Genomic DNA, 46,305 nt, shown 5'->3' with positions numbered 1-46,305 from the left:
TGTGTTCTAATAACGCAAAAAAATGTTAGACCAAACTTGTAAATGGTCTAACATTTTTTCTTTTGTCCCAGCCTCGTTTAAAATAGAATGATAATGTTAGCTCCATCTTTTAAAGAAATCGAAAAATGAATTTCTCCCCTTCTTATGTTCTTCCTCAATCGGCTTGTTTACTGGTTCAAGTTGTATAATCTCTTCTTCAATGGATGGATAGACCTCATAGGCTGCTCCACCATTATACACTTCAACATATTCTTCTGTTTCTAATGAAGGGGAATGAAATGTGTCAGCATGCTCTTCTACAGCTTCTAAAATGTTTTGATTGAGCGGCTCACTAGCTATTGCTGCAATGTCTTGATTAACAGACTTGCTAGGTAGCTCCGATATAACTTGTTCAAACGATTCTTTAGGTACGTTGGAAATCTCAAGATTGTTATGTCCATTTTCAGTATGCATAACCTCAATAGGATCGTCTGATTTTTCGGTTTCCATGTTATCCGTTTCAACAATAGAAGATGGTAAGGTATCAATCTCGATGTTTTCATCACTTGAAGTAGGCTGTACAGCAGATGGGTCATAAACACTTACTGGAACTTCCTTCGCATCCGTGGCATTTTTAAAATGGAAGGTAGATTCAACTGTCGTGTTTCTGTATAAACCATTGTATATTTGGCTCGGGTGTGTGTTAATGGATTGAAAATATTGCTGATTAAAATGTCGCTCTTCAGGTTTAGCTGCCTGTAGATCATTGTAAGGAGTTGGAGTACCATTATTTACATTTAGTTGGTGGTTTGTGGCTTTACCTGCCAAACTTTGCAGTAGTCTATAAGATGGTTGTGCTGAAGTAATCATAGTTTGATCTGAAGTCTGTGCCATTCTAGGTTGTCTAGGTAAATGGGTAGCTGAAGTTGGAGCAGGCATTTCAATTGAGGGAGGAACAGTTGTTGTCTCGTTTTCTTCAATAGTTACTAATTTGTTTAAAACCGCTAAAATCTCTTGGTTCGTTCCTTCAATAGTTTGATTTAGAGACGCCAGCTGTAGTGAAAGAAGCTTTATTTGCTCATCATAGCCTTTTATATAAGAATTTTGTTTATTATCTAATGTCTCTGTGATCGAATCTAAATGGGCCATCTGTGTTTTCAGTCCATCAAACTCCTGCTTCATATAAAGGAAATCTTCAATTGACGTCCCCATTTTTAATGAAGTTAACGATTCTCTATAACTCTCGATTTTTTGTTTTAACTTTTCAATTTCTTGAGTGGTGTACAATTTTGACTCTTCCATTGTAGTTCACCCCTTTCAGTCCATTATTAGTTTATTAAAAATATTGACTTTCTGTTACAAATATACCGGTCCTTTCAACATTTTAGTCATCCTTTAGAGAAGAAAGCATATGTAAAATTGATCCTTTGCTGATTTTAACAAATATCATGTGGAACTATTTGTTAGCCCATGCACTTAATGCTGAAAAACATATGCTACAAACGAAAGATAAAAAATTTATGGAGGTGTCAAAAGGATGCAAGAACATATGCCATCCCAGGCGCAGGAACTAATTTGTATAAATGTCGATAAGGTATATGACTGGATTGTAAAGGAAATGTCATTTGATATTTCTCCTACGGGAGCAATTACATTCCCAGGGGTAACGGCAGGGACAGATTTAACAGGTGCTATTGTTACATGTAGAGTAATTCCAGCAGCTACAAATCCAATTGTGATTCTGAACCGTGAGAATCGCCAATTCTCCATCGATGGATCAACTGTTTGTCTGCAACATTTAAATATTCAAAAGAACTTTATTCTGACGATTGTTGTTACTTTACCTACTGGTACTGTTTTCACAAGCGCTGAAATTCCAGTTTCTCGCTGTGAGCAAGTGACATTATGTGCTCCTAAAGGTACAGATGTTGAAATCTTATACACAGATTTAGATTGCTTCGTATGTACAACAGGAACACTTGCAGCTGGAACAGGTACAATTACGTTTTCTGCGTTAACAATTACTGTTGCTGTTTGTCAAAGTATTCAATCTACATTCCCAGTTACAGTTGAATTTTTAGCAACTTTCTGCGAGCCAAGAGCAGATTTACCATTCTCATGCCCAACTGCGGTTCGTCCACAGCAATGCCCTGTTATTTTCCCTACTTTAGGTTAATGGTGCTAATAAATAGAGGAAAGTCATATCATGAAGAGAGGGTAATCCTCTCTTTTTTTGATGGAAAATAACAAGGAGGTATGAAGTGACAGATCGCATTGAAGACAAGATACAGGCACTAAAGGAACAAACAAATGCCTATGTTCATGAAATTAAAAGACTGGTTAAGGAGTTGCCGATTCCGAATAGGGTCAATCTCATTAGTTATTTTACAACCTCGTTTAATATTTCCTATGATCCGGAGCAAGAGAGTTTATGTTTAGGCTCCTATCATATTCATAACATTGGTAGTACAGCCGTCACGAACCCATCTCTGTGTATAACAATACCTAAGGATTCACCGTTTTACTTCTCTGGGAGATATGTTCATGAAAATTTTACCCCCAACTTTAAGACACAGGGGCAGAGTCAGTGGGAGCGTTTTAATGACAAATCAAGCAAAGAGGAGTATTGGCTGAGACCAGTTGGTAAGTCAACAATCGAACCGAACGAAACCATTTCATTTACCAATTTTCAAATAAAATGGTCCTATAATTTATCATATTCAGGCACGATTATGGGTTTTACATATTGCGATCAGCTCACAGATGGTGTTGTAGTTTTAAATCCTATTAATCTAAATGGAATGGGCCAAACACAGGAGGAAGACAATGGGTGACAACGAAAAACAAGAGTTTGGTAGTGTAATTCAGCAATTAGTGAAGGAACAGCTAAGTCGTCGTAATGAACAAGATAATAGCTTTGCCTTTCTTGAAAAAAGTACATTACAGCTTTTAATTGCCTCCCTTGTTTCAGGTGAAAAGAGCCAAGTTGAACAAATAAAAAATCCACAATTAGAAGGAAAGTGGATGAAGCAGCTAGATGAATTACTAGAGGAAAGCAAAGAGCAGTTTGAAGAGGTGGTCGATTTACTAAAAAGATATTCAGGTTAGGGGGTGTGATGATGGACAATGATATTGTGAAAAACAATGATCCAATACAGCTCCAACAAATGATTATTTTTTTACGGGCTGAATTAGCTAAGTATAAAAACGAAGTAAAAAAACTGAGAGATAGTGATTATTACGCTTTAGTACTCCGACTGGAACGAGAGAATGTACAATTAACAAGGCTTAGAAAAGATCTTTCTATGGAGCTATTAAAGTTGAAGAGAGACTTTGACAAGGACTTGCAAGCTTACGATGAAGAAATTCAGAGGAGAGAAGCGCAAAGAAAAAAACAAATTGCATCCATTGAGGCATTATTAAAGGAATTGGCAGAATTGCGAGCTGAAAATAAGTCATTGAAGGACAAAATTCAAGCGTCGAATGATGCTTCAATCGATACAAATCATAGGTCGATTATTGAAGGCATAGATAAAAAGTTAAGTGACTATACAGCTACAGCAGATAAACATATGGAGAATATTATCGAAACACTAGAAAAATATCATCGTGAGAAAGTAGAATCGGACAGCCTTCACCAACATTTATTAAGTGAGTTAGAGATGAAAAATTTGGAAATAGAGAGATTGTCAAATGAATTAGATGTATTGAAAAATCAATCTGATGGTAGCGGCACATCAATGAAACAAGGAGTTCATATTGATGAGCAAATAGATTTTAGATTACGCATGCTCGATGAATTAGATCAGAAATTGAATGAACTAGCGTTAGAAATCAATAGAAAGCAGGTTTAGCTGTGAAAATTTGATAATGACTGTTTCAAAAGTATGCCTTTGAAACAGTCATTTTTTCGTTGATTCGAATGGGAAGCTTCTAAGAAGGGTCCAACCGCTCGTAAAAGGGCCACAACCGCTCAAGAAATAGAGGAAGGTGCTCTAAGGCAGACCGAACCCGCTCCAAAAGAAGATGAAGGCGCTCCAAAGCAGGTCGAACCCGCTCCAAAAGAAGGGGGGACCGCTCCAAAGCAGACCGAACTCGCTCCAAAGCAGGTCGAACCCGCTCCAAAAGAAGAGGAGGGCGCTTCAAAGCAGGCGAGATCCGCTCCAAAAGAAGAGGAACCGGTTCCAAAGCAGGCGAGACCCGCTCCAAAAGAAGAGGAACCCGCTCTAAAACAGGTCAGACCCGCTCCAGAAGATCTTATCTTGACCTCTATTCCAGCATTACTTTGTCTCTCTATGCAGGGTTACACGTTTCAGGCGAGGGGAGTATTTTTTTAGCTCTAATCTTTCAGGATTATTGCGTTTATTTTTAGTCGTAATATAGTTTTTATCACCTGTTTCAGTGCAGGCTAGTGTTACTTGTACACGCATAAAAGGACCTCCTTTTAAATAGTAATTATTACTATTTAAACATTATATTTCTCACAGGATATTGTCAAGTTTATTTTTACAAGTAATAAAAAGCTTTGCATTTTCAAAAGTTATATGATTTAATTACAAATTGTAAATAGTAATGATTACGATTTAAGGAGTTGTAGTAATGACAAAGAGAATTCCAGTTACGGTATTGAGTGGATATTTAGGTTCTGGTAAGACAACAATGATGAATCATGTATTGCAAAACAAAAAGGATTTACGTGTTGCTGTTATTGTGAATGATATGAGTGAAATTAATATTGATGCTGAGCTTATCGCAAATGGTAGTGGTATATCGCGTACAGAAGAGAAATTTGTGGAGCTTTCCAATGGTTGTATTTGCTGTACATTACGAGAGGATTTATTGCAGGAGGTGGAACGCCTTGCGAAGCTAGGTAATATTGATTACATTTTGATTGAATCGACGGGGATTAGCGAGCCGATTCCAGTTGCACAAACATTTAGTTATTTAGATGAGGAGCTCGGCATTGATTTAACAAAGTTTTGTCAATTAGATACGATGGTCACTGTCGTAGATGCACACCGCTTTTGGCATGATTTTCAGTCAGGAGAAAGCTTATTGGAACGGAAGGAAGCGGTTGGTGAATTAGATGAGCGCGATGTTGCGGACCTGCTCATTGATCAAATAGAATTTTGTGATGTCCTTATTTTAAATAAGTGCGATTTAGTATCAGCAGAGGAACTTGAGCGATTAGAGCGTATTTTACGTGCATTACAGCCTGAGGCGAAGCTAATACGTACAACAAATGGTGTTATCGACCCACTTGAAATTTTAAATACAGGACGCTTTGACTTTGAACGTGTCTCCGAATCAGCAGGTTGGTTAAAGGAGTTGGAGCTTGGTCATGAAAATCATACCCCAGAGACAGAGGAGTACGGGATCTCTTCCTTTACCTATAAACGTAAAAGACCGTTCCATCCGATGCGCTTTGTTGAGTGGTGTGATCACATGCCAGATTCAATAGTGCGAGCGAAGGGGATTGTTTGGAGTGCAAGACATCAGGATGTTGCGCTATTATTATCACAAGCGGGGGCATCTGCAAAAATTGAACCCGTGTCTTATTGGGTAGCAGCTCTACCACAAGCACAGCAGCAGGATGTATTCCAGCAAAGCTCTGAAGTATTGGAAGATTGGGATGAAGAGTACGGAGATCGAATGACACAACTTGTTATTATTGGCATTGATCTAGATCGAGAAAGCATCACCAAACAGTTGGACAGCTGTTTGTTAACAGAGGAAGAGTTTCATGCCCCTTGGGAGCGACTACAAGACCCATTTAACTGGGAATGGCATTAAAGAAGAAAAGAAGATTTCGGTTAAGACTCCGAAATCTTCTTTTGAAATACACGATTATAATTAGTAGCATCTCGTAATGCTTTTTCTTCTATAGGTATTCGTACAGAAAGCATTGTAATATTTAATAATGTAAAACAAAATGCCGTAAAGTAAGCCTGAAACATGAGAGGTAGTAAAAGGATTTCCAAACAAACTACCGCATAATTAGGGTGGCGCATATATTCATATGGCCCTTTACGAACAACTTGTGCATCAGGTAAAATGAGAATTTTTGTATTCCAAAAAGCTCCTAAAGAACGAATACACCAGATCCGTAATGCCTGCACAGCTATAAATAATATAAAAAATAATGGAAATAAGGGCGAGATTCCGTTGTTATTTGTAGTGATTTCCACCATTAAAAACAGAAAAAAGCTAATATGCATGGCAACCATATAAGGATAGTGTGAAGCACCTACTTCATAGGCACCTTGTGAAAGCATCCATTTTTCATTGCGCTTAGCAATGACAACCTCTGTCAATCTTTGTAGAACGACAAGGGTGAAAATAAGATAGAAGATCATGTTACTCCCTCCAGTTTAATAATACAGCTTCTGCACAAAAACCAGGGCCAAGAGCTACGAGCAAGCCTGTATCCTCCACTTGTCCTTCATGTAACATAAATTGCTCTAATACATATAACACTGTTGGTGATGACATATTGCCATGTTGCCGCAATATTTCCCGAGAAATGTCGGTTTTTTGGGGAGATAAATAAAGTGTATCTTCATAAGCCTTTAATACCTTTTTTCCTCCAGGATGCGCAATGAAATGAGTAAGTTGTTCGCTATACAGTTCTTGATCCATTAAAAATTGTTCAATGAAAGGTCCGAGCCAATTGGTAATAATAGAAGGAATACTTTTTTGGAAAATAACATGAAGCCCGTTATTTTTTACATCCCAACCCATTACATTTTCTGAATCTGGCATCCATTTAGAACCTGTAGCTAGAATATCAGGGGTTGGTCTTTTTGTTTCGATAGCGACTTCATCTCCACAAACAAGTATACATGCCGCACCATCTGCAAAAAGGGAAGCACCGATTAAATTGCTTTTAGAAAAATCATTTGGCTGAAAAGTGAGGCTACATAACTCGACACAAACGATAAGTACCTTTGCTTGTGGATGGGCTTTACAAAAATCATAGGCTCTACTTACACCAGCAGCTCCTCCTGCACAACCAAGTCCCCATAAAGGAATACGTTTAAGTCGATCTGAAAAGGAAAGCTTGTTCATAACACGTGCATCAATGCTAGGTGTTGAAATTCCTGTACTACTAACAAAAATGATGGCATCAATTTCTTCAGAAGAAATAGGTGTGAATAAAAAGGAGTTATTTTCCAAGCATGATTGAATGACACTTACACTATATTGTGTAGCTAACTCAATATATAAATTATTACGTTCTTCAAAGGAGTGATTCGTACGATGCCATTCAGCTGGTACACAAAAATGGCGTGTGTCGATGCCACCATTTTCAAAAACCTTTAAGTAGCGCTCTAGTTTTGGAATTTTTGCATAGAAAAGCTCTTTCGTTAGTTCCTCTGCATTTTCTTGCTGTAATGTGTAAGGTGGTTGATATGTGCTAATTGAAATGATTTTAGGCAACTCAACATCTCCTCGCATTTAGTGGTTTTTTCATTGTATGCGTGGATGATTGGAATAAATGCTTATAATATTATAATTGACAATTTCTGAAAATTTAGCTATATTGATAACAACTAAATGGAAAGTAGGTGATGTGACATGATGAATAGATCTGTAATTAGCGAACTGCAATTCGGTTTGTTCAATTTCACACGCCTAGAATATACAAAGTGACGCCGTGCTATAACTCGGGGTATTTGTGTATCTTTTAAACGTGCCTGTGAAACCTTGTAACTGCCGAATTGCAGCTACAAGGTTTTTTTATCGTAGTTTAAAAAATGCTAAATTGCGATATGGCCTCTTGCGGATGACATAGAATTTTTCGCTGAGGCATCATTGATATGCACGTTTAGGAGGAAAATAAATTGAAATTAACAACATTAGGTTTTACAACATATTTTGAAGAGCAAATGATAGAAATGAAAGAACAGGCTAAATTAAAAAATTGTGTGCCTGCAAGGGTTACTTTAGAGCATAAGCATTCTTATCGCGTGTTAGCTGAAGAGGGAGAATGGCTGGCGACAATTGCTGGTCATTATGCGTATACGTCTTTAGCTCGAGAGGACTATCCAGCAGTTGGTGATTGGGTGCTAGTAGAGAAAATGCCCGGTGAGGAACGAGCAATTATTCATCAGCTATTGCAACGAAAATCGGTATTTTCACGTAAAGTTGCAGGAACGGAAATTCAAGAACAGATTGTCGCATCAAATGTCGATATCGTGTTACTTGTTATGAGCTTGAACGCTGATTTTAATATTCGACGTTTGGAGAGATATTTAGTGGCCGCTTGGGATTCAGGTGCAAAGCCTATTATTGTCCTGACAAAAGCAGATTTGTGCGAGGATGTTTCGAGCTTAGTGCAAGAAGTGGAGTCTGTAGCCTTTGGTGTAGATATTTTTGTAACGAGTGCTCTATCCGGCGAAGGTCTAAAGGAAATTCAGTCGTTATTCACAGAGGGAGTCACTGGAGCATTATTGGGGTCTTCAGGAGCAGGAAAATCCACATTAACAAATGCCTTATGTGGTGAGGTACTGATGAAAGTAGCAGGTATTCGTGAGGATGATGCTAAGGGACGTCATACAACAACCCATCGAGAGCTAGTAGTATTGCCTGCTGGTGGCTGTTTAATCGATACGCCAGGAATGCGTGAGTTTCAATTGTGGGATCAAGGTGACAGCTTAGCTTCAAGCTTTCAAGATATTGAGGAACTAGCAAAAGCTTGTCGTTATCGTGATTGTACGCATCAAAAAGAGCCTTATTGTGCTGTCCAGCAAGCTATTGTAGATGGGGACTTAGATCAATATCGTCTACAAAGTTATTTTAAGCTGCAAAGAGAATTGGCTTACATGGAGCGCAAAGCAAATACCCAGGCAAAACTTGAGGAACAACGCAAGTGGAAGCAAATAGCTAAGGGAATGAAAAAGGGAAAAAAATAAACATTGGGAGCACAGCTATGACAATTCAAAACATCAATCATTTACTGTTTTCAGTATCTAATCTAGAGGAATCCATCACATTTTATGAAAAAGTATTCGATGCCAAGTTGCTAGTAAAGGGGAACAGCACAGCCTATTTTGATGTAAATGGGCTGTGGCTCGCTCTTAATGTTGAGAAGGATATACCGCGCAATGACATCCATCAGTCCTATACGCATATTGCCTTCACAATCGCGGAAGATGACTTTGATAAGATGTATGACAAATTGGTGCAACTAAAGGTCAATATTTCAGCCGGTCGACAAAGAGATGAGAAGGACAAAAAATCGATTTACTTTACGGACCCAGATGGTCATAAATTTGAGTTTCATACAGGAACTTTGCAAGATCGTTTGGATTATTATAAGCAAGAAAAGCCGCATATGGCGTTTTTTGATAATTAATCAAGGAGTGATTCTATGAATAAAGCGTTTATTTTTGATATGGATGGCACATTATTTCAAACCAATCTTATTTTAGAGCCTGCGCTCGATGCAACATTTGATGTGCTGCGGACAAATGGCTTATGGCAGGGAGAAACGCCGATAGAAAAATATCGAGAAATAATGGGGGTTCCTTTACCTGTTGTGTGGGAAACATTATGCCCTATGCATACGCTAGAGATACAAGAAGAGAGCAATGTATTATTCCATGTAAAGCTGATTGAGCAAATACGTGGACATAAGGGTGCATTGTATCCACATGCTGAGCAAACCCTTGCAACATTGTCAGAGAATTATCCGTTATACATAGCGAGTAATGGACAGGTTGACTATTTACAAGCAATCGTTGAAACCTATCAGTTGGAGCGTTTCATAAAGGGTATCTACAGCATTCAAGCTATTGCAAGTGGGCATAAATCAGACTTGGTCAAAAGAGTTGTAGATGAAAATAAAATTGAGTACGGAGCAGTGGTAGGAGATCGTTCTTCGGATATCCAAGCTGCACAGGATAATCAATTACTATCGATAGGTGTACGCTTTGACTTTGCACAGGACAAGGAATTAGAAAAAGCAGATATAGTAATCGATGATTTAACTGCATTGGTAAATGTTACATTAGATTAACGCACGAAAGTGTATCAAAAAAGGGACGATTTAACGACAATCATTGCATTTCCTCACAAGAAGGCGTAAAATAGTGCCAATCCTATAGACAAAGCATTGAAAAGGAAAAGTAAATTGGATTAACATTTTGTAGAGAGCCTCTGTTGGTGGAAATGAGGTAAATGAACCCTTTTGAAAATGACCTTTGAGCTTCGTACCGAAAGCTTTTTAGCCAGTAGATTACGACGAGATGGGCACTCGTTACAACAGCGGCAGTATCTCTCTTTTTGAATGGAGACGTACTGATAGAGGCAAATAGTGTGAGCTATTTGTAAATATAGGTGGTAACACGGGTATACTCGTCCTAATCAGATTTGATTAGGGCGATTTTTTTTTTACCATTTTTTCTGTGAGGGGAGCAATTTAGAATGACGATTGTTATTGGAGGCGCTTGGCCGTATGCAAATGGCTCTTTGCATTTAGGGCATGTTGCCGCATTATTACCAGGTGATATTTTGGCTAGATATTACCGACAAAAGGGTGAGCAGGTTTTATATGTATCAGGCAGTGATTGTAATGGTACACCTATTTCTATTCGTGCCGCGCAAGAGAATACAACGACAGAGGCTATTGCCAATCACTATCATGATGAATTTACTAGATGCTTTCATGATTTAGGATTTACCTATGATTTGTACACAAGAACGGATGCGGAGCACCACCATGAATCCGTTAAGGCCCTTTTTTTACAGCTACTGGCTAATAATTTTTTATACAAAAAGAAAATTGAACAGGCTTACTGTGAGACGGATAAGCAATTCCTACCAGATCGATTTGTCGAGGGGCTCTGTCCAAATTGTGGAGCGAAAGCAAGGGGAGATCAATGTGATAACTGCTCAGAAATTTTAGACCCATTGGATTTAATTGATAAGCGCTGCAAAATTTGTGGGAATGAACCTGTTATTCGGGAAACGGAGCACTTTTATTTTACCTTTAGTCAATTTCAAGGAAGATTGGAGTCTTATTTAGCTCAAGCGAAAGCCGAGAAACGCTGGCGAGACAATGCTTTAGGGTTAACGGAGCGATACTTGGCAGAAGGAGTTCCTGACCGAGCAGTAACAAGAGATTTACCGAATGGCATAGATGTTCCAGTGCCAGGTTTTGAAGGGAAAAAAATATATGTATGGATTGAAGCTGTAGCAGGGTACTTAACAGCAAGTTTAGAATGGGCAAAAGAGCATCAATTAGCCATTGAAGATTTATGGAATGAAGAGACCATTTCATACTATGTACATGGAAAGGATAATATTCCATTCCATACAGTTATTTGGCCAGCCATTTTAATGGGAATTGGATCTAAGGCATTACCTACCCATATTGTATCAAATGAGTATTTAACATTAGAAAAACGCAAATTATCTACTAGTCAGAATTGGGCTGTATGGGTTCCTTATATTTTAAGTCGTTATGATGCGGACTCTATCCGTTACTTCTTAACGATGAATGCGCCGGAAAATCGTGATACTGATTTTTCATGGCGGGAATTTATTTATAGCCATAATGGTGAACTACTCGGAGCCTATGGTAATTTTGTGAACCGTACATTGAAGTTTATTGAAAAATCATTTGCTTGTCGGGTTCCACAAGCTGAGGTGGATAGCAACATTCGAAAACAAACCGTACAATTGTTTAATGAAGCGGGTATTCTTATCGAAGGTGGCCATTTCAAACAGGCGTTAGAGTCCATTTTTGAGTATATTCGTGGAGCTAATCGTTATTTTGATGAACAACAGCCATGGCTACAGGTAAAAGAAAACGTAGAGGCATGTAATCGTGCATTAGCAACTTGCGTCTATATCATTGCGAATTTAGGACAGCTGCTGCATCCCTTCTTACCGTTTTCAGCAAAGAAAATAAGAAACATGGTAGGTATAAATGAAATGATGTGGCATGAGCAAGTAGAGCTGCCTCAATTAATTCAAGAGGTGACGCCATTGTTTGAACGTCTTGATATTGAACGAATTGATGAGGAATATCAAAAATTAGTTAGGGATAGTCACTAGGATTGAAAAAGCAGTATGACTCATGGGCCATACTGCTTTGCTATTTTCATTTAATTCATAACAGGTGTTAATTTTGTCACTACAATGCTATTGATCGCATTAATATAGGCTAGAGCACTTGCCTTAAGAATATCTGTATCCGCTGCTTTTGCAATATACTTTTCGCCTTCGTGTTCAATCGTAATTTTTACTTTACCTAAAGCCTCTTTGCCTCGTGAAACACTATTGATATTATATTCCACTAGTTTTACATCCATATTTGTAATTTCTGCAATGGCTGAATACAGGGCATCGATTGGGCCAGAGCCTACTGCACTAGCTTTAAATATTTCGCCGCCTTTACGAACCTTAACACTTGCAGAAGGGAAGCTTGTATTGCTGACGACTTGTAGATCATCGAAATCAAAGAATTGTTCACTATAATGTGTAGCATTTTTATTATTGGCATCATGTTTTTCATAATAGCTTTCAACAATAACGTATAAGTCGTGATCATATACTTCTTTCTTCGCATCGGCTAGCTTTAAGAATCCTTCAAAAATACCCTCAAATTCCTCTGTAGAAAGATTAGTAAACCCTAATTTTTCAAGAGCATTTTTCACTGCATGGCGACCAGAGCGGGCTGTTAGTACTAGCTCCATATCATCAAGACCAACATCCTCAGGATGAACAATTTCATAAGCATCACGTGATTTTAACAAACCATCCTGATGAATACCAGAAGAATGGGCAAATGCATTATCTCCTGTAATGGCTTTATTGACCTGTACATCTAAGCCCATAAAGCTAGAAACAAGACGTGAAGTATTTATAATTTCTTTTGTATTAATACGCGTTTCGGCATTGTAGACGGAGCTGCGAGTTTTAAGTGCCATGACAACTTCTTCTAATGCAGCATTACCTGCGCGTTCACCGATACCATTGATTGTACATTCTACCTTATCTGCACCATTTTTAATAGCAGCTAGCGTATTAGCGGTTGCCATTCCAAGATCATTGTGACAATGAACACTTAAAAGAACGCTATCGTCTAAATTTTTCATACGGTCATTTAATTTAAAAATCATCTCTCCAAATTCCTCTGGCTCTGCAAAGCCTACCGTATCAGGAACGTTAATCATCGTTGCGCCAGCTCTCATAACAGCTTCAATCGTTTTCCAAAGATATTCAAAGTCAGAACGAGAGGCATCCTCTGTGGAATATTGAACTTGTGGTAATAATGTTTTAGCGTATTTCACAGCATCCACGCCAATTTGTAAAATTTGGTCTTTTGACTTGCTGAATTTTTTCTCCACATGAATATCAGATGTTCCTAGTACCATGTGAATCATCGGGTTTTGAGCGTATTTCACAGCATTATAGACAGCATCGATATCAGCTTTTACAGCACGTGCTAATGCCGTAATCATAATGTCGTTTGTGTTGCCAACCTTTTCAGCTACAGCTTTGACGGCATCAAAATCACCTTGTGAAGAAGCAGGGAATCCAGCTTCGATAATATCAACACCCAATTTTTTCAGCTGCTGTGCAATTTCTACTTTTTCATAAAGATTTAGCTTTGCTCCAGGCACCTGTTCGCCATCACGTAAAGTTGTATCAAACACCCAAATTTTTCTTCCCATTTTCAAACACTCCTTTTTAGTGATTAGTATCTAAAATTTACACGTAGGCCAATAAGTCATTAAAAAATAAAAAAACCCGTCTCTATGTAAAAATAGAGACGAGTTTATGCTCGCGGTACCACTCTAATTGACCTTCTCTTTATAGAAAAAGTCCCCTTATCGACAGCTATCACTGTCTATCCTGTTAACGGGGGAAACCGACATCCCTTACTAAAAAGTTCAGAGAGTAGCTCATGGACGAGTTCAAAATGTGTGCCTACCGATTTACACCAACCATCGGCTCTCTACAAGTACACAACCACTTTTACTATTTCCAATCTTGGCCTGCAATGTGTTGTTGAAAGCAATATTACTTGGATATTAACTTCCTGTCAATAATATTCTAAAAATTTATTTAATTCTGTCTTAAGTAATATCTATCTTATTAAATATTTGATATTTAGTGAAGTGTAGAAGGAAGCACTAAAAAATGTATTTTCTGTGAGATAATAATGAAGTGAGTTAGCATATGAAAGGTAGGAAAATCATGAAATTTGTCTTTGATTTAGATGGTACTATTTGTTTTAAAGGTAAGCCATTAAGTGAAGAGATCACTAATGCATTGGAGGCATGTAGATGGCTTGGACATGAAGTCATTTTTGCCTCAGCCAGACCGATACGTGATCTACTACCTGTATTACCGGAATCGATGCGAAAATATCCAATGGTAGGTGGGAATGGCGCATTTATTGCTCGTGATGGTGAAACAATTGAGGTAACAGCATTTACTACAGAAGTAGCTGACGCAATTCGCCAGGTTATCACAGCTTTTCAATTACCATACCTAGTAGATAGTCATTGGGATTATGCTTATACAGGTAGTGAGGATCATCCGATTTACCAAAATATAGATCCTTTAAAAGCAGCTAAAAAGGTAGCCTTGCAGGATATTAGAGACATAGTAAAAGTTGTTTTATTTCCTGGTGAGAATGTTGATGCTGTATTATCTGAGCTACAAAAGCTTCCTGTTTGTCTATATGAGCATACATCAGAAAATATAGTGGATATAAGCCCTTATGGCATTGACAAGTGGAATGGCTTATCTAAATTGGGTGTTGAGGCAGGAGAGTTTATCGCCTTTGGCAATGATGCAAACGATGCTTCTATGTTTTTGAAAGCTAAGGAAAGTGTTTGTGTAGGAGGGCATCAGGTACGTGAAAAGGCCTCTTTACAAGTTGCGAGCGAGGAAGATGCTGTTATTGGGATGCTTGAGATGTTAAGCGAAAAGTATAGCGGAAACATAGCAAATAGAAATACATAAAACATGAAAAAACTGCTCATTTTCTAGAGGCTATAAACCTAAAGAAAACGAGCATTTTTTTATTCTACCTTAAAACGAGAGACTTGCGTGTGAAGCTCTTCTGCCATATTTGAAAGTGTTGCTGCTGAAGCTGCTACTTCTTCGATAGTAGCTAATTGTTCTTCGGAAGCAGATGCAACATTTTGTAAATTAGATGAGGACATTTGGGCAATAGTTGCGATTTCATCAAAGGAAGCATAAATTTGCTCTGCACTGGAGGACATCTCCTCAGACACTGTCGTTGCTTCTTGAATTTGCATGGATACTTGCTCAATAAGCTCAACAATCTTAGAGAAACCTTCTTCTGCTACCTTCACTACTTGCATACCAATTTGAACCTCTTGAGTACCAGTATCCATCACCGTTACAGCACGGTTTGTATCCTGCTGTATTTCAGAAATCAAGGTAGCGATTTGCTCAGCGGATTTTTTTGATTGCTCTGCTAGCTTTTTCACTTCATCTGCAACGACTGCAAAGCCACGTCCGTGATCGCCTGCACGGGCTGCTTCAATTGCTGCATTAAGTGCTAATAAATTTGTTTGTTCTGCAATATCGGTAATTATGCCAATGATATTACCAATTTCAATGGAATGTCCGTCTAAATTTTTAACAACACTTGCTGACTCTAAGACAGCCGTATTGATTGTAGTCATCTGAGATATTACACGATGTAAAGAATCATTCCCTTTCTTAGCCTCTGAATTTGTCTCGATTGCCAGTTCAGAAACAGCCGCAGTAGTAGAAGCTAATTGTTGTATACCCTTTGTCATGTTTTTCATGGCTTCTGAGCTTTCAGTTGCATTTTTCCCTTGAGCCTCTGAGCCACTAGCAACCTCTTGAATAGAAGAAGTGATTTGCTCTGTAGCCTGTATAGTTTGATCTGCACTGGCTGTTAACTCAGCAGCAGAACCACTTACTTGTACAGTGTTTTGGCGTACATTGGTAATTAAATCCTTTAAATTTGCAGCCATTTGATTAAAAGCAAGCGCTAAATCACCCACTTCATCACGATTCTTTATGCGAATTTCTTCAGCTGTTAAGTCACCCTCAGCTATTTTTTTCGCAGCCTTGGCCATGCCGTTAATTGGGCGAGACATTAGACTACCAACCACCATAGCAATTATCAGACTTATGACAACAGCAAAGACCCCAAGTAGCATCATTTGGAGTTTGATATCTTGAATTTGGCTTGATGTAGCAGCCATTTTTCCTTCAACATACTCATTTTGATAATTAGAAAGGTTTTCAACACGCTCGTCGAATTGTTTAATAATTAAGCGTCCTTGAGTGCTGTCCAATTTTTCGTACTTTTCTGTTTCTCCAGCAGCTTTTAAGTCAAACATACGATCTGCAAATTGTTGAACACTTTGCTCACTTTTATTAATAGCTTCAAGTAGCTTAATTGATTTTTCTGAATCCAAAGTAGCCATTAATTCTTCTGATTTTTGTTTAAATTCCTCGCGTGAGGCTTGATTGCTTTGAAAATTTTGTTTGTCTCCAAGTAGTAGGTAACCACGCATGCTGACAATTTCCTGTTTTGCAATCACCCGTAACTCCTGAATACTTATAGATTTAGTAGTTTGTTCCTCCAGTAATGTACGATAGGTCTTATTCACAGAATCAAGCTGTTTTATATTTAAGCCGATTGTTGTAACGAGTACTAAAATAACTATAAAAAAACCGAGTAATAATTTCTTGTAGATAGTAAATCGCATAGTTGAAATATCCTTTCTCAGTAATTAGTAGAAATGTTACAAAATAATGAAATATGTATATATATCATTTATATCAGATTATATGGATTTTACAAAGTATTATGAGTATTTCTACTGTAATTAGTAGTTTGAAAATGGGTATTATTAATATATGAAGTAATAAAAAAAGTAGATTTTATAGCTATAATGCTACTAATAATAGGGATAGTTAATGGTGAATGTTGAATATTAAGTCAATTTTCATAAATTTTGAAACTTTAATAGTAGTCATAACGTAGAAGCAGTAAAGGAAAAAAACAGGGGTGGAGAAAATGTTTAGGCCAATTTTAAAGTTACCTAAAACAAAATCAGAAAAGATATGGGACTATATTGGTGGTAGTATATTTATTTTATCCATCTTTTATATTATATTGGCATGGGGGAAGTTGCCTGATGAAATACCTGGTCATTTCAATGGGATGGGTGAGGTTGATCGCTGGGGTTCAAAAATTGAATTATTTATTCTTCCATTCATCGGTTTATTTTTATGGATTGTAATGGGCCTGCTAGAAAAAGCACCTCATATGCATAATTATCCAGCACGTTTAAATGAAAGTAATGTAAAAGCATTTTATTTGAATAGCAGAAAAATACTAAATGAAGTGAAAAATATCTGTCTCATTTTATTTGCTTTTATATCGGTTCAGATGGTTCGTATTGGTCTTGGTGAGGTAAATTCATTAGGTTGGTGGTTCCTACCCATTGTATTGATAGGTGTATTGATCCCAATCATTAAAGGGTTTATAACAAGCTACAAAATAAAATAGTGAGTCTTAAACGCTTAGGATACTCTTAAGCGTTTTATTTTTGTGAAAAAATTTTTTTATGTGTCACAAATGGCTGTTGATTTCAGTTATATAGATTGGAAAGGGGGGAACAACTTTGACTGCACTAAATCAATCAAAAGAGCGGGCTGATATAGATATTCAATCCATTGTGGAGCAAGTTCAATCAGGTGACACACGTGCCTATGCAGAAATCATTCGTTGTTTTCAAAAGCAAATTTATATTTATTGTTACTATATGCTAGGAACCAAAGAGGAGGCGGAGGATGCTTCACAAGATATTTTTATTAAGGGATTAGAAAATATTCATAAATTTTCTTATACGGTTTCCTTGTCAGCATGGCTTTATAAAATTGCCCACCATCATTGTATTGATGTCATAAAAGCCAAAAATAAGGGCTATAAATTTTGGCTAAATCTGAAGCAAGAACAGGTGAAGCAGACGCAAGCTCCGATACCTGAATATGATGAAATGGTACATAGGCTATTGGAAAACTTACATGTAGATGAAAAAAGGATTTTATTACTTCGTTCTATTGAGGAGTATGGCTTTGATGAAATTGCTGCCATTATGGATATGAAAGCAGCCACAGTAAGAAAAAAGTATGAACGATTACGTAAAAAATTGATGAAGGAAAATATGTTAGGAGGGGATATTTATGGACACTCGTTCAAAACTGGAGGATAAGGAGTTAACTCAGATAGAAAGGTTTATTCGGGAAACACCTGTGGAAGTGGATTTGGTAAATCGGACAATGGACAAATATGAAAGTAAACGTAACTCAAAGCAGCCAGAAAGTTTTAGAACCCATAAGAAAATGCGCCAAAGAGTGATGATGATGATGACAGCCTCTGCAGCAATGATTTTTAGTCTGGTATTTATCACTGGCTTAATTTCACCAACGATGGCAGCAACAATGAAGGAAGTACCAGTACTATCATCTATTTTTAAACTTGCGGGTGATTTAGGTCTTAAAACTGCTGATGAAAAAGGACTTTCAACGAAACTTCATACAAGTGTTACTAAAGATGGCTTTACATTAAGTGTATCTGAAGTAGTGTATGACGGTACACGTGTTTCAATTGCTATTGAACGTCCCCATATAGAAAATGAGAAAGAAACTTTACAGGAGCGTATCAGTGATATCAAATTGTTCATTAATGATGTTCCTATTAACTCATTTGCCCCAGAAAATTCAAATTCTATCGGAATTATGATGCACCCTGGGAAAGATAATGATTCTGCAATCATTGAATTTGCGGATCTTAGAAATCAAGGTGGACGTCCTTTCCCCGAACAGTTTGATTTAACAATTAGTACTACCATAACGGGTATACAGAACCCTTTAAAAATTGATATTCCTGTGAAAAATAAAATAGAAGACTATGTAACTTTACAACCTAATGTAAGCCGAGATTACGACAATATTCGCTTTACTGTAAAAAAAATCGAACTCACGCCAATCACGACAAATATAACTACACAAATTATTTTGACTGACAACTCAAAATTCACGCTATCACCAATAGCAAAGGACATGGATGTAGATATTTTTGATGAACAAGGCAATAAACTTAAATTAATTAATGGGAATGGTTGGAATGATCCGAATGATAGCGATCAAATTATTGATTATCGATTCCATCCATTTGAATCCATTCCAAAAACAATAACCTTCAAACCATATATCCAGCTTTATGAGGAAAACCAAATGGGGGTATACAAATTGGATGAAAACGGCAAAGAGATGATTCAATATATTCCTGAGCTAGAGGTTACAATACCTATTAATTCACAAAAATAAAATAGTAGAGAAAGTGAGACAAAGCTCACTTTCTCTACTATCTAGTATTTCAAATTATCTAATTACTACAAAAGTAAAAACGCCAAGGACAGATCCATCTGATTTAAAAGCTTTAACTTGAGCTGTACCTACATTTTTACCAATAGCCAGACTCCCTTTAAGTTCGATAGCATTCATTCCGTATAAAAGTAGATGGTGGGTACCCTGCATTTTGAATGGTTGACCAACAAATATTTCATGTGTAGCATCTCGAGGTTGGATACCTATCTCTTCTCCATCCGCAGGTTCAAAAGTAACTGTCATTTTAAATTCATCATTTGAGTTAATTGATTCTTCTAAAGCTGATGCAGGAACCTCATATGTATTTCCTATTGCATTTGTTTCTAATTCAGAAGCACTAGCATAATCCACCACCGACAATAGTTGTGCTTAGGCTACAGAAGCTAACTTACCAAAATACTTCTTCAGTTTACTTTTTAATTTTGAATTAAATTCCAACAAGTGATAACATTACAAAAATACCATGTCAAAAATTTTGTGGAAAAAATTATATATTTTACAATAAGTGTTTTATAATGAAATGTTGCAAAGCGAGTAATGCATAAAATACAGTTGATCTTTTTATAGAAAGGAATAATGAAAGCATTAATAAAGTAAACTTTTTTATAACTCGTTTTGATGTAGTTTTTGTTGCCTTTATTTAAAGTAGTTTGTAAGGCTACAAAGATTATTACATTTTATGTATGTTCCAATCGATGAAAAAGTTTTTCGTAAGCTTTACAATAAAGAAAATGTATTGTTAACAGAAATAAAGGAGAATAGAAGATGACGGTAACTTTAGTGAGACACGATATCAAATATGCCGAGGCTATGCATGCGTTGTCTTCTATGCCACAGGTTCGTGATGCCCTTGGCTTACCTGCTGGCAAGGTAGAAGACACGATTCATTTTATTAAGCGTGAACGTATAGATGAAGAAGAAGGTAAAACCGTTCCTCGTGTGGTTTTAAATGAGGAGGGGCAAGTCATTGGTGTTACATCTCTGATGTTTATAGACCATCATAAAAAGAGCTGTCATATCGGCTCTTGGCTTGGCTATCAATTTTGGGGGAAGGGCTATAATCTTGAAGCAAAAAAGGCTATCTTAGATATTGCGTTTTTTGAGCTAGGATTATCACGTGTATTTGCAGGAGCACGGAAGGTTAATATCCGTTCACAAAAAGCCCAAGAAAAGCTACCTTTTGTTCGAGTAGGGGTGGAAAAAGATTATCCTGAGGAGCATTTGTGGTTAGAAGTGAAGGAAAAGCAACCTTGTGTATTAAATGTTTTTGAACGAGAAGATTATGTCCGTTATCGAACATCCCTAGAGAATGTAGAAGGAAACAGAGAGACATTTTTACCTCAGCTTTTATTAGCGGATGAAAGTGAAGTGGCGGTTCGGAAATATTTAGATACGGGTACATTATATAAAATTAATTGTGGAGAAATGCTGGTGGGAGTGGCATTAGTCGTTCCTCAAACCGATAATACAATTGAATTGAAAAATATTGCTATTGTACCAAAGTATCAAGGGAAGGGAATAGGCAAAGAGATATTGCGACAACTCACTGAAAAATGCCAAAAGGATGGGTATCAAACGGTGTTGGTTGGAACGGCGAACTCAAGTATTGATAATATAGCCTTTTATCAAAAAGCAGGCTTTCGCATGGAGGCTATTGAAAAGGATTTCTTCAGTCATTACCCAGAACCAATTTATGAAAATGGTATTCGTGCATTGGATATGATTTTCTTTTCAAAGCAATTATAAGCAACTTCATAAAAAAATACCCGTTCAACAAATGTTGAGCGGGTATTTTTATTTACCGAGCAGTAGAGCCATTAATTTTTCCTTAGAATGAAGGAAATCGTCCAAGGTGTATTGATCTAACACGTTCAAATAGGCTTGCAAAGCTTCATACAGCACACCTTTTAATTGACATTCTGGAGCTATTTTACATAGGTTATTTTCTTTATCGAAACATTCTACAAGATGAAAATCCTCTTCTGTATGACGCACAATTTCACCAATGGTAATGGTTTTTGGATCGATAGCAAGGCGAATACCACCACCGCGTCCACGAATTGTTTCAATGTAACCTAATAACCCAAGCTGGTGTGTCACCTTCATTAAATGGTTTTTCGATATATTATAAGCATCTGAGATCTCTTGAATAGTTGATAATTGACCATCTTCCTTTGCGCCTAAATAGATAAGTGTGCGCAGAGAGTAGTCCGTGTATAAAGTTAAGCGCATCCGAACACCCTACTTTCTATAATTCAAAATAATTATAGCATTTTTACATTGAAGTATAATATCTTCAACCTATTTTTAAAGATGTATTTAAAATACATCAAATATGTCTATTTTGTTAAAGATGTATTTTAGATATTGCTTTAAGAGAATGAAAGCGTTATATTGTAATCACGAAAGGATGGTAAGCGATATGTTAAAACAAGAAACAATTCAAATCATTAAAGCAACAGTACCTGTATTAGAAGTTCATGGTGTTGCAATCACAAAGACGTTTTATAAAAATATGTTTCAAGCTCATCCAGAACTACTGAATATTTTTAATCACACGAACCAAGAGCAAGGTCGTCAGCAAACAGCACTAGCTAATACTGTTTATGCTGCAGCAGTTCATATTGAAAACTTAGAAGCAATTTTACCAGCAGTAATGCTTATTGCACATAAACACCGTAGTTTAGGAATTCTACCTGAACATTACCCAATCGTTGGGGAAAACTTATTAAAAGCGATTAAAGAAGTACTTGGTGATGCAGCAACTGATGACATTATTGGTGCATGGGCCGAGGCATATGGCGTTATCGCAGATATTTTCATTCAAGTAGAAGAAGAGTTATACCAAAAAACTGTGAACAATGGTGGATGGCGTCTATTTAAACCATTAAAAGTGGCGAAAAAAGTTGTGGAAAGTGACTTAGTAACTTCTGTCTATTTTGTAAATGAAGATGGTTCACCTCTACCAACTTATGAACCAGGTCAATACATCTCCATTCGAGTGAAAGTGCCAGGAGAAGAGTATTTAATGAACCGTCAATATACACTTTCACAAGCAAGTGCAGAAGATGGCTATCGTATTTCGGTGAAACGTGAAAGCGATCATACGCCAAATGGTAAAGTGTCGAATTATATTCACGATCACTTACAAGTTGGAGATTTAGTAGATGTAAGTGCTCCAGCTGGATTATTTGTGTTAGAAGAAACGGTTGCACCAATTACATTTGTAAGTGGCGGTATCGGTGTAACACCTTTAAACAGTATGTTGCAATCTTTAAATGATAATGCAGCGAATGAAGTGAACTTTATCCAATGTGCTCGTAATGAGAAAGTTGTAGCGTTCAGTGATGACATTCAAGAGAAAGTAAACGTATTACCGAATGCATCATATACAGCTTTATACTCTGATGAAGACAAGCTTATTACAAAAGAATTACTAGCTGAAAAAGTAGCTGATAATGCAGATGTTTATGTATGTGGCCCTGTAGGCTTTATGGAAGCGGTTATTAAAAATTTACAGGAAATTGGCGTGAAAGATGAAAAAATTCACTATGAATTCTTTGGACCAGCCATGCAATTAGCTAAATAAAAAATGAATTCCCTGCTATGAGTAATAACTCGTAGCAGGGTTTTTTTGTTGAAATAATAAGGAAGCAGATAGACGGGGTTAACGCAATGGGGAGAACATTGTACCCCGGAATTGTAGCACGATAAAAAAGTTTGAAGCTTTCATATTGACAATATACCTATAGGGGTATAATATGAATCTCGTAAGTAAATCCAATCAATCGTTCTGAAAGGGGGCGTAACAGAATGGCATATGGTCCAAATACTGCAAACCGTGTGAAGCGTATGGAAGGTCAAATGCGTGGTATTTTACGCATGATGGAAGAAGGTCAAAGTTGTAAAGATGTGATTACACAGCTATCTGCCGTGCGTTCTGCTGTTGACCGGACGATTGGTGTCATTGTTAGTGAAAATTTATTAGATTGTGTATCGACTGCTGAAGGTAATGCTGAAAAAATGAATGCTGCTATCCAAGAGGCGATGGATTTGGTTGTGAAAAGTCGATAGTTTGGGTATACCCATAGATGTATAAAAAGGAGGACAAATCATATGGAAATATGGATTATTATTGCGCTTATCGCAGCCTTTTTCTTTTGGCGAATGAAGCCAGCGAAGGGCGTTCAATCAATTTCTACAGCCCAATTAAAAGATATGCTGAATGATAAGGATAAGCTATTTATCGATGTACGCACACCTGCTGAGTATAAAGGTCGGCATATCTCGCAATTTAAAAATGTTCCGCTTGGATCGAGCTTTGAAAAACTACCGAAGGATAAAGAAATCATCGTTATTTGTCAGAGTGGCATGCGAAGTAGTCAGGCTTGTAAGCAACTGAAAAAGCAAGGCTTTGAGCGTGTTTCCAATGTTCGTGGTGGAATGAGTGCATACTAGGAGGAGAAAAAAATGAAAGAAATTACAGCCAAAGAAGTGCAGCAAACGATGGAGCAAGGAGGGAAGCTGAATCTTATTGATGTGCGAGAGGTAGATGAAGTAGAGGCTGGTCACATTCCAGGCGTTCTTCATATCCCGCTAGGTTTAGTAGAGTTTCGGCTACATGAATTAAATAAGAGGGAGTCGTATATTGTGGTTTGTCGATCAGGCGGACGAAGTGCTCGGGCTACTCAAATATTAGAAAGTAATGGCTTTAATGTAACTAACATGACTGGTGGTATGTTAGCCTGGGAGGGCAAAGTACAGTTATAGATTATATCTATATTTTTTTGAATAAAATAATACCTGTGTAGGTATATGAAGGATGTGGAAAGTATGAAGGCGGATTTTCAGCTAGATGCCAAGGGTCTTTCTTGCCCAATGCCGATTGTGAAAACAAAAAAAGCGATGGCTGATTTAGTAGATGGTCAAATTTTAGAAGTAGCTGCGACAGATAAAGGGTCAAAAGCTGATATTGCAGCATGGGCTGAAACTGTAGGTCATCAGTATATTGGTACTTTAGAAGATGATGGTGTGCTGAAACATTATATTCGTAAATGTACAAATGACCAAATAGAAGAAATGACATTTGAACAAACAATTGATCTAGAGCAAATCACAAGTCGTAAAGGATTAATTCTTGATGTACGTGAGGAAGCGGAATTCGCTTTTGGGCATATTGCGGGAGCAAAATCGATACCAATGGGTGAACTGGAGACGCGACTATCTGAGCTTGATAAAGAGCAGGAGATATACGTTATTTGTCGTACTGGAAAACGCAGTGACATGGCTGCGCAAAAGCTGGCTACACGTGGTTTTACGAAAGTATTTAACGTCTTACCAGGTATGACATCTTGGGCAGGCGATTTAACAAAAAATATTTAAATTGGAGGAATTTTATTATGTCGAACAAAGTAGCAATCATTGCAAGTAATGGTGGTTTATTTGATGCGTACAAGGTGTTTAATATCGCAACAGCTGCAGCAGCTTCTGAGAAAGAGGTAGCTATCTTCTTTACATTTGAAGGCCTGAATCTAATTCATAAGCAAGGTATGCATGCATTACCAATGCCAGCTGGAGCAGAACATTATGCAGAAGGCTTTACAAAAGCAAACGTGCCAGCTATTCCTCAACTAGTGGAGATGGCACAAGAATTAGGTGTGAAATTTATTGCTTGCCAGATGACGATGGATGTAATGGGTTTAACCACTGAAGATTTCATTGAGGGAATTGAAGTGGGAGGAGCTGTAACATTCCTTGAATTCGCGAAAGACGCAGCACCGTCACTTACATTCTAGTGACCTACCTATAAAAGCGGAGAGGACACCCCTCTCCGCTATAAAAAACATAAAAATAATACCGATGGGGGTAAAGAGATGTCAATTCGAAAATGGAGCGCATCACAAGTAGCTAAAAAGGTTATTCACAATGAAGAGTTGTTTATTTTAGATGTTCGTAATGCGGATGCATTCGAAGATTGGAAAATTGATGGACATCGTTTTGAGTACTTAAATATACCGTATTTTGAACTGTTAGATGGTATTGAGTTTATTTTACCGAAAATTCCAGCTGATAAAGAAGTATTAGTGGTTTGTGCTAAAGAGGGGTCATCATTGATGATTGCTGAGATGTTATCAACAGCAGGTCGTGATGTTGCTTACTTAGCTGGAGGTATGAAATCTTGGAGTGAGTATCTAGAGCCGATCAAAGTTGGCGATTTAACAGGTGGAGGCGAGCTTTATCAATTTGTTCGTTTAGGAAAGGGTTGTCTGTCTTATATGGTCCTTTCTGAAGGTGAAGCAGCTATTATTGATGCTGTACGTTTTATAGATGTATTTATAAACTTTGCAGAGCATAAAAACGTCCAAATTAAACATGTTTTTGATACACATTTACATGCTGATCACATTTCGGGTGGTCGCCATATCGCAGAGATGACAGGCGCAACCTATTATTTGCCACCTAAAGACGCTGAGGAAGTTGTGTTCCAATATACTCCGTTAGCTGATGGAACAAATGTTCAAATCGGAGCATCAAAAATAGACGTAGGAGCCATTTATTCTCCGGGCCATACAATTGGCTCTACTTCATTTGTTGTTGACAGCAAATATTTATTAACAGGAGATATTTTATTTATCGATTCAATCGGACGTCCTGATTTAGCTGGCCTTGCTGATGATTGGGTTGGGGATTTACGAGAAACGCTTTACAAGCGTTATCGAGAATTGTCTGATGACCTTATTGTCTTACCAGCACATTTTATGATTATTGATGAGCTGAATGAAGATGGAACGGTTGCGAAACGACTAGGGGATTTATTTGTACAAAACCATGGTTTAAATATTCAACATGAAGAAGAATTTAGACGTGTGGTAACAGATGAATTACCTCCACAACCAAATGCTTATCAAGAAATCCGTCAGGTGAATATGGGGAAAATAACACCTGCGTTAGATGAGCAAACAGAGATGGAAATTGGACCAAATCGCTGTGCTGTACGATAAAGCATGCTAAAGTGCAATGAGTATGCATGTATGCTTATTGCATGTAAATTTCGTGAATTGAAGGCGCTCATCCTTCATGAAGATATAAAACAAGAAGAACCGGCAAAATCGCTTACAACCTTTGCCGAGTCGAAGGAGATTATGATGAAATCAAGTTTACAACTAGATGCAAAAGGCCTTTCATGTCCAATGCCTATTGTGAAGACAAAAAAAGCAATAGATACCCTAATACCAGGGGAAGTTTTAGAAGTTCAGGTGACGGATAAAGGAGCTTTAGCGGATATTCCTGCTTGGTCAAAAGCTGGAGGCCATATCATTTTAGATCAATCTGAAGAGGCTGGCGTCATTACATTTTTCATTCAGAAAGCATAGAGCTGATTGAGGGTTGTCTATTACAGTAGAACAACCCTTCTTTCCTTTTGTTGAATACAGCCAGAAAGAAGGAAAAATAAATGGATATTGCATGGATCTTAACCATTTTACTTATTGGTTTTCTTGGTTCATTTGTTTCAGGGATGTTAGGTATTGGCGGTGCCATCATCAATTTCCCAATGCTACTCTATATACCGCCATTACTAGGCTTTGCGGCCTTTTCGGCACATGAAGTGTCAGGGATTAGTGCGATTCAAGTACTTTTTGCTGCTCTTTCTGGTGTTTGGATCTATCGCAAAGGCGGGTATTTAAATAAATCACTTATTATTTATATGGGGAGTGCCATATTAACGGGAAGCTTTATAGGTAGCTTCGGTTCAAAATTTTTATCAGAGTCTGGCATTAACATTGTCTATGGAATTCTTGCATTGATTGCAGCTGTGATGATGTTCATACCGAAAAAGCAAATTGATGATCAACCGATGCAGGCTGTTACATTTAATAAACCATGGGCGGTCCTATTAGCTTTCATTGTGGGTATCGGTTCCGGGATTGTGGGGGCAGCTGGTGGATTTTTATTAGTACCAATCATGCTTGTTGTCTTAGGTATCCCCACTCGTATGACCATTGCGTCAAGCCTTGCTATTACGTTTATCTCCTCGATAGGGGGTACCATTGGAAAATTGATGACAGGACAAGTTGAATATTATCCAGCCCTCATCCTAATTGTATCTAGTCTAATAGCGGCTCCTCTAGGTGCGAGAATAGGGGGCAAGTTAAATACAAAATTCCTACAAATTATTTTAGCGGTTCTTATATTAGCGACGGCTATTAAAATTTGGATGGATATATTATAAGGGGGTATGGTAATGAAAATTGAAGTTTTTTCCGATTTTACATGTCCATTTTGTTATATTGGTAAGCGAGAGCTTGAACGGGCAATTGACATTGCAGGCTATACAGGACAAGTGGAAATAGAATATAAAGCATTTCAAATAGGCCTGGATACACCGAAATTGAATGCACCATCCTTTTATGAGGCGATGGCTAAAAAATATGATGTTGTGCTAGAAGAAGTGGAAAATATGGTCGAGGGTATAGCTATGAGAGCAACGGAAGTTGATTTGCAGTATGATTTTGCTAAGATGACAACAGCGCATACGGAAAAGGCTCATCGTTTAGCGAAGTGGACGCAGCAATTTGGTAAAGCAGCCGCTTATACTGAAGCACTAATGGCTGGTTATTTTAAAGATGGTGAAGATTTAAATAACGATGAATTTTTATTAAATGTTATTGCGCAATTGGATTTGGCTAGAGAAGTTGCGGAGGGAATATTAGCTTCAACTGATTTTAGTGAAGAGCTAGACAAGGATCGCTATGATGCACAGCAACTTGGCGTGCGGAGTGTACCGTTCTTTGTATTTGAAAATCGTTACGGTATTAAAGGTGCTGAGCCGAATGAAGTGTTTGTGCGAACTTTGCATCAAACTGCTGAAATAGCTGGTATTCAGCCAACTGTAACGATAAATGGTAATGGAGAATCGGCATGTGCTGATGGCCAATGTAAACTATAAAAACTTTAAAAATGTCGAGTGCATATTTGTACTCGACATTTTTTGATTAGAAATAAATGTATACTACAAGAGGTATTAAGTCTTGTTTTCTGTGTTATAGAACAAAATTAAATGTATAATTTAACCATTTTTATCATCTGAATGGTTCTATTTTATTGTAGTGTGAGAAAAATCACATCCAATAAATTGTTATGTTGCTAAAATATAAGTGAGAATACAAAGGGGGGTATTATAGATGAAACCTATAGTAGCGGGAGTAGCAGGAACAGTACTGTTAGCAGGCGCCATTTTTGTTGGGACGTTTGTCAGTGACAAAATTTCAGTTGATTCAAATGCGAGTGAGAAAGAAGCGACAGTGCAAACGCAATTACCAACAACAGCAGCTGCTCAGTCAGTGGTCTATGCTCCGCCGAGTATTGATGAAGTACCAGATGGTCCAATGAAAGAAGCAATATTATATGGCTATGAACTTGTTAATAACACGCATGTTGCGGCAGATGAGTATGTAGGAAACCAACTATCCTGCACAAGCTGTCATGCAGGTGCTGGCTATGACGAGCAAGCCTCATCATTAGTAGGTGTAATGGCAAATTATCCACAATACATTGGACGCTCAGGTGGTGTGGTTACAATAGAAGAGCGCATTAATGGCTGTATGGTTCGCAGTATGAATGGTAAAAAATTTGAAATGAATAGTGATGAGCTGGAGGCTATGGTAGCGTATTTCGCGTATATTTCTGAAGGCGTTCCAATTGGCGCAAAACGTGAATGGGCAGGCACTAGTGATATGAAAAATGTCCCGATTCCGAATGTTGCCGACGGTGAGGAGCTTTATGCACAGTCATGTATAGCCTGTCATGCGGCTGATGGCGCTGGTACTGGTGCCAATACTGGTCCAGCTTTATGGGGAGATAATTCCTTTAATGATGGAGCGGGTATGGCACGTATGTCAAAAATGGCTGGTTATATTCAAAATAATATGCCAGTAGGTGCAGTTGGGACTTTAACAGATCAAGAAGCTGCTGATTTAGCTGCCTTTATTTTATTGCAAGATCGTCCAGAGTGGGCAAACCATGAAAAAGACTGGCCAAAAGGCGGGCGCCCAAATGATATCATGAATAAAGAAAAACGCGAACAAATTAAAAATGGTACGATTGATTGGGAAAAAGTACTGTCTACAAATTAACGAAAAGGGATGCTGTGTGAATGGCATCCCTTTTCGCTTAATTAAAATTATAAGCTGTAACAATTTTATCTCTGTTCGTTGTGATATCTGTAAAATATTCATATAAGCAAATGCCAAGGAATGATCCACTTACATTAAAGACATTAGAAAAACCGCTATTCTGAAGGGCCATGACAGCATTATAGCTACGTTGACCAGATCGGCAATGTACATACACTGGTTGATCCTTCGGTATCTCATTCATTCTTTCCCGAAGTTCACTTAAAGGTATATTGTGCGCATTGATAAGATGACCACATTCAAATTCATTCTTTTCGCGTACGTCTAGGATGTAGGCATGATTTTCAATGAGTTTTCTTACTTCATCAACTTTTACCTGTTTGAAGTGTCCGTGTAATAGATTTTGAGCTACAAGAGCTGCCAAATTGACAATATCACGAGCAGTGCTAAACATTGGAGAATAGCTTAACTCTAGTTCCTTCAAATCTTCTAAAGTACCGCCCATTGTGATGAGGGTAGCTATAACATCAATCCGTTTATCTGCATTACCCTTACCAATAGCTTGGGCTCCAAGGATTTTACCAGTTGGTGTTTCATAAACAAGCTTGAAGTGAAGTGGATTACTATTTGGCATTAAACCTACTTTGTCAGGAGCTATCAAATAAACACTGTTTGCCTGGAATCCATTTGCTAGGGCTGTTTTTTCGTTCAAACCCGTTGTTGCACATACAAGGTCGAAAATTTGTACACTTGAAGATCCGATGACTCCTTTGTTGTGTTGAGGGATGTTATACATATGATTAGCTGCAGCACGTGCTTGTCGTTGAGCGGGACCAGCTAAAGCGAGGCGCGTCTGTTTATGGGTAAGCTGATGGAAAACTTCAATCGCATCTCCAACGGCGTATATGGAAGAATCAGATGTCACGTAATTAGCATCAACTTGAATACCTCCGAGTTCACCGATTGTTAGCCCGGCCTCTTGAGCTAAGCGGATTTCAGGGCGAACACCAATTGCTAATACAACTGCTTGTGCTTTCAATTGTTTGCCCGAATTCAACGCCACATAATCTGGTGCAACTTTTGCAAGACCGTCATTGACAATGACTTGAACTCCTTTATCAGTCATTTCTTTGTGTAATATTTGAGCCATGTCATAATCAAAAGGGGCCATAATTTGTTGCCCGAATTCAACTAGAGATACATTATAGCCTGCTAGCTTCAAATTTTCCGCTACCTCTACACCAATGAAGCCCCCACCGATCACTGCAATATCTTGTACATTATCTGTTTGTAGATATTGATTTAAACGGTCAATATCCACCACATTTCGAATGGTAAAGACGTGCTTAGAATGAATGCCCTCTAAGTCAGGAACGATAGGACTTGCTCCTGGGGATAGCACTAACGTATCGTAACTTTCCTCATAATCTCTATTCGTTTTTAAATCCTTAATGGTGATGGTTTTTTGCTTTCGATTAATGTGTACAACTTCTTGCTGAACACGAGCCTCGATATTGTATTTTGTTTGAAAGCCTTGAGGTGTCATTAAAATTAATTTGTCGCTATTTTCAACAATCCCGCTTAAATGGAAGGGTAGAGAACAATTAGAGAATGAAACATTCGGCCCTTTTTCGAACATAATAATTTCTGCCTTTTCATCGAGACGGCGAATACGTGCTGCTGTGGAGGCACCACCTGCAACGCCACCAACTACTAAAAATTTTTTACTCAATTGTAAACACTCCTTTTCTTAGTAAATACATAATGGGGTATTTAAAAGCTATTAAATAAGGGTTTTGTTTCAAATTACTAATGAATTATATAGTTTTAATACTACAAATAAATAATATACCCTTATAGGTATTTTATCAAGGTATAGACTTAATAAATTTTCCGAGGTGTTCCTTGTTAAAGAAAGTTGGTGCACAAATTTGCTATACTAGCGGTAGTAGGAAATGGAAATGGCACAGGGGGTGACACTGTTGATCTTTTTGAAGTTTTTAATCCAAATCCTTGTAGTATCGGGTTTGATTTATATTGTGAGTGGACGATTAATTGGCTCAAATATCAATTTTGTGCGAAGAGTGCTTTCAGTCGTTATTAGCGTGACATTAACCTCTTTTGTTTACTGGTATTCTTATCTGCGCCATACAGATTTTTTGTCAGAAACGATGATGCAAACAGTTACAGAGGTAAGCACACTGATTTGGATTGGAAGTATGCTACTCATTTCGATGTTGCTTTATTTGGTATTTGAGCTTTTTGACCCAAGTGGCATTACAAATGGAGATCGCCGTAACGGCCAAAAATCTTTATTATTGCGATTGCGTAGCTATTGGCGACAGCAGAAACGTCTGCGTCAGGTATTAAAAATTGCTGTTACAAACGGTGTCGTACAAACGATTAAATATGCGAGGCAACGGGAAAATGAAAAAGAGCTTGCGATTGCTTTGCGAGCAACACTAGAACAATGTGGTGGGATTTTTATCAAATTTGGCCAGGTGCTCTCCACACGAAAAGAACTTTTTTCACCTATTTTTATTGATGAATTAGAAAGGCTTCAACACCGAGTAAAGCCTTTACCGGAGGAGCAAGTGAAACAAATTTTAGAGAGGTCTCTTCCACAATCCACGGACGAAATATTTAGTCAATTTCAAATGGAGCCCATTGCAGCAGCTTCTATTGGTCAGGTGCATAAAGCGCGGCTTAAAAATTATGAAGAGGTGGTAGTCAAGCTATTGCGTCCAGAGGTAAAGGGAATTATGCGCGATGATCTTGAAATTTTAGAGGAATTTGCTAATTGGCTATCCACAAAATCGACCTGGGCAGAATCATTAGGCTTTCGAGAGCTGGCTGGTGGATTTGCAGATGGACTACGTGAGGAGATTCATTTAGATATTGAAGTACGTAATACGCTACAGGTGAAGAATGCGCTAGCGAAAAGTGATTACAAGGTTCGAATTCCTAAAATATTTACGCCTTACAGTAATGAAAATATCATTGTGATGGAGTATATTCGCGGACAAAGTGTGGCAGATGGGGCATCTGAGTTCAATCGTTTGTCTATTGATCGTAGGTCGTTTGCAAGAACAGTACTGTATTCATTTTTTGAGCAGATGCTATTCTCTGGTATTTTTCATGCAGACCCACATCCAGGGAATATCCACATAGATGAAACAGATGGCACGCCAGTCTTGCTTGACTTTGGGGCAGTAGGACGCTTAGGTGCAACACAGCAAGAAGGCTTGAAGTTATTTTTGATGGGCATTCAGCTGAATGATTCAAGCGTTTTATATGATGGTTTAACATTATTAGTGGAAAATGCTGATCATGCAGAACGTGCAAGAATGGAGCAGGCAATCGATCAAATATTACTGAAAATTTCCTATGTTGACCGTATACCTACTGAAGAATTAATTCATGCGCTATTTACAGTGGTAAGAGATTTTGGACTTGCATTTTACCCAGCGGTGGGATTGGCTCTCCGCTCCTTAGTGACGCTAGATGGCACACTACGGGTAATTGATTCACGTTTTGATATTTTTACAGAGGCAAAGGATTTTTCTGCTACATATATGCGTGCCTCTTTCCTAAAGCCATTTAAAGAACCGATGGCAACTAAGGAGCGTCTGCAAGAAGAATTATCCATGCTTATACCAACTTTACGTAAAATGCCTAGAAGAGTCGATCAGCTCATTCAGCGGGTTGAAAGTGGAAAAATCATTTTACATCATGATGTTTTTTCGGATGAACATAATGCCCGTTTTATTACACATTTGTTCTCTCGATTTGTATTGCTGCTGGTGGGGATAACCTTTGGTATTATATCTGTCGCTCTCTTAGCTATTTCACAATTTATCCATGATTCTTATGCGGTATATTTGAACACAGCGGCTTATTTAGGTTTATTTTTATGTGCTATTTTGTTAGTGAGATTATCTATACAAGCATTAAGGTCAATGAAGCAGTAGGTAGGGGAATTTTTCCCTACCTTTTTTATTTGATACCATGAAATATTACAAAATCATTACAAACTATTAGTTGGGTCTAATGTCGAATTAGCTAATAGTTTCCTTGTGTAGAAGAAAACGGTGTTTTGTAGAATAATGTAGTTTAAGTGCGAATGTTACAGAAATATTTCGAGTTTTACTAATGTATTAAATAGACATGAAATAGTATAAAAGTTATGTAGAAAATGCTAAACTTTAAAAGGCTAAAATAAATATAAGAACATTTGATTAAAATAGAAATCGTTCAAGTGATTACATAGAATATCGAGAGCGAAATTGATAGATGAAGGGAAATGAAGGTAACGTGGCTAAGCGTAACAAATGGCGTAAGTCGATGGTGCTAGCATTGGCACTAGCTGGCGGCTTATTATTTAATACAATTCAACCAACAGAAGTACAAGCCGAAGAAACTTCTCAACAAATGATCGAGAAAAAGGCTGAGATAGATGCACAAATTAAAAAATTACAAGAAGAACTAACAAAATTACAACAAGAGATCGACGCAAAAGTAAAGGTATTTAAACAAGTGCAAGCTGATATTAAAGAAGTGGATGCTAGTATTGTTGAAACACAAAAACGCATCGAGCAACGTTCAAAAATTTTAAGTGAACGTATGGCTGCATACCAAGCACAAGACAACACTGTAGGTGTTTATTTAAACGTAGTTCTTGAAGCAAAAAGCTTTGCAGATTTAATGGACCGTGTCGTAGCGGTAAAAACATTAATGGATGCTGACCAAGAATTAGTGGATCAACAGGAAGCGGATAAAGCAAGCTTAGAGCAACAAAAAGCTACATTAGATGAAAAACAAAAAGAACTTCAAAAACAATTCCAAGAGCTTCAACAAAAGGAAAGCGAAATGGAAGTGAAGAAAGCTGAAAACGAAGCGAAATCACTTGCATTAAAAGCTGAAATTGCAACGAAACAAGAAGAAGAACGTTTAGAAGCAGAGCGTAAAGCAGCTGAAGAAGAAGCAGCTCGTTTACGTGCTCTTCAAGCAGCTACACCAGTAGTACAAGCAACTCAAAATAATGGTGGTGGCGAACCACAAAAAATTATTGTTGGGTCGGGAGCTGGTACTGTCTCTTCAGGAGATGCCATTTCTACAGCTAAACAATTTTTAGGACGTCCATATGTTTGGGGTGGTAGCAACCCATCAACAGGTTTTGACTGTTCAGGTCTTGTACAGTGGTCTTATAAACAAGCAGGTGTTTCTTTACCACGTACAGCATCACAACAATATTTAGCAACACAACGCGTTTCAGCAAGTGAAGCACGTGTTGGAGATTTAGTATTCTTCAGCTATGGTTCAGGTGTAGCACACGTAGGTATTTATTTAGGTAACAACACGATGATCGATGCTCAAAACAATGGTGTTGTAATTGAATCACTTGATTGGTGGAATCAATACTTAGTAGGCTTTGGTCGTATTCAATAAGCCTCACTATCATATAGACGATTGACATACGGAAAAGGTCATCTTTGTAGAGAAAAAAATACAAAGATGACCTTTTTATGTTGATTTTGAAGAGAGACTTTCGAACATATAGATTGCTATCAAATTTTAAAATTTACTTTGATGACACCTGTCTCTTTTAAAGCAATAAAGAATATAATAACAAATGGGCCAACGAGTAAACCGATAATACCAAATAACTGTAGACCTATGAACATGGCAATTAATGTCGGCAAAGTAGATAACCCGATATGGTCTCCCATTAATTTAGGCTCGACTACTCGACGAATAATCAGTAAAATAGCAGCTAAGATGAATAATTTTACAGCTATAGATGTGTTTCCCATCAAAAGGTGATAGAGCCCCCATGGCGCTAAAATAATGATGGAGCCTAGGAATGGTACAATATCTATTAACCAGATAATAATCGTCATCGTTACCGCATATTTCGGTTGGATTAATAGCAGTCCAATGAGTGTGACGCCTCCAATGATAAAGCTTACAAATAAGTGCGCCTTCATATAGCCAAATGTTGCATCTTTTAAGCGATTTAAAATAATTTTTATCTTTTTTGCCGTATTTGGCTTTAAATATTTATAAGTGATTTGCTTTAACTTAGGCAAATCAAGCATAAATAGGAATAGAGCAATCATATAAACGAGAAGACTGATAAATAGGCTGGGAATCTCTGAAAAGAATGCTGAAACTTTGCTATAATTAAAGAAGCTTAAAAAGAATTCTTCAACTTTCTTAATGAAATCCATTGTGGTTTTTTGAAGCGAAGCACTTACTTCAGGTGGAAAGTCTTCTGTGTATTTAGAAATATTTTCTTGCATATGAAGCCACATATCTGATAGCTTGGAAATATAATAGGGAGCTTGCTTAGACAGTAAAATTATTTGCGTCATGATTTGTGTAATGGAAAGATAGCAAATAATAGATATAACAATAACACTCACTATGTAAATAAAAGCAACTGCTATTTTCCGTGACATTTTCCATTTCCGCTTAAAGAACATGACAATTGGTTCTAAGAAAAATGCACTAATCCCAGCGAATATTAAAGGCATGGACACAGGGATAACAAAATAGGCAGCTATAAGTAGGGATAAAATCACAATCAACCGAAAAATCAATTTCCTAGCATTAAATTTATTCATAAACTCACCTTCTTTGCGAAAAAAATTAAGTTAAGTGTACCATAAATCAAATTTTATTACGTTCTGAAACAATAAAGGTAGGGATAAATTATGGAAAAAGAGATTCTGCAACTTTTTAATAATCTAACAGAGCATGATCGCGATATTCAATATGAATCTTACGAGGAATTATTGAAGATTATGCAGGAACCCGTAGATTGGACATATGCAGTTTGGGAACAGCTAATAAAAGCACTTACATACAAAAATGGATATTCTCGTGCACGTGCTGCACAAATTTTATGCGCTTTAGCTGCAAAAAGTGATCCAGAAGAAAGGGTATTGGAGGATTTCTTAAAGATTTGGGCTGTGACTTATGACGAACAATCCGTCACAGCAAGGCATGCATTACAAGCAATTTGGAAAATTGGGCAAGCAGGACAGGTACAAAGAGATCTGGTTGTGTCATATCTAGCTAAAAGATTTCAAACATGTATAGATGAAAAGCAGCCATCTCTCATTCGACAGGATATTATTATGTCATTTAAAAAGCTATATGATCAAACAAATGACTCGAAATTATTAGACATTGCCCATCGTTTAATTAATGAAGAGCAAGATGCTAAATATAAAAAGAAGTATAAGTCAGCCATCCGTTCAAAGTAGCGAGATGGTGTTTTTTTGGGCAAATTCTTTGATGATCTGTTGACTAGTCAACTATAATAAACGAAAAACTATAAGGGGTTATGGCATGAGCATTTATAATTATCTAGTACGGAAGCCTAATGGTGAAATTTTATCGATGGAAACATATCGTGGAAAAACAATGTTAATTGTTAACACGGCAAATCAATGCCGATTTACATATCAATTTGAAGATTTACAAAAAATGTATGATAAATATGGGAAAGAAAATTTTGTAGTCCTTGGCTTCCCCTGTGATCAATTTGGTCATCAAAATCCTGAAGATGGGGAGGAAACTAAGCATCTTTGCAAGGTGAACTATGGAGTCACATTCCCGATTTTTGAGCTTGTACAGGTAAATGGTGAGGCTACACATCCACTCTTTAATTATTTAAAGTATGAAGCGGATTTTCGCGAATTTGGTAAGGCAAGTATGCAGGAGAAAATGCTTGCTGAAGCAATTGTTCAACTTGCCCCAAGCTTTTTAGATGGTCGTAATATTCGCTGGAACTTTACAAAGTTTCTAGTAGATGCTGGTGGTAAGACTGTCGCGCGCTTTGAGCCAACGGATTCTCAGCTCGATATCGAACAGGCAATTGAAACACTATTATAGTCTATAAATTTTTTTAATAATGTAAAAACTTATAAAATGGTTTTAAATTTTCTCTTATAGTAGAAATATTGCTGTATGTATAAAGTTATCCATGCGCAGCACAACTATTTTTTCTGAAACATATATGATAAACTGCTTTACAAATGAATTATTCTTGCAGAATAAAGGTGCTAGTTAGCATAATCGGGAATCCGGTGAAAAACCGGAGCTGTTTCCGCAACTGTAAGTACAGCCATTATAAAGATTTACCACTGTCTCAAAGAAGATGGGAAGGTTCTTTATAACTCATTCGTTTCATGTAATGAACTGTACAAGCCAGGAGACCGACCTTTATTTGAACGTATAAAAACTTCTCGGAAGCTAGGAGGATATACGGCAAAAACATAGGCTAAGTCGAGTTTGATGGCGATCATTATGTTATTTTTGTCGTTCCTTTGCAAAAGGAGCGGCTTTTTTTATGCCTTTCATGTAAGAATTTTTCATTATAGAAAGTAGGGGGGACAGCAAGTGAAAAAAGATGCACGTTATTCTTGTTATCCATTTATGCGTGAGAAAGCTTCAACGGTCGATTTTGAAATTCGAACGGATAGCCTCACAACACATCTAGGAGTTGCATTAGCTGCAGTAAAAAAAGAGGATATTCAAGTTGTTGCAGAGGATTTAATGCTTATTTTACCTATGGCTTATCATGTCAATGGCTCAGTTCGTGGAAAACTAGCAGTAACTGAAGAGGATTTATCTTGGTTAAGTGAGCGTTATGACTTTTACGTTGGTCATGTGAAGGAAGAGATTCAAAGTTTTGTTTTACCTCAAGGAACTGAGGCCGCTGCTGCTTTACATCTTTGCCGCAGTGAAGCAAAAAAATCATATCGTACCTTACACAAAGTATCAGAAGAACGAGAGGTTCCTGCTATTCTTTTCGATTACCTTGGCTTATTAGCTAATGTATGTTTTGTCATGGCTGTTTTTATGAATCAGCAAGCAGGAATAGCTGAAATACCGTTTATTAGTAAATCATACCCAATGAAAAAGAAAAAGGAGAATAATAATGAAGAAAGTATTTAAATTCCAATGGCTATCAGTGCTCTTGCTTGCACTGATATTAGCAGGCTGTGGCACTGCTGAAGATACAAAAAACAAAGATGCTTCACAGGATACACAACACACAGAGAAAACAAGCTATAAAGTGACAGATGACCGTGGTGTTGAAATAGAGTTTAATGAAGTTCCAAAAACAGTTGTATCATTACAACCAAGTAATACTGAAATCTTGTTTGCTCTAGGTGTTGGCGATAAAATTGTAGGGGCAACTGAGTACGATACTTACCCAGAGGAAGCACAAAAAATTGAACGTGTCTCTGATACTATGAATTTTAACAGTGAACGGATTTTAGCGTTAAAGCCAGATGTTGTCATTGCTTATACAATCGGTGATAAGGATGCACTAAAGCCGCTTGAAGATGCAGGAATTAAAGTGTTTGTTATTCAATCTGCGACTACTTTCGATGATGTTTATGGAGATATCGAACAAATTGCTGCTGTGATGGATGTTGCTGATCAAGGAAATAAATTAAACGAAGAGATTAAAGCGAAAATTGCTGAAGTACAAACGAAGGTGAAAGACGTAAAGACGCCGAAAAATGTTTATTTAGAGGTTAGCCCTAAGCCAGACATTTATACAGCGGGCTCTAGCACTTTCCAACAAGAAATACTAGATGCAGCTAATGTTAATAATGTTTTTTCTGAATTGAATAGTTGGGCGCAAGTTTCTGAGGAAGATGTGATTGCGAAAAACCCAGACGTTATTTTAACGACAGTAAACTATACAGAAGATCCAATAGGAGAAATTCTTGCGCGTGATGGTTGGAATACTGTGACAGCTATTCAAAACAAAGCGGTATTATCTCTTGATACAGATATCTCGAATCGACCTGGTCCACGTATTGGTGAAGCTGTAGAATTAGTAGCGAAGGCTGTATATCCAGAGTTATTTAAATAAGAAATGTTTCCATGCTAGCTGTAAGCCTTTCAGCTAGCATTTTTGATGTGGTTTTAATTATTACCTAGCGTGAAAATTGGAATTAATTTAGTTTGTTCTTTAAAATAAAAGTAAGTATGCTCGATCATTTTAGGAGGTGTAGTGATTGGAACAATTAGAGACAAAGGCGATTCCATTTGAGGCAGTCTATAATTTCCGAGACATGGGTGGATATAAGACAAGTGATGGACGTAGGGTAAAGAACGGTTTATTTTACCGCTCAGCCGCTCTTGGGAAAATGACACTGGCGGATAAAGAGCTATTTGAAACGTTAGGGATTAAAACCATTTTTGATTATCGTGATAACAGTGAGGCGTATCATAATCCTAACCCTGTGTTCTCACACGCTCAATATATTCAAATTCCAGCGAAGGGCAATCATTCTTTTGAAATGCCTACAAATGCTGGGGGGAGAGATTTCTATAAAGTAGTGAGCCCTGAAATGTTCCGGGATTTTTATGCACAAATGCCGTTTAATAATCCTTCATTTAAAGAGTTAATGCTAACTATTCAAAACCCTGATAATTTAGGACTTGTTCATCATTGTGCAGTCGGAAAAGACCGAACAGGGATAGGAGGGGCCCTTATATTGCTAGCTTTAGATGTCCCTGAGGAGACGATTATGGAAGACTATTTAGATACGAATATACATTTACGTCCAATGGTAGAAAGAATGGCTCAGGCTATTCAGCATCAGTATAATGACCAAGAGCTACAGCAATTTTATGCATTAATGTCCGCTCGCGAGGACTATTTACAAGCAGCATTAGAAGCTATGGATCGCCGTTACGGTTCAAAGATTGGGTTTTTAGAGCAGGAGTTTGGCCTAACAATTGAAAAACGAGAGCAATTGCAATCCTATTGCTTAATTTAAAATGGCCCCTTTCACACTTAAGTGAAAGGGATTTTTTACGTGGAAGCGCTGTCTTCCTATAAACCTCTTTACAGTCTGAAAATTTGTGATAAGATACAATAGATTTTTAAGAAAATATAGGAGAAGTGAAAGTATTGGCAGACACAATTAAAGAGACAAATAAGTTAAGTTTATTCCATTTAACATGGCCTATCTTCTTAGAAGTATTTCTATTTATGTTGATGGGACTAGCCGATACTTTTATGCTCAGTGCCTTATCAGATAATGCTGTATCAGGAGTAGGTGCAGCCAATCAATATATCCATATAGCCATCTTGATACTGGAAGTAGTGGGCAATGGTGCATCTATTGTTGTTTCACAGTATTTAGGTTCAAGACGCTTTTTTGAAGCAGCGAAGATATCGGCGTTAGCGGTCACAATGAATTTGGTCGTTGGACTTTTAATGAGTATTTTATTTTTCTTCTTTGCGAGACATTTGATGACGATGATGAACTTGCAGGGAGAAGTACTCCACTATGCACAAAGTTACTTAGTCATCATTGGGAGTTTTATTTTCCTACAGGCAATTATTAATGCACTTGCTGCAATTATTCGTGTTCATGGTTGGACAAAACAAACTATGTACGTATCATTTGGCATGAACGTCTTACATGTTGTGCTAAACTACGGTCTTATATTTGGGAATTTAGGTTTACCAGAGCTTGGTGTGAAAGGAGCGGCTATTTCCTCTGTCATTAGCCGCGCTTTAGCTGTACTAGTATTTTTCTGGTTGCTATATCAGGTAATGGAAGTGCGCGTGAAGTTACAATATTATTTTGAGTATTCAAAGGAATATGTAAGGAAAATACTAAACATTGGTTTACCATCTGCATTTGAGCAGGTACTTTATCAGTTTTGTCAGATCATCTTTTTATATTATGCGACTTACTTAGGCGCAGAAACACTAGCAGCACGACAGTATGCTATGAATATTTCGATGTTTACGTATTTATTTGCAATTGCCATTGGTACAGGAACCGCCATTATTATTGGTCGTCATGTAGGTGCAGGAGAGAAAGATGAGGCGTATCATCAGCTATGGAAAAGTGTTCGTGCAGCATTTGTTTTTACGATTATTATGGTCGCGGTCGTTACGATTTTCCGTAAGCCCCTCATGCAAGTTTTTACTGATAATCCAGAGGTCATTAAGATTGGAGCGTCCGTGTTAGCTCTAAGTATTTTACTAGAGACTGGCCGCACGATGAATATCGTTGTTATTAACTCTTTACGTGCTTCTGGAGATGCCAGATTCCCTGTGAAAATTGGTTTTCTATCGATGGTTTGCATGAGTCTTCCGCTTGGCTATTTATTTGTATTTGTGTTGGATTGGGGCTTGGTCGGAATTTGGCTAGCGATTTCAGCAGATGAATGGGTACGTGCAATTATCGTATACTTTAGATGGAAAAGCCGTAAATGGGAGCGTTATGCTCTCGTTTCACCGAACGACGAGAAGGAGGCATAGAAATGGGCGCATTATCTAAACGTGCTATAGGAGCAGCATTAATGGATCAACATATCACACTTTTTGCTTGTCCTATATGTCAGCAATCAATGCATGTCTATGAGCAGGGGAGATTGGTTTGTTCTTCTAATCATTCTTTTGATATTGCGAAGCAGGGCTATGTCAACATGCTGACACATAACGCTGCTTCTAAATATAGTAAGAGTCTCTTTGAATCCCGCAAGGCTGTTATTGATAGTGGAATTTATGATGCTGTAGAAGCGCGAATCGGTGAGCTTATAACCTCTGCAAAAACGGTGCTAGATACTGGTTGTGGAGAGGGATCACATTTAGCTCGCATTATGAAAGATACAGATCATGGTGTTGGCATTGGTATCGACATAGCAAAGGAGGGTATTTTGGCTGCCGCACGTCATTATCCACAACAAATTTGGTGTGTAGGTGATTTAGCCAAAAGTCCATTTGCTAAAGCAAGCTTTGATGCGATTTTAAATATTTTATCGCCTGCAAATTATGAGGAGTTTAAACGACTTCTTACACCGAATGGCTGTCTTGTAAAGGTTGTACCGCAAAGTGGCTATTTGCAGGAGCTGCGTGCTCAATTATATGCAGATTCAAACAAGGAAACTTACTCCAATGAACAAATTGTGGCTCGTTTTCAGGCTAGCTTTCGGGAGGTAAATGTAGAACGTGTAACTTATACTTTACCGCTTGCAAAAGAACTAGTACCTGCGTTATTAGAGATGACACCAATGGGCTGGCATAAAAAAGAGGAAACAGCCATTGTCTTAAAAGAAATTACGATTGATGTGGATCTATTAGTAGGGAAGCGTTAAGTTGGTCACCTGCAATTGCAGTATACTGGTCTTTTCGATTACAATGGGAATAAACATTGAATAAGGTAGGAATGTAACAGTGTATAAACTAGCAGCAAATGTTGTCAAAGTAATATTAAAATTAATGGGTTCAAAGGCTCGTGTATATGGAGAAGAAAACTTGCCGAAAGAGGGCGGGTTTATTATCGCTTGTACACATACAGGCTATGTTGATATTTTAAACCTTGGTGTAGCCATGTACCCTCGTGAAATTCACTTTATGGCAAAGAAGCAATTATTTGAAATGAAAGGGCTTGGCTGGCTTGTTAAGCATTTAAATGCTTTTCCAGTAGACCGTGATAATCCTGGGCCGAGCGTGATTAAAATTCCTTCACAGTTATTGAAGGAAGGTAAAATTGTAGGGATTTTCCCCTCTGGTACACGCAGCACAGAAGGAACGGATTTAAAGCAAGGAGCCATTACCATTGCACAATTGGCAAAGGCGCAAATCGTTCCAGCTGCTTACGTTGGTGCGCGTAATGCTGGTGATGTGATGAAGCGTGGCAAAGGCTATTTAATTTATGGTGAGCCATTTTATGTAACAGGTAAGGGCAAAGAAGGTCGTGAGCAGTTTACTCAACACCTTGAGCATGAGCTTGTTGCTCTAACAGAAGAATTACAAAAACGTATTCCCGTAAAATAAAAGCAAATGGCACTCAGAATCAAATTGATTTTGAGTGCTTTGTTGTAGGAGGAAAATAAAATGATTCGAGTACTTTTCGTATGTTTAGGTAATATTTGTCGCTCTCCCATGGCAGAGGCGGTCATGCGTGACTTGGTGAAGAAAGAGCATTTAGAAGAAAAAATTGAAGTGGATTCTGCTGCCACTAGCTCATGGCATATCGGTGAACCTCCTCATCGGGGTACACAGGATAAGCTTAAGGAATATGGTATTTCCACAATAGGCATGCAAGGTCGACAATTACTAAAGGCTGATTTTGAAAAGTTCGCTTATATTATTGGTATGGATGAAAGCAATATTCGCAATATCCGAACGATGCTAGGTAATCCTCACTCACCAAAGGTTTTTCGTTTTTTAGATTTAACAGCGCATGGCAAAGATGTCCCTGACCCTTACTATACAGGTGATTTTCAGGAAACCTATGATTTAGTACAAGAAGGTTGTCAGGCATTACTAGCAAAAATTAAACAAGAGCTGTTGTAAGATGGCGCTAAAAACGTAAATTTTAACAGCGATTTCTTCAGAAAAATGCTACCTTAAACATTGGTATATCTAGCTTTGTAAGCATCATTGTGTTATTATTTGCAGAGTAAAGATACGATAAGTATTTAATTACCATTTACAGATATGCAACTGTGTATCTATTATTTTTATAAATTATCTTTTGAAAGAGAGTGGAAACAATGGGTCGTAAGTGGAACAATATTAAAGAAAAGAAAGCGTCTAAAGATCAAAGCACAAGCCGTATTAATGCAAAATTTGGGCGAGAAATTTATGTGGCAGCTAAATCAGGCGAACCAGATCCAGAGTCAAACCGTGCCCTTAAAGTAGTGCTTGAACGCGCAAAAACATACAGTGTTCCAAAACATATTATAGAAAAAGCCATCGATAAAGCAAAAGGTGGCGGTGATGAAAACTTTGATGAATTACGTTATGAAGGCTTTGGACCAGCTGGCACAATGATTATCGTGGATGCTTTAACAAACAATGTAAATCGTACAGCCTCTGATGTACGTGCAGCATTTGGTAAAAATAACGGGAATATGGGTGTTAGTGGATCTGTAGCTTATATGTTCGATTCAACAGCAGTTATCGGCTTAGAAGGTAAAACGGCTGATGAAGTACTAGAGATTTTAATGGAAGCGGATATTGATGCTCGCGATATTCTAGAAGAAGAAGAAGCGGTTATTATTTATGCAGAACCAGATCAATTCTTTGCGACACAAGAAGCATTGAAGGCTGCGGGCGTAGAAGAATTTACAGTAGCAGAGCTTTCTATGCTTCCTCAAACAGAAGTGACTTTAACTGGCGACGATGTAGCGAAGTTTGAAAAACTAATCGATGCATTAGAAGATTTAGAAGATGTACAAAACGTCTTCCACAATGCAGATTTAGGCGAATAAACAGATCAATAACTTGAGTAAACCAGTAGCATTTAAGCTACTGGTTTTTAATTAGGGGAGGAAAGGAAACGATGCAGACTGCTTTAGCTATTATTTTATTTTTAGTTACGTTATTTTTTGTCATAGTGCAACCACGAAAACTATCAATTGGCTGGTCGGCCTGTATAGGAGCAGCTATAGCACTATTAATAGGAGTAGTAACCTGGCATGATGTGTTAGAGGTAACTGGAATCGTTTGGAATGCAACGCTATCATTTATTGGCATTATTTTAATTTCACTTATCTTAGATGAAATTGGCTTTTTTGAATGGGCGGCTCTACATATGGCACGACTTGCAAAGGGAAGCGGAATTCGCTTATTTGTTTATATTAGTTGCCTTGGAGCTGTTGTATCGGCTTTGTTTGCTAATGATGGGGGTGCTTTAATACTAACGCCGATCGTTTTAGCGATGGTGAGGAAACTGAACTTGACTGAAAAAATGATCTTTCCATTTATTATTGCAAGTGGTTTTATAGCAGACACAACCTCCTTACCTTTTGTTATTAGCAATTTAACGAATATCGTATCAGCTGATTTTTTTGACATCGGCTTTATAGATTATGCAGTTCATATGGTCGTACCGAATTTCTTTTCGTTAGTGGCAAGTATAGTAGTCCTTTCCATTGTTTTTCGTCGTTCCATTCCACGACACTATTCTCTTGAGGCAGTTGAGCAACCAAAGCTGGCAATCCGAGATCCCAAATTATTTTCGATCGCTTGGTTTGTCATTGCGATTCTGTTAGTGGGATTCGTAGCTGGTGAGATTTTACATATCCCTGTATCCTTTATTTTATGTGGGGTCGCTGCTATTTTCTTAGGGCTTGCACAGCGTAGTTCTGTTGTAGATACAAAGAGGGTTGTAAAAGGAGCGCCATGGAGTATTGTGTTCTTCTCAATTGGCATGTATGTGGTTGTCTATGGCTTGAAAAATGTAGGGATGACAGGATTGCTAGCAAATTTATTAGAGCAAGCTATACAGCAGGGGTTCGTAGTAGCAACGATGACGATGGGTTTTGTTGCTGCCATTTTGTCTGCTGTCATGAACAATTTACCTACTGTTATGATTGATGCATTAGCAATTTCCGAAACAAGTGCAACAGGCATGATGAAAGAGGGACTGATTTATGCCAATGTAATCGGTACGAATTTAGGTCCAAAAATGACACCGATTGGCTCACTGGCAACATTGCTATGGCTGCATATATTAGCCCAGAAAGGCATTAAAATTAGCTGGGGACAGTATTTTAAAATCGGTGTTATTCTTACCATTCCGACACTGTTCGCCACTTTACTTGCGTTAATTATGTGGATTTGCTTCATATCATAGATTGATTGTCGAAATAGTTAAAAAAATAGTACAATATGTACTATTCATGTTGTTGAAAAAAGATGATGTCAACGGCAGAAAAAGCAACTTTGCAAGGTGAGGGGTTGATTTCCGTTCCGCCA

At 37.7% G+C, this 46,305-nt stretch carries 48 protein-coding genes, 1 riboswitch and 2 other annotated features; of the genes, 38 read left to right on the top strand and 10 right to left on the bottom strand.

The annotated features are described in order from the left end of the window. Nucleotides 1-96: 96 nt before the first annotated feature. On the bottom strand, nt 97-1,281 hold the full coding sequence (locus ACEVFT_RS21295; protein WP_393951239.1) for a hypothetical protein: 1,185 nt from the start codon (nt 1,279-1,281) through the stop codon (nt 97-99). A 235-nt stretch (nt 1,282-1,516) separates the two neighbouring features. Between ACEVFT_RS21295 and ACEVFT_RS21290 the strand changes: the two genes are divergently transcribed. From ACEVFT_RS21290 to ACEVFT_RS21275, 4 genes are all read left to right on the top strand, one after another. Beyond that, nucleotides 1,517-2,155: a BMQ_0737 family morphogenetic spore coat protein gene (locus ACEVFT_RS21290; RefSeq protein WP_393951238.1), complete on the top strand. Its 639-nt coding sequence runs from the start codon at nt 1,517-1,519 to the stop codon at nt 2,153-2,155. 85 nt (nt 2,156-2,240) lie between these two features. Further along, complete coding sequence (locus ACEVFT_RS21285) at nt 2,241-2,813, top strand: hypothetical protein (protein WP_393951237.1); 573 nt, start codon at nt 2,241-2,243, stop codon at nt 2,811-2,813. After that, nucleotides 2,806-3,087 carry a hypothetical protein gene (locus ACEVFT_RS21280; RefSeq protein ID WP_393951236.1) on the top strand — a complete coding sequence of 94 codons (282 nt, stop codon included), beginning with the start codon at nt 2,806-2,808 and terminating at the stop codon, nt 3,085-3,087. Before ACEVFT_RS21285 ends, ACEVFT_RS21280 begins: the two co-directional genes overlap by 8 nt. An 11-nt stretch (nt 3,088-3,098) precedes the next feature. Next, nucleotides 3,099-3,833, top strand: a complete 735-nt coding sequence (locus tag ACEVFT_RS21275) for a hypothetical protein (RefSeq protein WP_393951235.1) — start codon at nt 3,099-3,101, stop codon at nt 3,831-3,833. Nucleotides 3,834-4,259: 426 nt separating this feature from the next. On the opposite strand, the gene rpmG is transcribed toward ACEVFT_RS21275, so the two are convergent. Continuing rightward, the gene (rpmG, locus tag ACEVFT_RS21270; RefSeq protein WP_004231780.1) at nt 4,260-4,409 is read right to left on the bottom strand and encodes a 50S ribosomal protein L33; all 150 of its coding nucleotides are present in this window, start codon (nt 4,407-4,409) and stop codon (nt 4,260-4,262) included. A 169-nt stretch (nt 4,410-4,578) separates the two neighbouring features. On the opposite strand from rpmG, the gene ACEVFT_RS21265 reads away from it, so the two are divergent. After that, the gene (locus ACEVFT_RS21265) at nt 4,579-5,772 is read left to right on the top strand and encodes a GTP-binding protein (protein ID WP_393951234.1); all 1,194 of its coding nucleotides are present in this window, start codon (nt 4,579-4,581) and stop codon (nt 5,770-5,772) included. A 20-nt stretch (nt 5,773-5,792) separates the two neighbouring features. Here ACEVFT_RS21265 and ACEVFT_RS21260 read toward each other — a convergent pair whose 3' ends face one another. Beyond that, nucleotides 5,793-6,335 (bottom strand): isoprenylcysteine carboxyl methyltransferase family protein, encoded by a 543-nt coding sequence (locus ACEVFT_RS21260; protein WP_393951233.1) that lies wholly within the window; start codon nt 6,333-6,335, stop codon nt 5,793-5,795. A 1-nt stretch (nt 6,336) separates the two neighbouring features. Further along, nucleotides 6,337-7,419, bottom strand: a complete 1,083-nt coding sequence (locus ACEVFT_RS21255; RefSeq protein WP_393951232.1) for a type III polyketide synthase — start codon at nt 7,417-7,419, stop codon at nt 6,337-6,339. A 404-nt stretch (nt 7,420-7,823) separates the two neighbouring features. Here ACEVFT_RS21255 and rsgA point away from each other — a divergent pair, with 404 nt between their 5' ends. From rsgA to metG, 4 genes are all read left to right on the top strand, one after another. Beyond that, nucleotides 7,824-8,894 (top strand): ribosome small subunit-dependent GTPase A, encoded by a 1,071-nt coding sequence (gene rsgA / locus ACEVFT_RS21250; RefSeq protein WP_393951231.1) that lies wholly within the window; start codon nt 7,824-7,826, stop codon nt 8,892-8,894. A gap of 17 nt (nt 8,895-8,911) precedes the next feature. Continuing rightward, nucleotides 8,912-9,337: a FosM family fosfomycin resistance protein gene (fosM, locus tag ACEVFT_RS21245; RefSeq protein WP_393951230.1), complete on the top strand. Its 426-nt coding sequence runs from the start codon at nt 8,912-8,914 to the stop codon at nt 9,335-9,337. 15 nt (nt 9,338-9,352) lie between these two features. After that, the gene (locus tag ACEVFT_RS21240) at nt 9,353-10,000 is read left to right on the top strand and encodes an HAD hydrolase-like protein (protein ID WP_393951229.1); all 648 of its coding nucleotides are present in this window, start codon (nt 9,353-9,355) and stop codon (nt 9,998-10,000) included. A gap of 87 nt (nt 10,001-10,087) precedes the next feature. Next, nucleotides 10,088-10,349, top strand: a binding site (T-box leader). Between the two features lie 58 nt (nt 10,350-10,407). Then, complete coding sequence (metG, locus tag ACEVFT_RS21235) at nt 10,408-12,042, top strand: methionine--tRNA ligase (protein WP_393951228.1); 1,635 nt, start codon at nt 10,408-10,410, stop codon at nt 12,040-12,042. Nucleotides 12,043-12,092: 50 nt separating this feature from the next. Here metG and ACEVFT_RS21230 read toward each other — a convergent pair whose 3' ends face one another. Then, nucleotides 12,093-13,664 (bottom strand): 2-isopropylmalate synthase, encoded by a 1,572-nt coding sequence (locus tag ACEVFT_RS21230; protein ID WP_393951227.1) that lies wholly within the window; start codon nt 13,662-13,664, stop codon nt 12,093-12,095. Nucleotides 13,665-13,755: 91 nt separating this feature from the next. After that, nucleotides 13,756-13,994: a binding site (T-box leader), on the bottom strand. Between the two features lie 196 nt (nt 13,995-14,190). On the opposite strand from ACEVFT_RS21230, the gene ACEVFT_RS21225 reads away from it, so the two are divergent. Further along, nucleotides 14,191-14,964, top strand: coding sequence for an HAD-IIB family hydrolase (locus tag ACEVFT_RS21225; RefSeq protein ID WP_393951226.1), 774 nt, complete (start codon nt 14,191-14,193; stop codon nt 14,962-14,964). 59 nt (nt 14,965-15,023) lie between these two features. Here ACEVFT_RS21225 and ACEVFT_RS21220 read toward each other — a convergent pair whose 3' ends face one another. After that, entirely contained in the window at nt 15,024-16,718 is a 1,695-nt protein-coding gene (locus ACEVFT_RS21220; RefSeq protein WP_393951225.1) for a methyl-accepting chemotaxis protein, read from the bottom strand. Between the two features lie 311 nt (nt 16,719-17,029). Here ACEVFT_RS21220 and ACEVFT_RS21215 point away from each other — a divergent pair, with 311 nt between their 5' ends. The 3 genes from ACEVFT_RS21215 (at nt 17,030) to ACEVFT_RS21205 (ending at nt 19,347) form a co-directional block, all read left to right on the top strand. Next, nucleotides 17,030-17,524, top strand: coding sequence for a DUF1648 domain-containing protein (locus tag ACEVFT_RS21215; protein WP_393951224.1), 495 nt, complete (start codon nt 17,030-17,032; stop codon nt 17,522-17,524). Between the two features lie 115 nt (nt 17,525-17,639). Further along, nucleotides 17,640-18,230 carry an RNA polymerase sigma factor gene (locus tag ACEVFT_RS21210; RefSeq protein WP_393951223.1) on the top strand — a complete coding sequence of 197 codons (591 nt, stop codon included), beginning with the start codon at nt 17,640-17,642 and terminating at the stop codon, nt 18,228-18,230. Next, nucleotides 18,202-19,347 carry a DUF4179 domain-containing protein gene (locus ACEVFT_RS21205; RefSeq protein ID WP_393951222.1) on the top strand — a complete coding sequence of 382 codons (1,146 nt, stop codon included), beginning with the start codon at nt 18,202-18,204 and terminating at the stop codon, nt 19,345-19,347. Before ACEVFT_RS21210 ends, ACEVFT_RS21205 begins: the two co-directional genes overlap by 29 nt. Nucleotides 19,348-19,401: 54 nt before the next feature. On the opposite strand, the gene ACEVFT_RS21200 is transcribed toward ACEVFT_RS21205, so the two are convergent. Further along, nucleotides 19,402-19,761: a BLB8/JUQZ-1 family protein gene (locus ACEVFT_RS21200; protein ID WP_393951221.1), complete on the bottom strand. Its 360-nt coding sequence runs from the start codon at nt 19,759-19,761 to the stop codon at nt 19,402-19,404. A 411-nt stretch (nt 19,762-20,172) separates the two neighbouring features. Here ACEVFT_RS21200 and ACEVFT_RS21195 point away from each other — a divergent pair, with 411 nt between their 5' ends. Next, a complete protein-coding gene (locus ACEVFT_RS21195) occupies nt 20,173-21,153 on the top strand; it encodes a GNAT family N-acetyltransferase (protein WP_393951220.1) in 981 nt (326 codons plus the stop codon). Between the two features lie 48 nt (nt 21,154-21,201). On the opposite strand, the gene ACEVFT_RS21190 is transcribed toward ACEVFT_RS21195, so the two are convergent. Next, nucleotides 21,202-21,639, bottom strand: coding sequence for an Rrf2 family transcriptional regulator (locus ACEVFT_RS21190; RefSeq protein WP_004231845.1), 438 nt, complete (start codon nt 21,637-21,639; stop codon nt 21,202-21,204). Between the two features lie 190 nt (nt 21,640-21,829). Here ACEVFT_RS21190 and hmpA point away from each other — a divergent pair, with 190 nt between their 5' ends. The 11 genes from hmpA (at nt 21,830) to ACEVFT_RS21135 (ending at nt 29,540) form a co-directional block, all read left to right on the top strand. After that, nucleotides 21,830-22,996: an NO-inducible flavohemoprotein gene (hmpA, locus tag ACEVFT_RS21185; RefSeq protein WP_205445981.1), complete on the top strand. Its 1,167-nt coding sequence runs from the start codon at nt 21,830-21,832 to the stop codon at nt 22,994-22,996. 224 nt (nt 22,997-23,220) lie between these two features. Next, the gene (locus tag ACEVFT_RS21180; protein WP_016992895.1) at nt 23,221-23,481 is read left to right on the top strand and encodes a metal-sensitive transcriptional regulator; all 261 of its coding nucleotides are present in this window, start codon (nt 23,221-23,223) and stop codon (nt 23,479-23,481) included. Nucleotides 23,482-23,523: 42 nt separating this feature from the next. Beyond that, the gene (locus ACEVFT_RS21175; RefSeq protein WP_205445980.1) at nt 23,524-23,865 is read left to right on the top strand and encodes a rhodanese-like domain-containing protein; all 342 of its coding nucleotides are present in this window, start codon (nt 23,524-23,526) and stop codon (nt 23,863-23,865) included. A gap of 12 nt (nt 23,866-23,877) precedes the next feature. Beyond that, the gene (locus ACEVFT_RS21170; RefSeq protein WP_205445979.1) at nt 23,878-24,177 is read left to right on the top strand and encodes a rhodanese-like domain-containing protein; all 300 of its coding nucleotides are present in this window, start codon (nt 23,878-23,880) and stop codon (nt 24,175-24,177) included. A gap of 63 nt (nt 24,178-24,240) precedes the next feature. Further along, complete coding sequence (locus ACEVFT_RS21165) at nt 24,241-24,789, top strand: sulfurtransferase TusA family protein (protein WP_393951219.1); 549 nt, start codon at nt 24,241-24,243, stop codon at nt 24,787-24,789. Between the two features lie 17 nt (nt 24,790-24,806). Further along, nucleotides 24,807-25,202, top strand: a complete 396-nt coding sequence (locus ACEVFT_RS21160; RefSeq protein WP_048394137.1) for a DsrE/DsrF/DrsH-like family protein — start codon at nt 24,807-24,809, stop codon at nt 25,200-25,202. Nucleotides 25,203-25,280: 78 nt separating this feature from the next. Continuing rightward, on the top strand, nt 25,281-26,408 hold the full coding sequence (locus ACEVFT_RS21155) for an MBL fold metallo-hydrolase (RefSeq protein ID WP_393951218.1): 1,128 nt from the start codon (nt 25,281-25,283) through the stop codon (nt 26,406-26,408). Between the two features lie 141 nt (nt 26,409-26,549). Beyond that, entirely contained in the window at nt 26,550-26,780 is a 231-nt protein-coding gene (locus ACEVFT_RS21150; RefSeq protein WP_393951241.1) for a sulfurtransferase TusA family protein, read from the top strand. An 80-nt stretch (nt 26,781-26,860) separates the two neighbouring features. Continuing rightward, entirely contained in the window at nt 26,861-27,637 is a 777-nt protein-coding gene (locus ACEVFT_RS21145; protein WP_393951217.1) for a sulfite exporter TauE/SafE family protein, read from the top strand. Between the two features lie 12 nt (nt 27,638-27,649). Then, nucleotides 27,650-28,354, top strand: coding sequence for a DsbA family oxidoreductase (locus ACEVFT_RS21140; RefSeq protein WP_393951216.1), 705 nt, complete (start codon nt 27,650-27,652; stop codon nt 28,352-28,354). Between the two features lie 235 nt (nt 28,355-28,589). Further along, nucleotides 28,590-29,540, top strand: a complete 951-nt coding sequence (locus tag ACEVFT_RS21135; protein WP_205445974.1) for a c-type cytochrome — start codon at nt 28,590-28,592, stop codon at nt 29,538-29,540. Nucleotides 29,541-29,577: 37 nt separating this feature from the next. On the opposite strand, the gene ACEVFT_RS21130 is transcribed toward ACEVFT_RS21135, so the two are convergent. Further along, the gene (locus ACEVFT_RS21130; RefSeq protein ID WP_205445973.1) at nt 29,578-31,272 is read right to left on the bottom strand and encodes an FAD-dependent oxidoreductase; all 1,695 of its coding nucleotides are present in this window, start codon (nt 31,270-31,272) and stop codon (nt 29,578-29,580) included. A 250-nt stretch (nt 31,273-31,522) separates the two neighbouring features. On the opposite strand from ACEVFT_RS21130, the gene ACEVFT_RS21125 reads away from it, so the two are divergent. Next, nucleotides 31,523-33,511 carry an ABC1 kinase family protein gene (locus ACEVFT_RS21125; protein WP_393951240.1) on the top strand — a complete coding sequence of 663 codons (1,989 nt, stop codon included), beginning with the start codon at nt 31,523-31,525 and terminating at the stop codon, nt 33,509-33,511. 343 nt (nt 33,512-33,854) lie between these two features. Next, nucleotides 33,855-34,988 carry a C40 family peptidase gene (locus ACEVFT_RS21120; protein WP_393951215.1) on the top strand — a complete coding sequence of 378 codons (1,134 nt, stop codon included), beginning with the start codon at nt 33,855-33,857 and terminating at the stop codon, nt 34,986-34,988. 119 nt (nt 34,989-35,107) lie between these two features. Here ACEVFT_RS21120 and ytvI read toward each other — a convergent pair whose 3' ends face one another. Beyond that, entirely contained in the window at nt 35,108-36,166 is a 1,059-nt protein-coding gene (ytvI, locus tag ACEVFT_RS21115) for a sporulation integral membrane protein YtvI (protein WP_205445971.1), read from the bottom strand. A gap of 90 nt (nt 36,167-36,256) precedes the next feature. Between ytvI and ACEVFT_RS21110 the strand changes: the two genes are divergently transcribed. The 11 genes from ACEVFT_RS21110 to ACEVFT_RS21060 all read left to right on the top strand — a co-directional run bounded on the left by ACEVFT_RS21110 (nt 36,257) and on the right by ACEVFT_RS21060 (nt 46,183). Continuing rightward, nucleotides 36,257-36,811: a hypothetical protein gene (locus ACEVFT_RS21110; protein ID WP_205445970.1), complete on the top strand. Its 555-nt coding sequence runs from the start codon at nt 36,257-36,259 to the stop codon at nt 36,809-36,811. Between the two features lie 85 nt (nt 36,812-36,896). Then, nucleotides 36,897-37,442 (top strand): glutathione peroxidase, encoded by a 546-nt coding sequence (locus ACEVFT_RS21105; RefSeq protein WP_393951214.1) that lies wholly within the window; start codon nt 36,897-36,899, stop codon nt 37,440-37,442. Between the two features lie 148 nt (nt 37,443-37,590). After that, nucleotides 37,591-37,788: riboswitch (cobalamin riboswitch) on the top strand. 161 nt (nt 37,789-37,949) lie between these two features. Beyond that, complete coding sequence (locus tag ACEVFT_RS21100) at nt 37,950-38,507, top strand: hypothetical protein (RefSeq protein WP_205445968.1); 558 nt, start codon at nt 37,950-37,952, stop codon at nt 38,505-38,507. Then, nucleotides 38,491-39,441 (top strand): ABC transporter substrate-binding protein, encoded by a 951-nt coding sequence (locus ACEVFT_RS21095; protein ID WP_393951213.1) that lies wholly within the window; start codon nt 38,491-38,493, stop codon nt 39,439-39,441. The genes ACEVFT_RS21100 and ACEVFT_RS21095 overlap by 17 nt, the downstream gene beginning before the upstream one ends. A gap of 145 nt (nt 39,442-39,586) precedes the next feature. After that, entirely contained in the window at nt 39,587-40,354 is a 768-nt protein-coding gene (locus ACEVFT_RS21090) for a tyrosine-protein phosphatase (RefSeq protein WP_393951212.1), read from the top strand. Nucleotides 40,355-40,488: 134 nt separating this feature from the next. After that, nucleotides 40,489-41,856, top strand: a complete 1,368-nt coding sequence (locus ACEVFT_RS21085; protein WP_205445965.1) for an MATE family efflux transporter — start codon at nt 40,489-40,491, stop codon at nt 41,854-41,856. A gap of 2 nt (nt 41,857-41,858) precedes the next feature. Then, nucleotides 41,859-42,692 carry a putative RNA methyltransferase gene (locus ACEVFT_RS21080; protein ID WP_393951211.1) on the top strand — a complete coding sequence of 278 codons (834 nt, stop codon included), beginning with the start codon at nt 41,859-41,861 and terminating at the stop codon, nt 42,690-42,692. A gap of 79 nt (nt 42,693-42,771) precedes the next feature. Further along, nucleotides 42,772-43,374 carry a lysophospholipid acyltransferase family protein gene (locus ACEVFT_RS21075; RefSeq protein WP_205445963.1) on the top strand — a complete coding sequence of 201 codons (603 nt, stop codon included), beginning with the start codon at nt 42,772-42,774 and terminating at the stop codon, nt 43,372-43,374. A gap of 60 nt (nt 43,375-43,434) precedes the next feature. Next, on the top strand, nt 43,435-43,896 hold the full coding sequence (locus ACEVFT_RS21070; RefSeq protein WP_342441848.1) for a low molecular weight protein-tyrosine-phosphatase: 462 nt from the start codon (nt 43,435-43,437) through the stop codon (nt 43,894-43,896). Nucleotides 43,897-44,096: 200 nt separating this feature from the next. After that, a complete protein-coding gene (locus ACEVFT_RS21065; RefSeq protein WP_016992915.1) occupies nt 44,097-44,816 on the top strand; it encodes a YebC/PmpR family DNA-binding transcriptional regulator in 720 nt (239 codons plus the stop codon). Between the two features lie 71 nt (nt 44,817-44,887). After that, a complete protein-coding gene (locus ACEVFT_RS21060; protein WP_342441847.1) occupies nt 44,888-46,183 on the top strand; it encodes an arsenic transporter in 1,296 nt (431 codons plus the stop codon). Nucleotides 46,184-46,305 lie beyond the last annotated feature (122 nt).

The sequence above is a fragment of the Lysinibacillus sp. PWR01 genome, from assembly GCF_043359455.1.
GTDB lineage: Bacteria > Bacillota > Bacilli > Bacillales_A > Planococcaceae > Lysinibacillus > Lysinibacillus fusiformis_F.
The sequence above is the reverse complement of the archived record's forward strand: the minus strand, read 5'-3'. Positions and strand labels throughout refer to the sequence as shown.

What these genes read in the sequence shown, in the direction of transcription:
- ACEVFT_RS21105 (WP_393951214.1), top strand. Translation starts at nt 36,897, where the DNA reads ATGAGCATTTATAATTATCTAGTACGGAAGCCTAATGGTGAAATTTTA.
- ACEVFT_RS21225 (WP_393951226.1), top strand. Translation starts at nt 14,191, where the DNA reads ATGAAATTTGTCTTTGATTTAGATGGTACTATTTGTTTTAAAGGTAAG.
- ytvI (WP_205445971.1), bottom strand. Translation starts at nt 36,166, where the DNA reads ATGAATAAATTTAATGCTAGGAAATTGATTTTTCGGTTGATTGTGATT.
- ACEVFT_RS21140 (WP_393951216.1), top strand. Translation starts at nt 27,650, where the DNA reads ATGAAAATTGAAGTTTTTTCCGATTTTACATGTCCATTTTGTTATATT.
- ACEVFT_RS21160 (WP_048394137.1), top strand. Translation starts at nt 24,807, where the DNA reads ATGTCGAACAAAGTAGCAATCATTGCAAGTAATGGTGGTTTATTTGAT.
- ACEVFT_RS21145 (WP_393951217.1), top strand. Translation starts at nt 26,861, where the DNA reads ATGGATATTGCATGGATCTTAACCATTTTACTTATTGGTTTTCTTGGT.
- ACEVFT_RS21060 (WP_342441847.1), top strand. Translation starts at nt 44,888, where the DNA reads ATGCAGACTGCTTTAGCTATTATTTTATTTTTAGTTACGTTATTTTTT.
- ACEVFT_RS21165 (WP_393951219.1), top strand. Translation starts at nt 24,241, where the DNA reads ATGAAGGCGGATTTTCAGCTAGATGCCAAGGGTCTTTCTTGCCCAATG.
- ACEVFT_RS21150 (WP_393951241.1), top strand. Translation starts at nt 26,550, where the DNA reads ATGATGAAATCAAGTTTACAACTAGATGCAAAAGGCCTTTCATGTCCA.
- ACEVFT_RS21265 (WP_393951234.1), top strand. Translation starts at nt 4,579, where the DNA reads ATGACAAAGAGAATTCCAGTTACGGTATTGAGTGGATATTTAGGTTCT.
- ACEVFT_RS21080 (WP_393951211.1), top strand. Translation starts at nt 41,859, where the DNA reads ATGGGCGCATTATCTAAACGTGCTATAGGAGCAGCATTAATGGATCAA.
- ACEVFT_RS21205 (WP_393951222.1), top strand. Translation starts at nt 18,202, where the DNA reads ATGGACACTCGTTCAAAACTGGAGGATAAGGAGTTAACTCAGATAGAA.
- ACEVFT_RS21215 (WP_393951224.1), top strand. Translation starts at nt 17,030, where the DNA reads ATGTTTAGGCCAATTTTAAAGTTACCTAAAACAAAATCAGAAAAGATA.
- metG (WP_393951228.1), top strand. Translation starts at nt 10,408, where the DNA reads ATGACGATTGTTATTGGAGGCGCTTGGCCGTATGCAAATGGCTCTTTG.
- ACEVFT_RS21135 (WP_205445974.1), top strand. Translation starts at nt 28,590, where the DNA reads ATGAAACCTATAGTAGCGGGAGTAGCAGGAACAGTACTGTTAGCAGGC.
- ACEVFT_RS21290 (WP_393951238.1), top strand. Translation starts at nt 1,517, where the DNA reads ATGCAAGAACATATGCCATCCCAGGCGCAGGAACTAATTTGTATAAAT.
- ACEVFT_RS21275 (WP_393951235.1), top strand. Translation starts at nt 3,099, where the DNA reads ATGGACAATGATATTGTGAAAAACAATGATCCAATACAGCTCCAACAA.
- ACEVFT_RS21155 (WP_393951218.1), top strand. Translation starts at nt 25,281, where the DNA reads ATGTCAATTCGAAAATGGAGCGCATCACAAGTAGCTAAAAAGGTTATT.
- ACEVFT_RS21065 (WP_016992915.1), top strand. Translation starts at nt 44,097, where the DNA reads ATGGGTCGTAAGTGGAACAATATTAAAGAAAAGAAAGCGTCTAAAGAT.
- ACEVFT_RS21170 (WP_205445979.1), top strand. Translation starts at nt 23,878, where the DNA reads ATGAAAGAAATTACAGCCAAAGAAGTGCAGCAAACGATGGAGCAAGGA.
- ACEVFT_RS21195 (WP_393951220.1), top strand. Translation starts at nt 20,173, where the DNA reads ATGACGGTAACTTTAGTGAGACACGATATCAAATATGCCGAGGCTATG.
- ACEVFT_RS21220 (WP_393951225.1), bottom strand. Translation starts at nt 16,718, where the DNA reads ATGCGATTTACTATCTACAAGAAATTATTACTCGGTTTTTTTATAGTT.
- hmpA (WP_205445981.1), top strand. Translation starts at nt 21,830, where the DNA reads ATGTTAAAACAAGAAACAATTCAAATCATTAAAGCAACAGTACCTGTA.
- ACEVFT_RS21260 (WP_393951233.1), bottom strand. Translation starts at nt 6,335, where the DNA reads ATGATCTTCTATCTTATTTTCACCCTTGTCGTTCTACAAAGATTGACA.
- ACEVFT_RS21110 (WP_205445970.1), top strand. Translation starts at nt 36,257, where the DNA reads ATGGAAAAAGAGATTCTGCAACTTTTTAATAATCTAACAGAGCATGAT.
- ACEVFT_RS21095 (WP_393951213.1), top strand. Translation starts at nt 38,491, where the DNA reads ATGAAGAAAGTATTTAAATTCCAATGGCTATCAGTGCTCTTGCTTGCA.
- ACEVFT_RS21230 (WP_393951227.1), bottom strand. Translation starts at nt 13,664, where the DNA reads ATGGGAAGAAAAATTTGGGTGTTTGATACAACTTTACGTGATGGCGAA.
- fosM (WP_393951230.1), top strand. Translation starts at nt 8,912, where the DNA reads ATGACAATTCAAAACATCAATCATTTACTGTTTTCAGTATCTAATCTA.
- ACEVFT_RS21280 (WP_393951236.1), top strand. Translation starts at nt 2,806, where the DNA reads ATGGGTGACAACGAAAAACAAGAGTTTGGTAGTGTAATTCAGCAATTA.
- ACEVFT_RS21190 (WP_004231845.1), bottom strand. Translation starts at nt 21,639, where the DNA reads ATGCGCTTAACTTTATACACGGACTACTCTCTGCGCACACTTATCTAT.
- rpmG (WP_004231780.1), bottom strand. Translation starts at nt 4,409, where the DNA reads ATGCGTGTACAAGTAACACTAGCCTGCACTGAAACAGGTGATAAAAAC.
- ACEVFT_RS21180 (WP_016992895.1), top strand. Translation starts at nt 23,221, where the DNA reads ATGGCATATGGTCCAAATACTGCAAACCGTGTGAAGCGTATGGAAGGT.
- ACEVFT_RS21070 (WP_342441848.1), top strand. Translation starts at nt 43,435, where the DNA reads ATGATTCGAGTACTTTTCGTATGTTTAGGTAATATTTGTCGCTCTCCC.
- ACEVFT_RS21175 (WP_205445980.1), top strand. Translation starts at nt 23,524, where the DNA reads ATGGAAATATGGATTATTATTGCGCTTATCGCAGCCTTTTTCTTTTGG.
- ACEVFT_RS21295 (WP_393951239.1), bottom strand. Translation starts at nt 1,281, where the DNA reads ATGGAAGAGTCAAAATTGTACACCACTCAAGAAATTGAAAAGTTAAAA.
- ACEVFT_RS21240 (WP_393951229.1), top strand. Translation starts at nt 9,353, where the DNA reads ATGAATAAAGCGTTTATTTTTGATATGGATGGCACATTATTTCAAACC.